Raw genomic sequence first — 55,313 nt, forward strand, 5'->3', positions numbered from 1 at the left:
GCGACTCTGATATAACAAAGGTGCGCTTTGAAGTAAACTATGGGCTGGCTCATTTTGCTTCATCACATTTGCAAGCACACTCCCTAAGATAGCCGTTCCAATTGATGTCATTACCTGACGCATCGTACTGTTGACTGCTGTTCCGTGACTCAATTGCAATCCTTTAAGATCAATTGAACTGGCCGCTGTTAATGGCATCGCTACCAAGGCCACCCCAATCATCAGGACTGTATATTCACTAATTATAAAACTGTAAGGAGTTGTTCTAGTTAGCAAAGCAAACGGGATTGTCGCTCCAGTCAATAACATTGTGCCAATAATCGCTAAACGGCGTCCGCCAATTTCATCGTATAATCGACCACTAATTAAACTAACGACTCCATATACTAGAGCTCCTGGTAAAATCATTAATCCGGAATGCAGTGGGCTCATTCCCCGAACATTTTGTAAATACATTGGCAAGACCACCTGAATACTAATCATGGCGGTATTCGACAATGCGGTAATCATGGAGGCAACTGTAAACGATGGAATTGATAGTAACTTAACATTCAAGAATGGATTTTCTTGAGGCCATTCTCGAGATACGAATAGGCCAATAAAAATAATTCCAACTATAATGCCAACAATGACGACTGTGGATAACCAACCACGTTCCCCCACCTCCGAAAAACCATATAACAGACTGCCAAATCCAATTGTAGAGAGCAGAATGGCAATCACATCAATTTTTGATTTTTTAATCATCATCACTGGTTTAACAAAAATTAAGGTCAACATCATGACGATAGCCACTGGAATTAACATATAACCAAATAAATCCCGCCAAGTTGCGTTATCTAAAATCCATCCCGAAACTGTCGGTCCTAATGCAGGGGCTAAACCAATCACAATTCCGCCCAATCCCATCATCGATCCTCGATTACTGGCAGGAAAATCACTAACAAGACCGTCTGAATCGTTGGGAATGTAACTCCCACTCCAACTGATTGAACTAAGCGGCCAAACAAAATCATGCCAAAATTATCGGCCGTAAAACTAATAATCAGGCCGACGAAGAAAAACGTTAACGCCGTAAAATAGATCCATTTTAAATTAAAGTTATTTAACAACCACGCACTAATCGGAATCATAATCCCCATAATGAGTAACGGCCCCGTTGTGAGCCATTGCACTGTGGCACTAGAAATTGAAAATTGATTCATTAACGTCGGATACGAAGTTACCAACATATTTGTTGTTAATGCTGTTGAGAAAGTCCCCAAAAGTAATGTGAGCATCAGTAAAACACTACTGTAACGCTGTCCATTATTATCAACCATGACTTACGCCTCATTCCTAATTTCTTATCTAAACTGATGATATCAGTTAACGGTTTTAAATTATAAACTGACATCATCAGAATGTAAACTACTAATCATATTTATTTTTATGATAGAATGGATTTAATTAAGTTACACTTAGATTAACTCCACTCAATTTACAAACATAAAGGTGATTAATAATGGTCAAGAAACGTGTCCTTACCCGCGAAAAAGTCCTAGCTACTGCTAGTGACATCATCGATAACGAGGGACTTGACGCTCTAAGTATTCATAACCTAGCTGCTGCCCTCGATGTCCGGCCTCAATCAATTTATAACTATGCCAAAGGCTTAAATGACTTAGTTGATCAAGTTGGCTTAGAATTCGTTGATGAGGTCTCACACCGCATTACTCAAAAGTTAGTTGGGGTTTCTGGAAAGGAAGCCCTACGAGTCTTCGCCCATGAATTCCGGGATGTTAGTTTGCAGCACTCCGGCCTAGCACCGTTGATTCTAAATCCAAATGTTTTACCTAAAGATTCAAATACCCATCAGGCATTGATTGAGCTTTATCGAAACTTATTCAATCCCCTTCATCTGAATGACGAAAACTTAAAAATCGAATCAACCTTATACCGTTCAGCTTTGTTTGGTTTTATCCTTCAGGAAACTGGTGACTTCTTCCTCCTTCCATCAGCCGAACTCGATGATCGATTTACTAAAACGATGGATCTCGCGATTGACCAGATTGAATTGTAACCTAAAGGAGTTCAAGCATGCGTATCGGTAAATTAGCCCAAATTACTAACATTCCCATTTCCACCATTCGTTACTATGACTACCAAAAACTGATCCCGCAACAATACATGCAAAAATCACCTAATGGTCAACGCGACTTTACTGAAGCGGCGATTCCATTTCTAAAGCGAATCAATACTCTGATTCATGCCGGGATTCAAATTGATGACCTGCGAAATTTAATTTCTGAACGACTAACCCCGGAAACGATTGAGCGCCAGGTTGCGGTCGTTAGAAATCGAATTGCCGAGATAGAACGAAAACAAGCCGAGCTTGAAACTTACAAAGAAACCTTATTAGGTTTACTAAATAATCCTGAATAAACCAAAAGCAGCGGGACCAATCTAATCGTAGATTGGCCCCGCTGCTTTTTTACATAACATATTTTATTTTCTGGTCGTCAAACTTTCTACCATCGCTGGGTCACGATGATCAAAGAATGCCGATTCATGCATGTCTAAAGCCTCAATTTGCTTCATCTCAGCATCACTTAGTTCAAAGTCAAAAATGTTTAGGTTTTCAACCATTCGTTCCTTATGAACTGACTTAGCTAAGCTAACAATTCCTCGTTGATATAGCCAACGCAAAACGACTTGGCCAACCCCTTTGTTATGATTCTTAGCAATTTCGGTTAAGACGTCATTAGTAAATAGGTCATGTCGGCCTTCTGCAAATGGGGCCCAAGCTTCTGGTTGCATGCCAATTTTATCAAACCAGGTTAATTCGTCAGCTTGCTGGTTCCAAGGGTTAACCTCAATTTGATTAACTTGAGGAGTTACGTCATTATGCAAATTCAAATCAACGAAGCGGTCAGCATTAAAGTTAGAAATGCCAATTGCACGAACTTTACCGGATTTTTGAAGTTCTTCCATTGCCCGCCATGATCCATAGACATCGCCATATGGTTGGTGAATCAAATACATGTCCAAATAATCTAGTTGAAGTTTATCAAGTGATTCTTGGAATGCCTTCATGGTTTCATCATAGCCAGTTGAATTAATCCATAATTTAGTGGTAACAAATAATTTCTCACGTGGGACATCAGTCTCTTGCAGCGCTTCACCGACCTCGGCCTCATTCCCATAAGACTGGGCAGTATCGATTAAACGATATCCAGCGTCAATGGCGTCTAACACAGCCTGTTTTGTACCACCATTTTCAATTTGAAATACTCCAAAACCTGCAGCTGGGATTTCCACCCCGTTATTTAATTTAAAAGTTGGCATTGTCATTATTACTTATCTCCTTTATCAACTTTAAAACTATCTTTTATCCATAGTTTCTCAACGTTATCGTCGTTCATTTCACCTGACCTAAATTTAGCCAAATGGTTGTCATAAGTTGTAATTTTGTATTTCAATAAATCACGTGTCTTCTCAAGCTCAGCAAGTTTTTCGTCAATCTGATCTAGCTGCTCATTCAATACTTCTTTTTGAGCGGCTGAAACATCTTGTTCATCCCTCATTTGAGCTAGGCTCGCAAATTCAATCATAGATTCAACTGACATGCCGGCATTCTTTAAACTTTTGGCTAAGAATATCCAATTCAAATCTCGATCTCGATAATCACGATAACCGTTCTTATCGCGCTTAACTGGTGGAATGACGCCGACTCGCTCGTAGTATCGTAAAGTATCGATCGATACCCCTAAAGTCTCTGCAACCTTTTTACTATTCATAAATTATGCCTCCTAATAAACAGGACGGTCCAATCCTTGGGTATCTGGATCTGCAATTCCCAAACTATCTTTAACGCCATATTTTGGATCTGCAATAATCTTTAATACAACATCCGCAATACTGTGGCGGGATCCCGAAACTCCGACATAAGGTTCATCTTTGGTGGTAACCGTATATTTGACCTCATCGCGATCATTTAACCAAGGCAGACGTAAGGTTGTGTAATCCAGTCCCGATTCTGCAAGTAGTTTATCGGCATTAATGGCTGCTGGTAACCCACTTTTAACCATTTCCAGATTCCAACGACCGAACTCACCTGGAACTTCATTGTACAGTCCTAATAAGCTAGTTGAAATTACTCGCTTAACATTGTTTTTATCCATCGCACTAATTACGGTTTTAGTAATATCATTGTTAGCACCATGATCAACTACTGCCACATAAACTAAATCTTGATTATTCATTACTTTGTTAACCAGTTCAGGATCGGAAATATCGCCTTCAACCAACGTCACTCTTGAATTATCTGCTAATTCTGCCAGGCGCTGACTGTTCCGCAGAACTAAAGTTAAGGAAACATCTTTGAATTTCTCTTCAGTTAAAATTCGTTGTTCTACAATCTTGGCGATTTGGCCATTTGCGGCTAATACTAATACTTTCATTTGGACTCCTCCGTGTCTTTTCATTTATTACAGTTATCCTAAACCCTGGGGTGGACTCCATAGCAAGTTTTAGTTTGAAATTTTTTTATGATGGACTAAAAAAGCCCTAACCTCATCATTGAGATTAGAGCTTTACTATCATTTATTGCTTCAGTTCCGGATAAATTTCAATAAATTCACCATTGTGAGATTTACCATCAACAATCACGTCCACGATTTTATCAGCCACATCGTCCGTAGTATGGAAACCTGGTAATTCAGTATTCCCATTGAGATCGGTTGTGGTTGGGCCTGGATGAACACTAAAAATTGCCATTGAACTATCATTCTTATCAAAATCAATCGCCCATGAATCCATCATGACATTTTGAGCAGCTTTAGAAGCTTTGTATGAGATTGGATTCCAGGCTGGATTGGCCTCAGTTGGAATTGTCACATTAATAATTCGGCCATCGTTAGCTTCTAACACTGGCAACAACATCTGCGATAGTTGGAAAGTGCCAAAAAAGTTAACTTCCATGGTTTGTCGTAAATTATCTTCCGCCACTAACAAATTTGGGTTCATCATATCGCCAGGAATCCCGGCATTGTTAATGAGAAATTGCGTATCTGAAAAATCATTTTTAATAGTTGCCACTGCCTGACTGATTGTCTCAGGCTGACTTAGGTCAAGAATCACAAAGGCTGCATCGGTAACACCTGCTGTCCGAAGTTTGGCAATGGCTGTCTTACCATTGATTTCACTTCTTACGCCAAGTACAACCTGCCAGCCCTTTTGTCCAAGTGCCTTTGCAATTGCAAAGCCAATTCCTTTGTTACCGCCAGTAATTAATGCTGTTTTCATATTGGTTACCTACCTTTTATTTTTAAATTTATACTATACTTTAAACCTTAGACATAACTCTAGGGCAAGAAAACTGATCAAAGTAATTAATTTATAATTTATCCACAATATAAATCGCATCAGAAATGCATTTTAATAACCTATTCTTTGAGGGAATTTTTTTGAATCTTGGATATGCATTAAAGTAAAATAGAAGTAACAATTAATTAAGTCAGGAGCGGTAGCATGCGAAAAGAACGGTTTGAAGCCTTTACCGATGCTGTATTAGCCATTATTTTAACTATTTTAGTACTCGACATTAAGCTACCAAGTAATTCGGGTTCATTCAGTTCCTTGGTTGAGGTAGTTCCAAAGTTCATTGCCTATGTGGTTACCTTCATCTTCATTGCCACTATTTGGGTAAATCATCACTTTTTATTCTCTCAAGTTTCAAAAATTAACAATAAGATCCTATGGGTAAATATTTTAGCCCTATTCTGGACGTCATTATTACCCGCAACAACTGCTTGGCTCGGTGATCACATCATGTCGCCAACACCCGCGGTGCTATACAGTTTGAATGTCCTATTATTCAACGTAACAATGTTAACCTTACGGAGTTTGGTAATTAACGAAAATAAATTAACCAAACACATTGGTTTGAGTACCCATGAGTTCATTTCATTAATCATTAATACTGCCACTCTAGTTATTGCATTCTGGTATCCACCATTTTCATTCATTGGATTATCAATTGATTTAATCATTTGGATTAGTCTCCAGTTCTTTCACCAAGATTCTCGAAATACGGTCCACTAAAAAAGACGTTCTAATCTCATGACTGAGACTAGAACGTCTTTTCCTGAAGTTTACAATTTATCATAGTATTCATCATCAACTGGCTCTAACCATTCTGGAGTTCCAGCAGTGAGGGCAATATGCTCAAACCATGAACCTTTTTTAGCACCATGCCAATGTTTGATACCATCCTTAGTTACAATGGTATCACCCTTCTTTAAGGACTGGGCTGGTTTGCCTTCCTCTTGGTACCAACCTTCGCCACCAGTAACCAATAACATTTGGTACCCATCGTGATGAATGTGCCAATTGTTTCTGGCCCCTGGTTCAAACGTAACTACACCAACCCCAAATTGACCATCCGGTGAATCAGGCAGGGTGCTTAGATAAGTTTTGCCAATAAAATATTGACTATATGGGTTAGGAATCCCTGCTTTGAAAATACTACCATCTTTTAATTCACTATATTTTGCCATTGTTAATCCTCCTTATAAACTTCTTGAGCAGCTGAGAATGCTGACCAGGCTTTAGGCCAACCAACATAAAATGCTAATTGGGTAATTGCTTCAACGACTTCATCCTTTGTCAGGCCATTCTCTTTGGCCTTGCTCATGTGATATTGAAGTTGTTCAAATGAAGCTGTCGAAATCAGTGCAGTAATGGTAATTAAGCTTCGGTCTCTAGGCGAGAACTCTTTTCTCGTGACCAAACTTCACCAAATAACACATCATCGTTTAATGCAGCAAATTGTGGTGCAAATTCGCCCAAGGCATCGCGTCCTGCAGTTTGTTTTTCAACCATCACTATTCCCCTTCAAATTAATTAAGTGTTTACGTTTAAAATAGTACATGTTAAAGTCGACTTTAAGTCAACTGTTAATTAACCGAAATTTTAAAGGGAGCATCGATAAATGTCCGATCAATCACAACCCAAGCTATCTATCAAAGAATTTTCAAATCTGTTTAATTTAAATGAATCAACTATCAGATACTATGAGAGCCAATCATTGCTTACATCCAAACGTGATAAAAATAATCGACGTTACTTTGATGATACCGACGTTTCCTGGCTCAAATTCTTATTGCATTTGAAAGGCACTGGCATGTCATTGAATGATATGCAAAAATATGTGATTTGGCGTTCCAAAGGCGATGCAACGATTGCAAATCGCGTTCACTTATTAGAACGGACTCGAGATGAATTCTTAAAAGATTTTGCTGAGGTTCAACACCATTTACAAGTATTGAACGATAAAATTGACTGGTATAACAATAAGATGGCTGGCAAAATCGATGATGAAGAACCCTTTATTGAATACTTATCTAAAATTGGACATGAAGACTAATCATTACTAACAATAAAAAATCCCTACCCTCACATAACGAGGATAGGGATTTTTTTATTTATAATGTTGCACAGTAACAAACATCATGGCTCTCAGATCATCTTTTATTTATTCTAAATTATTAGCTAACCGTATTCATACCCAAATTTTTAGAAATTCGACTAGTTTCAATAATTGGATAAAGAATCACGATACCTAAAATAATGAACCCAATTCGATATGATGCATCGAGACTAAAACTAAGATTCAAGAAATGTAAAGCCACAGAGATTGCGGAAATCCCAATTCCTTGAGCCAAGGTTTGAATCACGGCATTTAGCGTGTTCGCACTGTTTCTTTCCTTCGGAGCCACTTCTGATAAATTCAAGCCATTAAATGAAGTTAATGCAAGTGATCTGCCAACTCCGGACAGAAAAGCTAACAACATAATCCAGATTCCTAAGCTAGGCGTCATTAACGAAAGCATTAGCGAACTTAAGATAATTGTGATAAATGATGCTTGGAGTGCGCCTTTATAGGTTAATTTGCGAATGATTGCCGTCGTAAAGGGCTTAATCCCAATATTACCTAAGAAAATAAAAGATAACATATGATCCCGCTTTAATTGCTGACCAATGAAAGGCATTTTGCAAAAAGATTGTTAACAGAAACGGCATAGCACCAACTGATAGCCACAACACAAATCCACTGGTTTGAGAAATTCTAAACGACGTAAATTTAAGGGCACTAACAGAAAATATTGGGTTATCAATATTTTTAAATGCCGATAGATGGGAATCACCATTATAAAACCAACAACCGATAATAACAGGCCAATAATCGCGTTAATCCCATTATGGGTTGCCATTTCAAATCCCGCGAGAACCGCAATTGATGCCAGAGCAATTGCAATAAATCCCGTCCAATCAAACGAATTTTCTGTTAAATCATGATCAGGCAAAATTAAGAAATAACCAATAGCTGCAATCACCATCCCAATTGGAATATTAATCAAGAATATCCAATGCCAACTAAAGTAAGTAATGATCGCCCCACCAACCACCGGAGCTAACGCCGGTGCGATTAACGCTGGCCACACTAAGTAACTTGTTAATCGGAGTAATTGGCTCATCGGGGCTTTTTCTAAAACAATCAGCCGAGCCGTTGGGGTCATTAGCGCACCTGAAAAGCCTTGAATTACCCGCATTCCTAATAATGTTAATAAGTTAGGAGCAAAGGCACTTCCTAATGAACTCAGCGAAAAGATAATTACAGCAGCAATCCAAACTCGTTTTTTTCCAAATCGTTCTGCTATCCAACCACTCATAGGAATAAACACAGCTGTCGTAATTATATAAATACTAACTAACAAAGAAATTGAAGAGGTATTGGTATTAAAATCTCTAGCCATACTTGGCAAGGCCGTCGTAACAATTGTGCCATCTAAAATTTCCATAAATAAACTGGCAGCCATTAAAAGCGCTACCTTAATTTCTCTACTCATCTGATTTCCTCTCAGTTAAATCATCTTTAAATTCTTCGATCCACTGCAATTTTTCTCTTGCCACGCGGATTCGTAAATCTTGTTTGCGACTAGCATAAAAGTGATCCCGCGTTTGTTTTCTTTCCAAATTCTCCTTAATCTCGATAGCCTCTTTAATGATGATATTTTGTGCTGTTGAATACTCTTCTAATAAGTTGAAGCGTTCAGACAATGGTAAATGCTGCATAACATCCAATTTGATGGAGTACGCTTCATCGCTGTGCAGACCATTATTAATTGGAGCTTTCATTAATTCAAAAAAACGTGCTTGCCCTTTGTCAGTAATCGTACTAATTTTTCTGGTTGGCTTTTCCGGATCCGCTTCAGTGACGATAAACCCTTGCGTTTCCATTTTTGTTAGTAATGGATATAGTGCTCCATAACTTATTGATCGATTAAAAGTACTCTTTAAAATTTTACGTAAACTGTAGCCACTATGAGGTGATTCCATTAATTCACCTAACACTGCCAATTCATTCATTAAAAACCTCCTATGTATCTAATAGATACAAATAATATATCGTTTCGATATGCTTGTCAAATACAAAATAAAAAGAATTCACAATTAATATGTGAATCCTTTTTAAACCGATAATTTATTTGTCTGGATATAAAATGCTGTCTTTAAAAATGCCATCGCCCCATATTTCACTCTCAGACAAAGTCGTTTCGATGAGTTCGATTGGTTGTTCGTTCACCCAAATCATGGCGCAGCGGTATCCTGCAAACGGCTGATAAAGCGGCATAATCACTTCTTCGCCAGCTAGGGCTTCATCAATATCATCCACTTTGAAAGCCACGTGTGAAATTTGTTGAATTCGTTCATCCAATGATGAATTTGGTCCAAAGGCATGCAACTCAATTGGAATTGATAAATCATTTTGCTTATCCAATGAATACATATCATATAGTGGACTGTATTTGTTGTCAGGATTGTCCTTAATTGTCTCGAGAGACACCGGTCGGCCAATGTGATGAAAGACGAGTTTTAGATTTGATTTCATAAAGAGCTCCTTTTAATTACTGATATTAATTTTTATTTCGTACTTTCAAACGTTGGTTTAATTTATGGGAAGTGATTTGAGAGTTAATATAAACTCCAATCCATACGCCAGCATAGATGATTACAAAAATCGTCATGAATATCGGTACATCATTTGACGTTAACCAACCCCAATTAAATATCAAGCTAGACCCAATAACAATTAGCAGTGTACCAAGCATATGTAGCCCAATTAACAGTGAGTACGGTAATCTGTCCGTCTTAAAAATGGCTGTTAAAACTCCAATTAATGCGTACATAATAAAACATTCAAGAATATGTTTGGATTCAAGTGTTGTCGAGCCGACCTGCATTGCAATCATACATAAGGTAATGGTACTGCCAATCATAATGCCGACCACCGCATTAACAATAATAGTCTTAATAATTCGCATAGATTACATCCCCAATGCTTTCTTTAATTTCGAAACATATTTCCGACTAACAGTAAGTGACAATTCATTCTTCATTTTTGCTAGAAGATTACCTGAGAATTCTGGTTCTAATAACTTCAAATGATCCAAATTAATGGCCGCGCTCCGACTGATTCTGATAAAAATATTGCCATCAAGTTTAGTTAAAGTATCTTTTAAATGACCTCGAATAACATAATCGTGACTTATAGTGTGAATTGTCAAATGTTCGCTAAGTACCTCGATTGCCACAATTTCTTCAATCGGTAATAGAACGACCTGATCATCGACATTAATCGGCAATATATTAGTATGATTATCAAGCTGATTCAATTTGGCTAATAATTCAAGCACCTTAGGATTAGTATCAGCCGCGCGAACCACTAATTCAATTTCATTCGAATTTAATTTAGAATTTTGCTCAAATAAAATTTTCAAATTTGTTACCTCAAATTTCAATAATTACCACAATTATACACGTGTAATAAAACTTTTCTGAGTTCTCCTGGCAACTAAAAGTGAAACTAGACCGAATAAAATCGTAAACCCAAGCATAATCAAAATTGTTTCATTAATATTTAACGTATGTTGTAAACGGATATTAACACCCATCTTAGTTTTAAATGTACTTTGATAGGCATTTAATTTACCCGCGAATTTATTATTTATGGCATTACCCATTAAAATTTGTCGAAATAAAGCTGAATCATATGGTGCTGGCGTAAGCTTCATTAACCACTGAGCTGAGTCAGGAACACTACTAATTGGAACATAAACCCCTGCAAAGAATCCAGCAGCTGCAGCAATAATGGAACTTAACCTTCCAAATGTTTCAACTCGGCGGACAAATGCTAAGCACAATAGATTAAAGCTTGTCCAGGTCAGGCTACTCAGGGCACATATAAGCATAACCGCTGGAATGCTTGCCCATGTGATTTGCATGCCATCAGATAACGCAAAATATCCTGCCATCAATATCAACATCCCGATTTGCATTAACCAGCTGATAACAAATGCACTAGTCAGATAACTAAATTGCAACTTCCAAGTCTCAATCCCTGTCATTATTAAATCGCCTAGCTGACCTTTTTCACGATCCGCAATCATTTGGCCTAATGAGCTCTGGGAGGTAGTAATTGCAGTGATTGCCAAAGTACCGCCAATAACCCATAAATCTAGAATATTTTTACCAATTCCAATTGAAAAGCTATGCTGCAGGTTAGATTTCAAAAAACTATATATAAGACAAATGCAATCAATGCCCCAAATAATGAAAAAATCACATTACTAAAACTATTAAAAAACAAATAAAAATTTCTTTTAATCAATGAACGCATCTTAACGTATTTCCTTTCCAGTTAGTGTCATAAAAATATCGTTCAGATTACCTTCACGACTTTCAAACGAAGTGATATAAGGTTGAACTGCATTCAATACCTTAAGGGCCTCCTGCGCATTCTTCACGCAAACATTGATGGACTGACTATTTGGTTGTTGATAAGTTAGTTCTTTCTGATTAACCGTTAGAATTAGTTGCTTCATATCATCGGTTTGCAAATTCAACTGATATTGGGCATATTTACTTTTAAGTTGGCCAATCGAATCTTCGGCTATGATTTCACCGTGATCGATTATATAAACATAATCGGCAGCCTCTGCTTCTTCTAAATAATGAGTCGTCAAAATCATGGTGATTCCAAAAGATTGCCTCAACTTCAGTAATGTTTGCCAAATGATATTCCGAGTTTGGATATCTAATCCCGTCGACGGCTCGTCCAAAATTAATATTTGTGGATGATGAATTAGCGCTCTAGCAATATCTACTCGTCGGCGTTGGCCTCCTGAAAGAGTGCCATACTTTGCTTTAAAATATCGGCCAGTGAAAAATCTTCAATTAGCCTACTTATCCATGCATGATCAATTTTTGGATACATCTTCGCTCTTAAATCTAAGTTTTGTTGGACACTAAGTTCCAAATCAAGTGTGCTATTTTGGAATACGACTCCAAACAGTTGCTTGTATCGAGAATCATTGAGTTGAGATGATCCAAACCGAATTGTGCCACTTGTTGGTCGTGACAATCCCGTCAACATACTAACAGTCGTTGACTTTCCAGCTCCGTTCGGTCCCAGGAATGCCACAAAATGGCCTGACCTGATATTCATGCTTACATGGTTAACAGCAACTTTTGACTCATAATTCTTCGTTAAATCTTCAATCATTAAATCTGGCATAATAATCTCCTTAATTAATATGCCTAAGTTTAACTTTTTGTTTTTAGTCTGAGATGTATTTTTTGTTAAGTGGTAAAATCCACGGGCTAAGTGGATGAAAAATACTGCTAAAAAATTCTTCTATGCTAGAATTAGCTTAACAGTTTACAGAAAGGACCAACCACATGGACACGCGCAAACTTACTGCATTCGTTGACTTGGCAGACACCAAAAACTATAGTCAAACGGCTGAAAATCTGTTTTCAACGCAAGCAACCATCTCAAAACAGATTATTGCTCTAGAAAAAGAATGGCATATTTCTTTATTTAATAGGGCCCATCGCAAAGTAGCGTTAACAACGGCTGGTAAAGCCGTCTTACCATATGCTAAAAAAATACTTACGGAAGAACACCAGTTGGAAGCAAAAATCGCAGAACAACATAAACAATCTGAACAGAATCTGACTATCAAAGGAATCCCATCTATTTCCCAATACCAAGCATTTAAAATCATCGCTGAATTCACCAAGGCTCATCCTGAAATTAATTTAAAATTTAGTGAAGCCGAAACTGACCAGTTGGATAATGCATTGATCAATAACGAAGCTGACATTATTTTTACTCGCCTGTTTGAACAAGCAGATAAGCAACTCGATGTTTTAATCAATGAGACTGATTACTTTGTCATCCTAATGCCCAGATTCAATCCATTAGCATCAAGCGCAAGCCTAAATCTTGAGATGCTCAAGAATGAATCATTTCTCATGCTTGATTCCGCCACTAACCTTTTTAACCCCGTGTCAGAAATCCTCAAACAAGCTGATATCAATCCCAAAATCACATACCAAGGACGCCGGATTAATATCATTTTAGAAATGCTCAATCGTGGTATCGGCGTTTCTGTTATGATGCGGAAGTCATTTAATTTAGATAACTTTCCCAATGTTGTCGCTATCCCTCTGCAACCTAAAGAATATAGTCACTTAGCATTCGTAAAGCTCCATGATAAGCACTCACAAGCGCTTGATACTTTTGGAAATTTGCCACAGCCGCTATTTAAGCCACTAAACATTCCATTTAGGAATACTTAGTGGCTTATTTTGAATTGCTCATAAAACCTAATCCGCTCATAATGAACATAATAATTAATCACTAGGAGGTCCAAACATGGTAGCTGAACCATATGACTTAAGAAAAGTTCTGGAAGAAATTAAAGATATTCCAGGCCAATATCATGAAACTGACGTTGAAATCGACCCAAATGCTGATTTAGCTGGTGTATATCGATACATTGGCGCCGGTGGAACCGTACAACGTCCCACCACTGAGGGACCAACTATGATGTTCAATAACATCAAAGGCTTTCCTGATAGTCGCGTCCTCATTGGCTTACAAGCATCCCGGAAACGTGTTGGAACAATTCTTCATCACGACTATAAAACTTTAGGAAACATGTTGAATGAAGCGGTCTTACATCCCGTAGCACCAATCCAAGTTAGCAAGGAAAAGGCTCCCGCCCAAGAAGTCGTTCATCTGGCTTCTGATCCTGATTTTGACATTCGAAAATTACTGGCAGCTCCCACTAATACTCCTGAAGACGCTGGCCCATACATCACGATGGGTGTGGTTTACGGTCATAGTACCGATAACCAACAAAGTGATGTAACCATTCACCGAATGGTATTAGAAGATAAGGATACAATCGGAATGTACATTATGCCAGGTGGTCGCCACATTGGAGCGTTCTTAAAGGAATATGAAGCTCAAAACAAACCAATGCCCATCACCATTAATATTGGTTTAGATCCCGCCATTACCATCGGTGCGACCTTCGAGCCACCTACAACTCCGCTCGGTTATAATGAATTACAAGTTGCTGGCGCTTTAAGGAATGAACCCGTTCAAGTGGTCCCTGGTGTTGCGGTAGATGCGTTGGGAATCGCCAGATCTGAATGGATCATCGAGGCAGAAATTATGCCTAACCAAACTATGCAAGAAGACATCAATACCAATACTGGTTATGCAATGCCAGAATTTCCTGGTTACAATGGAACCGCCAATCCCGCCGTCAATGTGGTTAAGGTTAAAGCCGTTACCCATCGTAAGGATCGACCAATCGTCCAAACGACTATCGGTCCTTCTGAAGAACACGTTTCAATGGCGGGGATTCCAACCGAAGCCTCAATTCTGAATTTAGTTGATCGCGCTCTTCCTGGAAAAGTTTTAAATGTTTACAACGCTCCTGCAGGTGGCGGTAAGTTAATGACCATTATGCAAATTCATAAAGAATCCGAAGCGGATGAAGGAATTCAGCGACAAGCGGCTTTACTAGCATTTTCAGCATTCAAAGAATTAAAAACCGTCATTCTCGTTGATGAAGATGTTGATATTTTTGATTGGAATGACGTCATGTGGACCATTAACACCCGTTTCCAAGCTAACAAAGATATTATGGTCCTTGAGGGAATGAGGAATCACCCTCTTGATCCCTCAGAACTACCTGAATATGATCCCGCCAGAATCCGAGTTAGAGGAATGAGTTCAAAGATGGTCCTCGATGGTACTGTTCCTTATGATATGCGTGACAAGTTTAAACGGGCATCTTTCAAAGATATCCCCGACTGGGAAAAATATTTAGACTAACTGGAAGTGACTTAATGAAAAAGATTGTAGTTGGTATCACCGGTGCAAGCGGGACAATCTATGGCATTCAATTGCTTGAAGCGCTCCATTCAATGAATGACATTGAAGTTCACATAGTCATGAGCCGCTGGGCCAAAGAAAACCTAGCCATTGAACAAACGAATTACACCGAAGCCCAAGTCAAAAAATTAGCTGACTTCACTTACTCCGATAATGATCTTGGAGCAACCATTGCCAGTGGCAGCTTTAGACATGATGGCATGGTAATCGTTCCTGCTAGTATGAAAACTGTGGCGACAGTCGCAACCGGAATTGGGGATAACCTAATTTCTCGAGCAGCCGACGTTACGCTGAAGGAACAACGTCAGTTGATCATCGTTCCTCGCGAATCTCCCTTTAATCAGATTCATTTGGAGAACATGCTTAAATTATCAAAGATGGGGGTCAGCATCATCCCACCAATTCCTGCCTTTTACAATAATCCGCAAACCATTGATGATATCGTTAATCACACAATCATGAAGATTCTCGATCACCTACACATCGATAACGAGATTAGCTCCCGCTGGGAAGGATTAAGAAATGCCAGAAAACAAAGCCAATAATTATTTTGAGACTATCATTACTCGTGAAGGATATTCAATGAAAGCAGTGCTTGAACGCCAAACTTTGGATGTCTTGATTCAAATCATCGGTGGCGATGTTCCTCATTATGGTGTCGTGATGACCATTGATAACGCTGGCCACACAACGGTCACCTCCTTACCGAGTCGACCAGGACATGTTCATCAAGAACAAGTCCTGATTAATCCTGTGGCTAAAGCAATCGCACCAGTCTTACAAGGAAATGCAGTCATTGTTTCAGGAATGCACGTCAACAACATCACCCCAAACCAAATGAAAGCCGCGCTTGGCATGGCAAACGAGTTAGGCGAAAGACTAGCGACTTGGTTAACTGATCATCCTAGTCAGCAACCTGAAGTCAATTTTGCAAAATAACTAATTAAACGCGAAAAATCCCCAGTCTCAAAATGAGATTGGAGATTTTCTATTAATTGCATTTATTTTGATTGATCATCGCGGTGCGCTAATTTAGTAATAATGCGGATATATGCTTTTGCATCAGCTTCACCTAAGTATTCCATCATATCGGTGGCAAACTCCAATTGCGTTTCTGCTTGTTTCTTTAACAATTTTCTACCATCGTCCGTTATGCTAATTACAAATTTTCTAAGATCGGTTGGGTGAGAATTACGAACCACCATGCCCTTCTTTTCCAATCTGCGCACAACTACGGAAATTCTGGCCGTGGTCACATTCAAAGCCCGACTAATATCAACTGGGGTAACATTATCATGATCTGCCAGATACTGTAATGCCAAAAAATCAGTTCCAATCAAAGACTCTGTTGGTTCTTGACTGCCATTAGTTTTAACATTCTTCATTGTATTTAATAATTCAATTGCTAAATCACGAGCATTATCCATCATCGTTGCCCCTTTTTTAATCTGATTTGTTCTTACTGATGCCATTAATATTAAACTGGGTTAACATACATGTCAAATGATATTAAATTCTAATCTCTGGTCAGGTTATTGATTGTTTTGTATCAATAAGGTATCGATTGATCAAATAATGTGTTCATCAATTGTCGAAGTTGAGTTATGACCGAAGCATTCTTGCCATTCGCTAATGTCCATTTGACGAAATTTAAAATGAGGGCTGTACAAGTTTGAGCCAAGTAATCTTCTGGGGCCTTGCTAGTCAATTCGAGTTCATTAATTACATGATGCCAACTCCGCTGTAAAATATCCTGACAATTAGCAGTTAAGTCCAATCCTTTAACATGAACCCTGAATAGCGCTTGTAATGCCTGCTTATGCTCTAATAACTCATCTGCAATTTGGCTCATTGAAAAATCCATTTTGGACTGATTAAATAATTCATTGATTCTTTTTTCAGCGATTTCAGCAAATAATGTGGTGTAATCAATAACCAACTTCTCCAACAGTGCATACTTGTCAACGTAGTGCGCGTAAAAAGTCGTTCGGCTAATTATCGCTTCCTGACAGATATCAGCAATTGTAATTTTTTCAAATTCTTTTTGTGCCAATAAATTAATACATCCCTGTCGAATATCTCGTTCAGTTTTATACTGCCGTGCGTCCATCGCTCATCCACCCCATAATTATTATTACATAAATTATATACTGAACTAGTGCTTTAAACAGTAAAACACCCTAATCTCGTAAATTGAGATTAGGGTGTTTCATTAATTTAAAAGTCGTAATTTATAGCTTAGTGTTCGTAATTTCTAGCGACTTATCTAGCAACTTGCTCGCTACTTCCATATCCATGTATTTGCTTTCGTTCCATCCCCATAATGCAGGATATCCTTTGGTTCCCTGCTTATTGTTAGGTGCATAAATCGCACCGCCTTCAGCATTTACATCAGTTGCGGCATATAAGGTTGGCAGTGCTGCTTGTGATGCACTTTGACGAATATTTGGGAAGAGCTTAAATAAAATCGCTCCAATGCGCATCATCAATGAGGTGGCTCCCGCTTTCTTCGTAACCAGATTAGTTGCGGCCAATCCAGGGCTTGCAGCTAAGACCATGATTGGGATATTTTGTTGTTGAAAAATTGAATTTAGTTTTCGAGAAATCATCGCTTGGGCCATTTTAGTCGCGATATAAATTTTCCAGGCATTGTAATTATGGCCGTCAAAATTATCAAACACAATCTCAGGATTTCCCGATGCTAAAGAAGTTAAATTAACCACTCGCGAGTGGTCTGCATTTTTAAGAGCTGGCAGTAGCGACATGGTAAGGGTGAATGCCCCAAAGTAATTCGTCGCCCACATTGATTCCAAACCATCATCACTTAACCGAACTTGCGCTGGCATCATGATCCCGGCATTGTTAATTAACACATCGATTTTTGGAGTAGTTTCAAGGATGCTTTTAGCAAACTCCTTGATGGCCGTGATCGACATCAGGTTAACTGAGTGAAATACAATATTTTGATTACCGGTCTGCTGTTTTAATTCTGCCACTGCCTTTTGGCCCTTTTCAAGATTATGAGCCAGAATATGAATTGTCGCATTTTTAATTGCAAATGCCTTCGCATCTTCATAACCCACCCCACTTGTTCCACCAGTAATCACAACTATCTTGCCTGTCTGATCTGGCATATCATTTAGCGTCCAATTTTTCTTTAGGTTGTTTATAATTCATCATACTAATCTTCTCCTTTTTAGGAAACTATTTATAGGACATCAGTTTCCATGTGCTTAAAAATAAATTGGAGACTCACTATCTCCAATTTACGGTTTCAACATTTTTATTACTAATTTTTCAAAATTCTCTACATGCTTATCAAAGTCCTCTTCAGAGTAAAACCGACGAAACACCGGTAGCATCGTTGGCGGAATCAAAGCCACCACTTCGTTATCAACTTTTGCCGTGACTCCTAATTCAGCTGCTTCATTTAGCCAATCAATAATCAACTTATAAAATTGATCGAGATTGCGCTGATAATCGTCATAGATGCTTGGATATACTTCGTGTAGCTCCTCAACAAACCCGTCGGCAAATGTTCTGCTAATCTTAATCGCCTGTTGAATTGCTAAATGGATGGTTTGCGAGACATCGCCGAAAGATACCGGTTTTGGCAGCTCAACATGTAACAGTTCATCGGTAAATTGATTCATCATGCTTTTAATCAATGTTTCTTTGTTCTGATAATACTTATACACTGTCTTCTTCGAAACTTGTAAATCTTTGGCTAACTGATCCATCGAATATGATTTTATTCCATGTAAACTAATCTGATTGTAGATTTGCTCAGTTAACACCCGTCTTTGGTCTGGTGAGTATTCTTTAGGCATTTATCAATCTCCTTTTGACATTAGTAGTGTATCACCTAAGGAAACTGAATACAATATATTAGTTTCCAAAGTAACAAAACATTCCATAAAAAGGACTCCCACCTATCCTGAGGCGGGAGTCTCTTGATTAAATATTCTCACTAAATTATTTTTTCTTATTTGTCAGCAACATCGTTGGAATTAAGATCACCAATGCAGCAATCGATACCACTAAGAATCCATATTGGAATGAATGAATTTGGATTGCTTGCATGTGCTGCAACATAAATGATTTCATCTGGTCTGGTTGAACATGGTAGTGGCCATTCTGAAGAGCATCTTTGAAATGCTTAACTTGAGAATTAGAATAAGCCATAACTACAGTTGTGATCAACGCTGAGCCTAGCGCACTACCAATATTTTGAATAATCCGTGAACCAATCGAGGCAGAAGGAACCTGACTGCGATCCATTCCAGTGTACGAATCCGTCATCAGTGGTGATAAAATTCCTCCGGCACCAATTCCCCGAACCAACAATACGATGGCGATAATCCAGTACGAAGTGGATTTATCGATCCAATAGAACGGAATTGTTCCCACAAACGTGATTAAAGCACTGACTAAAACGACATACTTGCACCATACTGATCAGTTAATCTTCCCGTAATTGAACGCGACGCTAACATCCCTACTCCTTGAGGAATTAATGCAAATCCGGCCATCATAACGCTTAATCCAGAAATATCTTGGAAGAACAATGGTAATAACAGCATTGCCCCATTTAAAATCGTGCCCGAAACCATCAAGCCCAGCATTGAACCATCAAATGATCGATAACGAAATAACGTTAGTGGCACAACTGCATCCGCTTTTTTATAAGTCGCCCACGCAATATATAGCAATAACAATCCTATCCCAATTCCACCATAAAGTAAGGTGGTGTGATTATTAAAACTGGCCGCTCTTGAAGCTCCAACCACTCCATAAATAATTGTGGAGGTCGCTCCACCCAACAGCAAAATACCAATCAAATCAATTTTTGCCGCTTTATTCTGCGCGGGAAAACTAGGCAATTTTTTGATAATTAAGATGATTGCTCCAACAGCGACTGGAACATTTACCCAAAAAATCCACTGCCATGACAAGTACTTAATAATGACACCACCAATAATCGGGCCAACCAAGGGCCCTAAGATAATTGGTAGTCCAACGGTGGCCATCATTTGCCCCATCACCTCTGCACCAGCAGTTTGAACCAATAGGGTAGTCAATAATGGAATAATCAGTCCACCAGCAAATCCTTGAACTAACCGTGCACCAATTAAAAATTGAATATTTGGCGACAGTGCCGCCGCAACCGATCCAATTGCGAATCCGATTTCTCCAACCAAGAACACATTTTTACCATCAAATTTATTGAGTAGCCAACCAGAAAATGGCACCGCAATTCCTGTTGCTAAAACATAACACGTAATCGTCCACTGAACGGTTGAAATTGGACTATTCAAATCTTGAGATAAGTTATGAATCGCAATATTGACCATTGTAGAATCTAGCATCGGTGCCATTGCCCCCAAACACCAAGACCCAAGCAATCGCAATTACTGACTTATCTAACTTCTTTTGTTTATCCATCAACTTATCGCCTTTCTAATAAGAAACTTTCAGTATCTTAAATTCATAAGTGTTATATTAGTACTAGAGAAATCAAAAGTCAATAAGAAACCAAAAGTATCTTAAATGGGGTGGAAGGATGACCAAAACCAGACGGCGTGGTTCTGAACTTGAGGATGCCATTTTCAGTGCAGCACTAGATATTATTGATAATGAGGGACTGGAGAATTTAACTTTTCAAAAAGTTGCCGAGGCAGCTCAAACTAGTAAACCGGTGATTTATCGTCGCTGGGATACTCCATTTGAACTTGCTATAAACGCTGCCCAAGATCGAATTCGCAAAAACAACCAAGGGTCACTTAGTGACTATGTGTTGACTGGCGATTCAATCCGAGCAGATCTCATTCAGCTAATGAATCGATTCATGATTAGTGTTAATTTTATTGGTGAAAATTTATTTAGGCGAGTGGTATTTCAACTAAGCTCCGATGAAAGTAGTACGATTCAACGTTATATTACTGACAGCTTAGATATCGACCGGCAAGCGATTGATAATACTTTAGCTAGAGCGAAAAAACGTGGCGAACTTGTCAAAGATAATCTAACTGATGATACTAAGTACTTACCGTTTGAACTAATTCGGTACCATATCATGGTCCAAGATGAAGTTAATGATGAACTTATTACATCCCTTGTTGATAATATTTTGTTGCCATTGTATTTAGAGTAAAAAATTGCTACCCAATCTCGCTTTTGAGGCCAGGGAGCTTTTTATTTTTTGATCGGAATTTTCGACGACTTAGTATCCACAGAATTTGGAGCTAATTCTGTCGAAGTCGGGGTGGCTGGAACCATTGAATTGACAACCTTACCTACCAACAACATTACTGATACCTTTAGTAACGTGAATGGTAAAGTGAATTGGTAATCCCAATCAATTAAAGTCAAAAAGGCTAGCCTCCTTCGAGGTTAGCCTTTTTGCTTCATCATATTGCTAACAATTAAACATTATCTATTTATGTTCCGTTTACCGATTAAAAAGTGAGATTTAATTCAAAATATTATTTTTATAGGAATACCGTTACAATGCTACCAGCAACGATTAACACCAATCCTGACAAGGTTAGAATTAATTCTCGTCGAGTCTTATGTTCATGCAAGACAACTAGGCCACCTAATGTAGCAACCACCACATTTAGTTGCGTAATAATATAAGCTGTAGCCACCCCGTTAGCTTTAGCTGAGTAAATGTAAGCTAAGGCCGAGATACTAAATGTTAAACCAATAATCATTGATAGCCAACTAGTTCTTGCTTTCACAGCCTTAGGATCTGTAATCAAAACGTAAATCACAGCTCCTAAAAATACACCAATCATTTCTGGCAAGAACATCGATAATCCTGATGCACTAAGAGTTTTAGGTAGTGCACTATAAATCCAGTAACCAATACTAGTTGGCACTAAAATTGCCAATCCACGGTAAAGTCCATCAGACCGGTTACCACCCTCAGTATATGAGGTTAATACTGATCCAATCACGATTAAGGCGATGGCAGCAAATCCGCCAACTTTACTAATTACCCCGCTCCATTCACCGAAGAAAATAACCCCGATTAATGAAGTACCAATCAACTGTAAGCCAGTTGTTAGTGGCATCGTCTGGGAAACCCCTAAAATGGGTAACACTTTGTATTGACCAACTTGACCAAGCACCCAAGCCATCCCAGCTAACATACTAATTGCAAACGCTTGCCAAGATAACGAACTTGGCGACGTAAACATCTGAACAAGAATTCCAACTATCAGAGCTCCCACTCCAGTTCCTAAAATCTGGTTAGTTGGTTTACCACCAATCTTACCTAGAATTACTGGTTGGACACCCCAACCTAATGCTGGAATTAACGCAATTAAAATCCCCATTTTTATCCCATCCCATTCTTAAACTTTAACTAACTTTAGTATGTACCACATGGAAACGCTTAATATAACAACTTCATCATCAACCATTTCAGTCTGCATGATATAACTAAATTCATATAATATAGTTAAACTGATGACTCATTGATTTATAATTTGAACCACCATATTAAGAATTGTACTCGCTTTCATTAGATTTGTCATAAAAATCCAATGATTATTTTTTCAAATATAACTAAAAAAACATCCAGTCTAGATTGAATTTTAGACTGGATGTTTCTATAAATTATCATGCATAATACACAAAATTTCTCGACTAATCAGCATTATTTTGCTGCATATATAATATTTGATCATTGGCAATCTCATCAAATACTTTATCCCCTTGATCTCATTTCTTTGAAATCAGGAGATTTTATTGATAGTTAATAGTATTTAGTTATTCAGTATCATTATTATTTTTTATAGATTTAATACTTTTCACTGAATCCCATTTATGCTTTTTTAAGATAATCAGACGAGCAATTGGTTGGGCAATACAAGCCTCTACTAGAAACGCAACCGTAAAATTACGTGGCCATTTATAAAAAAAATTGCTCAATGGGTTGCCAAGAAACAGCTCTCATGCCGATCCAGCTTCCAATAACTGTCAGGAAAATCGACATCATCATTACATTTACAAGGCAATTAATAATCATGTGTGCATTAAAACTATCTTCCTTGGAAATTAACTGCCTGGTTAACTTTGAGGCAGGTATATACGTCAATAAAACCAGTAAAACAACCGCTATCCAAATAAATGGTAATACTTCTAAAGTATGCTTCCAGGTGTCTAAACTAAAACCCATTTCCAAACCAGAAATTATTGGGGCAATAATGTTAACTGATAAAATCGATACGACGAATAAAAATAAGCTAAATTCCCTTCCATTACGTGGTAACTTCATATAAAAATCCAAAATCTTATCCTCTTTCTTCGTCTTTGCGCAAAAAAGCGCAAAGACACTATTGTGTGCTTTACGCTGATCAATTATACGCAGTAAATACTTTATGAGTATATCATCTATTTTTTTAAAAAGTCAACGAATGTTTTAATATGATAATGGAATCAATCATCCCAAAACTAACACTATTATACCAACTACTCGGTATCGTTAAACCACTATTAATTGACTGTAAAATCATTATTCCATCAACGCATTGAAAGTTGTCATTTGGAGCGTACCTATATCATTTGTAGAGGCTGATTTAACAAATGACAATCATTGGGATGCAGTTATGCAAGATACAGATTACGTCATGAGTGTGGCCTCATCAACTCCAACCAGTGAATTTATTGACCCCGATGCAATGACAACTACAGCAATTAATGGCAATATTCGGGTTCTAACCCATGCACGGGATGCTGGTGTAAAGCGTGTTGTCTTAACATCCGCCTATGGCGCGATTGGCATGGGCCACACTGATCGAACGAAACCATTCACAGAAAAAGGTTGGACGAATTGGACAATCAAAATCTCGATCCATATCAACGCTCAAAAACATTAGCTGAAAAGGCCGCTTGGAAATTTATTAAAACTGAAGGAAGTGGTATGGAAATGACTGCCATTAATCCAGTTGGAGTGATGGGGCCTGTTCTTGCAAGTGACTTTTCCCACTCTAATCAACAAATTGTGCAACTATTAACTGGCAAAGTTCCAGCCGTTCCAAATATCAATTCCGGCTACATTGATGTCCGCGATGTTGCCAGTCTTCATATTTTAGCTATGACAAGTCCCAAAGCAAATGGAGAACGTTTCTTAACCACTACTGGAGAAACCCTGTCTATGCTTGATGTCGTAAATATTCTTCGCAAAGCTTTCCCCAATTTACTAATGAAATCCCAACCACTGTAATCCCTGATGAAATATTGAAAGCTCAAGTCAAAATAACCCAATGCTTAGAATGACCGCTACTCTAGTTGGTAATTTTGCTGACACTAGTAATGAAAAAGCTAAAACCTTATTAGGATGGCGTCCTCGGTCAGCTAACGAAGCCATCATTGCAACCGCCCAATCCATGATTGATTTGGGAATTGTTACTGATAAATAGCTATAAAGACTAACTATCAGAAAATCAAGTTAACAATAAAAGCCCTGATCTCGACTAACGAGGTCAGGGCTTTCTATTTATTGAGAGTAACCGTAATTTAATTATAACAGACTTGTCTCTCTTATTTCGTATATGGAACGATTTCATCGGCTCCGAAGTAAATTTGCTGATCCGCACCAATCCGAACTAAATATCGATCCCGTTTAACATCATAGAAAATTACAACACCCATCACGCCTTGCCAAGGTTTCTGTGGCAATTTCACCATATCCCCAGCCTTAAATGATTGCATTATGCTTCCTCCAATTTGTCTTTTACATTAAGAATAGTCACTCAGAGAATATCCTGTCAATGGATTCAATCACCTCAATTTTTTAGCTTTAATTAGAATGAAAGCCATTCATGAATTTACATAGCTATGAAAACAAATTTGACAATCATGAAAATCAGATTTACACTAATCTTCGTCAAATATGTGCAAACGCACATAAAAAGGAGCTGATTTAAATGGAATCCAACTCTAATCAAGATCGAGTTCAAGGCATTAGCATCCTCAGCCGAATTATTCAAAATGATTTAAAACGAAACGTTAAGCCATATGGATTGAACGAAAATAATTATTTTTTCATTTTTTTCATTTATGATCATCCGGGCACTTCCCAAGATGAGCTAACGCGAATCATGTTTTTAGATCATAGTACTATCACGCGCGCTGTCGCTAAATTAATCAAGCTAGGATACTTGGAACGTCGACCTGATGAGCAGGACAAACGAGTTAGCCGACTTTATCTTACTTCAGAGGGGGAGGCATTAAGAAAACCACTGATTGAATTAACCAAGCATGCTGAAAAATTAGCGTTTGGTAATTTAACGGATGAAGAACGGAATATTATTCAACCATTATTATTAAAATCTGCTTTATCACATGAACAGGAGAAAGAAAAAAATGGAACAAAATACGACTAAAATGGCTCCCCGTGATATCCTATCTATCGCGGCTGCAGCTTTAATGGCATTCATTGGGGTATTAATTGAAACTTCAATGAATGTTACTTTTCCCACTTTAACCAAACAATTTAATGTTGGTTTAAGTACTATTCAATGGTTAACCACTGGTTACTTATTGATGGTATCTTTGGTAATTGTTTGTTCGTCTTATATTAAAGGCCGCTTTAAAGAACGAAATATTTTTATGGCCGGCGCTATCTTTGCAATTATTGGCGATTTAATTTGTGCCCTAGCCGGTAACTTTCCAATCTTACTTTTAGGTCGCATTATTCAAGCGATTGGAACCGGAATTTCTTTACCACTACTATTCAATATCATTTTAGAACGGGCCCCAGTTGCTAAACGAGGAATTTATATGGGCCTTGGTGGCCTAACGGTTTCCCTGGCTCCTGCCCTTGGTCCTACATTTGGTGGGATCGTCGTTTACTTCTTAAGTTGGCGGGAAATTTTCTGGATTGTCCTGCCCCTAATGATCATTGGCTTAGTCATGGGCTTATCAATTGAACAAATTACCCCATTAAGAAAAGAACAATTTGATTGGCTTCGATTATTCTTACTGGCCATCATTTTTATGAGTTTGACGCTCGGATTTAATACCGTTAGTGAGTTTGGCTGGATCAACGGTCAATTCGGAATTGCCTTAGTTATCATGGTCATTTCCTTATGGGCATTCATTTACGTATCTAACCACAGCAAACGGGTCCTAGTTAATATTGATATTTTCAAGAATCCTGTCTTTTCAATGGCGTTACTCGCATACGTGTTCATTCAATTTACTAACATCGGGATTAACTTTGTCTTACCAAACTACAGTCAAATTGCTGATCATTCAACTTCTTTGATTGCCGGACTAATCATGCTCCCCGGTAGTTTAATTGGTGGCTTATTAAATCCACTTTGGGGTCAAATGTATGATTCACTAGGCGCAAAGCGGCCAATTACCATTGGTAATGCAGTCTACTTTTTAGCAATCATCTTATTTGCTGCCTTTAGTTTCCATTTATCTGCAATCATGATTTTAATTTACTACATCCTATTTGCAATCGGAATGACCATGTCATTCAATAATACGATGACTTATACCTTAACAATTGTAGGTCCAGAAAAAGAAGCCGATGCAAATGCGATTTTTAATACCATGCAACAATTCGCTGGCTCAATTGGAACTGCAATTGCTTCCAGCTTCCTAGCATCCGGAACTGGCTCAAACGCTGCGACAGTTATGCAATCAGGTACTCAACATACTTTCATATTCGTTGGCATCCTAATTTTAATTAACTTTGTCTTTGTTCCATTTTGTTTTCAAAATTGGTAATAAACAGATGTCGATTTAATATAGATAATAAAAACGCCTGACTTCATTCATTGAGGTCAGGCGGTTTTAATTGGTGCTTAATAATCTACTGTTAATTACAACCCTGAATTTTGAACATTATAAACTAATGTATCCTACAAGATATTCAGTTTATATCAACCAGTTACTCATGATTTGAAATCCATTGATTTTCAATCTTAGTATCTAACAAATAATTTCGCGTAGTGTGAGCAGTCTTTTTTTGAATAGCTTGTTGTTGATCTACAGACTGACTAAAACCATATCCCACAATTATTGCATGACTTGTATCATCATTAATCATCGCTCTGATTGAATCTGAAGTTGGGCTGCCAAATGGCCCCTCATCATCACTAAGAATCAGCAAATTGCTAAGATCAATCGCTTGTTTTCCAATTCCATGATATGTCTGACCTGAACCACCTATGGTCAACCGCAATTCACCCCTTAACTTATCAACGTCATAACTGCCAAATGGCAAATGATAGCTCAAAGATAAATAGTTATTTAAATCCACCAGTGAATTAACCTGATATAATTCTTGCCCCTTAACTACTCTACGCCACAAGCTATCCGACGAAGGGCGAAAACGTGCTGGATCCTTTCCAAGCGTCTTATAAATTTTTTTGGTAGCTTGAATTACCGAATCATAAGGAAGTTATACTTATTCCCCCGCTTAGATTTCAGTGATTATCTGTAACCATCAGCGGACACTATCCGCTAATTAGCAAATAACGGGAACATCACATTCGAATAATGACGCTTTAAACATTTATTTACACCTCCAAATTTTGAAAAATATAAATATAGCAACAATTATAGTAATTTAGAACCGTCTTTTCAACGTGCTTAATTTTTGTCTTCACTAATCTATATCATAGCTATTTACTATCTTATTCAAAGCAGGCTGGCTAGACACCCTATCGAACTATGCAGATTATGTATTGCATCCATTATTATCCTACTTTCTCTAACAAGATGTATACTATTGATAATTAGATAAGATAATAAGATAAATCACCGACATTTTTATCACTTCTTAATAACGATCTGGGGAGGAATTTAAAATGAATAAACCTATTTCAAACAGTACACCAGCACTTGCTTCGCTTTTTCTTGCGTTCATTGTCGTGGCAGCTAATAGTAATGATCGTCCCCTCTTTAAAGCCGTCGCGTTTATGTTAATAGTTTTAATGCTTATTCTAGCCTTCAAAATCTTCCATAAACGAAAATAATTTATTTAAATTCATCCCTACTTTCCATAGTTATGCCTTTATTATCTTAATATTAATCACTAGGATGTTATCTAATTTCAGATAGCCTGATTGTTTGAATCTGGACTTAATGCTTAGGAGGCATATTAGCATGCTTAAATTTTATTTTTATCTAGTCGTTACCATTATTCTTCTCCTATTAGCTATTAGTAGCTTCATTTCACATAGCTACTGGCAAGGAGCTGGTGAATTATTAGTCAGCGTGATAGGTATGTTCCTAACTTTTGGCACCTACCATGATCAAAAATCGTAAGAACATCACGATTTTAATTACTAATTAACGACAGTCGCTTATTGTAAATCGATTATAATAATACAAAACACCTGACCTTATTGTCTTAAGATCAGGTGTTTTTGGTGTAAGTTAACCAAAGCTTACTATGCACTGCCAATTTTCTGAATTAAACGGTCACCGATTCGCCTGATTGTGCGATCTCAACCACGCCATCAGGTAGTAGACCCGCAAATTTAGTTGGATCCTGTTTAATCATTGGAAATGTATTGTAGTGAATTGGTAAGACATGCTTGGCATTCAACCGCTTTGCGGCACTCGCTGCTTCTTCAGGGCCCATGGTAAAGTTACCACCAATCGGTAAAACAGCTAGCTCAATATCAAATCCCTTACCAAACAACGCCATGTCACCATAATTTGAAGTATCGCCGGCAAAGTATACCGACTTGCCATCAACCGTTAACATAAAGCCACAAGCATCTCCCATATAAACTGGCAGACCATTAATTACTAAACTAGAGCTATGTTGGGCATGCATCATCTTAATTTCGCCAAATGGAAATTGCCACTTACCACCCAGATTCATCGGATGACCTTCAACCGCTCCTTGACTTTCAGCATAATGGACTAACTCTGGCATGCCAATAATTGGTGCGTGATTCCGCCGGCTAACCTCAATCATGTCGCCACTGTGGTCTTGATGCCCGTGCGTCACCAAAATATAGTCGCACTTAACGTCCAATGTTAAATCTGTTTGTGGATTACCAGTGATCCAAGGATCCACCAATAATACTGTGCCATCATCTAAACGGGCCTCTAAACAGGCATGACCATGATAAATAATTTCCATTAATTTTTCCTCCATTTCAGAATTAAATGAGCTGACAAGCATCGCTGTGCAGTTTGAGATTAGGCCTTCTAAACCACTTGTATATGTTCAGCGAATTCACTTTTATAAATAAAACATACCACATCTATCATGTGAGTATTACTAATTAGTCGTACAACTTTAGCCATAAAACATCCCCGATTTCAACTACTTCCGATCAGGGATGTTTTATTAATTATTTTTCACTAATGCCTCGTTCAAAAATTTCCATATAGCCTTCAGCATGCTGGATAATTTCCGTCATATGACTTAAATCACCATTGGGATGTCTTTTCATATATGCTTTAGTCTCTTCACCAATCTGAAGCATGATAGCATTAAACATACCTTGAACTAATTCCGTATCCACATCATTGCGAATATTAAGTCGTTCCAAAACGGGACCACTAAGCTCCATTGCCCTATTTAAATCAACTCCAACGATTTGATGAACCACTTCTCGGTCCTCATCGTTAAAGTCATTTACATCACTATAGGCATCAAGGAGCAGTTTAAATTCATTGGGGAACTTAATTTGGAGTTGCATTTTATATTTGGTGGCCCGGATAATCATTTCCGTCAAATCTTTGGAATCTTTCCAAACTGAAAGATCGGCGAAATCCATAATATTGGTCACGGCAAACTGGAGAGTACTTTTATATAAGCCAAACTTACTGTCATAATATCTAAAGATGATGCCTTTGGAAACTTCTGCCATCTCGGCAATTTGATCCACTTTGGTCCTTTGGTAACGATTATCTGCAAAAACTTTAAGCGAGCTATTTAAAATCCGCGCGACTTTTTCCGGATCTTTAGGTACTGGTTTGGTTGATTCCATATTCTAACCCCTTAACTTAAATCTCGCCGTTGGTAACTCAAAATCCCAAGCATAATCACCCCAACGGTTATCATCATTAATACACTGAAGTAACCATAGTTAACCGCATTCACTGGCACTCGATCAGCCCAGCCGAAGGCACTAAAGCTCTTAGCCCAATCTGGTAATTTTAACAGACTTCCCAAATACATAGAATAGATCCCATAGAAAACATAGGCCCACGATATCAGGACGACTTTAGGCCACACACCAATTAAAAATGCTGAAATGGCGACAGCCGTCAGGATGGCCGGGTTGTATGCAATAAACACGTTTAAATAAACTTGAAAAGCTAATTTTCCATGAGTTAGCACTGAATTACCAGCAACATACAGTCCCATTAGGGATGCCAAAAAGCTTAGTTCACCTGCCATAACTGCTGTGATTAAATAGCTCACAAAAACATGAATTCTAGAAACTCTCTTGGCAAAAACATTTTCAAGATAACCCTTAGTTTGGTCTCTTTTAAGACTATTCATCACCTGTATCGCCGGGATTGCCGCCAGACCAACACACACAATTGCAATTACCGCAACAAAGTTAAGCAAGATTTGATGATTGGCTGTATTAACGACTGCTTTGCCAAATACGGTTTGCATCGTTGGATTAGTTTTTAAAATATCACCAATCGTATTAAAAATTGATCCATAGGTGGTTCCCAAGATAAATAATCCTACCGTCCAAACAATCATACTGGTTCGATGAAGTCTTATCACCAGACTGATTGGTCCGCGCAAAAAACGACCTGCCTTTGCCTTACCTGGTCGTGTAGCAAACAATCCAGCACCGATGTCTCGATGTTGGCTGGTAAATAAAACTAGCAGCCAAACTGCCAAACTTAAGATAGTTAGTATGAATACTGGATACCAATCATTTTCGTGAAAGGCCGAAATTTTTTCAATGATGCCAAAAGGATTAATCCACGTAGCTGCTGGATGCTTTAAATCAGTATACATTCGCAAGATATAAGACAATCCGAAAATTCCATAACTAATTGTAGTAGCATCTCGTGCGTTATCTGCAATCTGGGCGCTAAACAGCGCTACCATGCCGAAGAACCATCCGACTGCCGCCAACACCATGCCTAACAGCCAAGCGCCATTCGCATCAACACCAGGCATTCCACTAAGTTGAATGCCCAGCCCGAACAAGCAGCCAACTACAATATTGATTAGTATGAGTTCAACGGAAATGGCCATAATGTTTGCCATTCGACCAATTGAATGGGCAACTAACAATTCGGTTAAACCACTGTCTTCTTCGCCTCGAGAGCCTCGAATCGCAAAGTAAATATTCATAATAACCATCATCAACGCCATGAAGATAATCATTTCAGTTCCAAACACATCAGCACTACGATGCATCGGCGTATTAAAATTACCAAATAAAGCAACCATTGCCGGCGATTTCAAAGTATTTTCAATCGCGGCGATTGAGCTTGACGTGCCATAAATATCTTCAAACTTATAGGCGACCGCCGCCATCAATCCTGCCAAGCAGATCACCCAAGTAATTAGACTCCACCGATCCCGCCAAATTCCAAATCTGGTTAAAAATCCAGTCTTATCAAAGTTATTGCTCATGATCACTCACCTCTGATCCGGTTTGATCAGAACTTTGTTTGTAATATCGTAAGAACAGGTCTTCCAAAGTGGGTGGCGTGCTTTGCAACGCCACAATCCCTTTGGTGGTTAAATACTGCATAATCTTCTCAATGTTTTCAGAATCAACTGCAAAGGTCACTTTATTAGCAATTTGCTGACTGGAATCAATATTATGCACGGCCGAATTTTGGGATAACTCATCAGTGGGTTCCTTAGTGGTAACCGTAATCTGTGTTCGAGTTAAATGTCTCATCTCATCCAACGTTCCAGTTTCAATAATTTCCCCATCTCGAATAATCCCAATTCGATCACACATCCGTTCAACCTCTGACAGAATATGACTGGAAAGTAAAATACTCTTCCCCGCTTGTTTTAACTGCAAGACTTCTTGTTGAAAAATCTCTTCCATCAATGGATCCAGTCCAGAAGTCGGTTCATCGAAGATGTATAAATCTGCGTCAGTTGAGAATGCGGCCACTAAAGCAACCTTTTGCCGATTCCCCTTTGAATAAGTCCGCACTTTTTTAGTGACGTCTAACGCGAACTTATCGATTAAATCATCGGTCCGCTGAGTATGCTGGTTGTCATTCATTTCAAAAACAAATCAATGATTTCACCACCAGTTAGGTTGGGCCATAGATAAACATCACCTGGTACGTAAGCGATTCGTTTATGAATCGAAACTCGGTCGGTCCAGACATCTTCACCAAAGATAGTTGCTTCACCAGCCGTGCGTTTTAGAATTCCTAATAAAGTTCGAATGGTAGTAGATTTTCCAGCACCATTAGGGCCGATGAATCCAAATACCTCGCCTTGGTTAACATCAAACGTAACATTTTTTAAAGCCTTGAATTTTCCAAATGTCTTTTGTAAATGATCTAGATGTAGAACCACATTATTTGTTGTCATAATATCGCCTCCCTTGATTTCACCTAGATTATATTTCGCATTGACCCGCAAGTCAATGACTAGCCAGTCAATAACCAAGTGAAACCCAAATATTTTGAATAAGCTTCAGATATGCTAATCGGTTATAAACACACCTGATCATTGCTAACTGAAGGTTCAGTTTAAAAGATATTCATGGCTTTACTTCAAATAATTAATCCATATTTGCTATAGTTAGTTAATTAATCAATAAAACTATTTATGCACTAAAATAAATTAATCTATACAGGTGGTTAACTTGAATGAATACTCGGGATAATATTATTAGCACCTTCAAACATCTATCTGAAGAAGTTGGCTTTGAACAAGTTAGAATCAGTAAAATATGCACCTTACTACATATTGAAAGAAAGCTATTTTACTACTACTTTAGCGATAAATATGAATTATTAACAACCATTTACTTAGACGATATTAATCGATATTTTAACTTGGCAGTAACTAATAAAACTAACTGGCAATCAAATGCCTTAAAATTATTAAGCTCATATCGCCAATCAGGAAAATTTTATCATGCAACAGTCTTGACGGATCATGGTACCTGGAAAAGCGTATTCGGTGAACATATGGAGAAATTATTCACCGAATTATTTATCGAATTATCTGCCGAAATAACTGACAAAATCGAATTTTATGCACAATTCTTTGCTAATGGTTGGGTTGGCCTAGTATTCCAATGGATCAAGCATTACTTCTCCCCAACTGAAACTAAACTTGTTGATAATTTCAACGGTCTAATCAATTTCACGCAAAAGTATATTGATAATTGGTAAGCTTACCCATTATTAATATTTTGGGTAATGATTTACATTAAACAATTAGCTATACTTTCCCCCAAGGAGGACGTTTATTATGAACAGAAAATATATGAAAACATCAGATCAAACAATTGCTTACTATGACGAAGGCCAAGGTGAACCAATTTTCATGTTACATGGGTTCCCAGATTCAGCTGACGTTTGGCGAAAATTAATTCCAATGTTCGTTAATCAAGGATATCGGGTTATTGCCCCTGATATGCGCGGATTTGGCCAATCATTTATTCCAGAGCATGTCGCAGATTTCTCTATTCAATTAATCATGGCAGATATTCTCAAACTAAAAAAATTTCTTAACATTGATCAACCAGTCAAATTAATTGCTCATGATTGGGGCGCTAACATTGGTTGGATGCTGGCAAGCTTTTATCAGTCAGAGTTTGAATCATATATTGCAATCAGTGTCGGCCATCCTTATTCATACGCCAAAGATGGCGGCTTTGAACAACAGAAAAAGGGTTGGTACACCATGGCGTTCTTATTTGAAGGATTATCTGAAGAATTGTTTTCTCAAAATAATTGGGCAGGCCTGCGGACATTTACCCAAAATCATCCTGAATTAGACAGCCATTGGATACCAGAGTTATCACGCGAGGGCCGATTCACTGCCGCCCTGAACTTATACCGGGCAAACTTAGAGCCTCATGATAATTCGCAAACTCCTGCTATCCCGCAATCCCAAATCCCTATATTAGGGATCTATGGGATGAACGACCTCTACTTAAGTGAAGCGCAAATGAAAAACTCAAGTAAATATCTGGCCGGTAAATTTAATTACGTCACCGTTAATGGTGGTCATTGGTTACCCATTGACGAACCAGAATTTATATTTAAACAGGCGATGTCATTCTATAATCCTAATTTCAAGTAAAGCGCTGCGTTATTAGTTAACTAACATAAAACACTAAAAACACCTGAACTCAATTACGTGAGTTCAGGTGTTTTTATTTACGACCAGTATTTTACATTATGAACTGAAGCCAAAGCTTGTAGTACGCCATACTAATCCTTAAACTGTTTCAATTACCGACCAATGAAACTTAACCCCTAACGTAGGATTGGCATCATCAATATCAGCATACATAGCTGTTGTAATTTTATTAAGTAATGGCACTAATTACCTTCTAGTGATCCAAGATGACCCTTAAAATCATCCTTTGCGTTATCTTCACCGACAATATGCATATCGGTGTGTAACATATCCAAAAATTCTTTAAATGATGGATTGATTCCTAATTCTGGATAGTCATAAAGAGCTACTGTGTATCGAATAGCCATTTCTTGACCAGCCTCAACTTTTTGAACCCAGTGAGGTTCACGTAAGCTTTCCCGACCTAAGGCCACAAAGTCAATGCCAGCATCCATAACCTTTTCAGCATCTTGAGGCGTTTCCACCGAACCAACTGAAATCAAAGGGATCCGACCGTTAATTTGTCGTTTGATTTTTCAATGAGGGGTTCGTTATCATCTTGGTTATTCAAAGATGTGCGCCATGCATTCCCCATTGAGATATGCAAATAATCAATTTTTTGATCAGCTAGCATATCTACAAACTTTAACGTATCCTCGATGCGAATTCCTGGTTCCTCAATCTCTTCTGGTGAAATCCGGTAACCAACAATAAATGGTGAAGCTGCATTATCCTTAACCACTTGATTAACCTTTTTGATAATTTCCAGAGCGAAGGTCATGCGCTTTTCAACTGATCCACCCCACTTATCAGTTCTTCGATTAGAGTGTGGTGAAAAGAATTGTTGCATTAAATAGGTATTAGCACCATGTAATTCAATCCCATCAAAGCCGACGCTAATTGCTCGTCGAGTTGCTTCACCAAAGTCTGCAATAATTTGTTCAATCTCATCGTTGGTTAATTCCTGAGGAGTTTCCGCATTAGGTCGTTGGGCCGCAACGGCACTGGCACTAACAATTGGTGCACCACGAAGAATTTTTGAATTACTCATTCGACCAGCGTGGAAGATTTGCAAAATGGCCTTAGTTCCATTTCGCTTAACTGTCGAAGCTAATTTCGTTAAGCCTGGCAAAAATTTATCGTCAGCAATAGAAGTTCACCTTCAAATCCTTTACCATTTTCAGATACATTGGCAACTGGGACAATGAACATCCCTGCGCCACCGGTATGAAGATCGAAATAGCGTAACTCATCCATTGATACCGTGCCATCTTGTAAAGCCGAAGCTTCTGTCATTGGTGGAATCACAATACGATTCTTAATTTGAACACCATTCTTAAATGTATAAGGTTGTAAAAATTTATACTTAGCCATTGGGCCATCTCCTCTGAGAAATAATAAAAGTTCATAGTGACTTAACTTGCTAATTCATTCTAACTAAAAGTAAGTATGTCGTGAAGTAGGCACTTTAACTTTCCTTAGTTACTAATAAGTAACAATTGGCTAGGACTGGGGTATTTGAAGCGAATAAACTTTCACTAGACGTCAACACTCAACATCCCTGAACTCGATTTTTGAGATCAGGGATGTTTATTAGTTAAACCTAAATCGTATCCAAGCAAATATCTTGGTTAATCTAAGTGTTCCAATTTAACCGCTTTGTGGGCAGCAGCACTCATAACGTTTTCTTCATTGCCTTGACTTGGATGGAAGAAAAAGTCCGCATCGGCCAACTGTTCAATTGTCATTTCCATTTGAATAGCTAACGAAATTGTATTGATAAAATCTGAGATATTGGCCTTTGACATAACCTGACCACCCAGAATCTGGAAATTAACTGGGTCATAAATTAATTTGAATTGAACTTTTTCCTGACTGTGAAAGTTCAAATCAGTTCCAACCATTTCCTCTAGGTAGACACCTTTGATCTCATGGTTTAACCGCTTAGCAGTCACTTCGTTCAGGCCAGTCGTGCCAAATTGGTAATCAAGAACATTCCAGGCCGAAGTTCCTGCGTGCCCGAAAATGCTTGCATTGGTTCAGTCAAATTTTGGGCGGCCAAGTATCCTTGTCGGCGAGCATTAGATGCCAACGAAATATTCATATCAGTATCTCCTGGATTATATCGTAGCTTGGTGATATCACCAACTGCAAACACATCAGAATTACTGGTTTGTTGAAATTCATTGGTCTTGACTAAGCCATTACTTTCTAATTCAATCTCTCCTGCTAACCAGTTAGTATTGGGTTTTGCGCCAATTGACATAATTACTAAGTCAGCTGGATATGTTCCTTGATCAGTTTCAATCCCTACCACTTGATCGTCACTACCAACAAATTTAGTTAACCTTTCGGTAGTTTGAATACTAACATTCTTTTCAATCAGAGATTTGCTAATCACATCTGTAAATTCATGATCAAGATATGTACCAAGAATCCGGTCGCCACTATCAATTACAGTCACTTTCTTACCGGCTTGAGCGAACAAACTCACAGCCCCAATACCAATATAACCAGCACCAACTACCACAATATTTTTAATGTTTTCATCAGTAGCTGATTTTCTAAATTGCATCAAGCTCTGCGCATCTCTCAAAGTTAAAATCCCATTTAATTCAGCTCCTGGAACTGGCAATTTGCTTGGAGAAGCCCCAGTTGCAAGAATCAACTTATCATATTGCTCATCTTGTTCCTGACCAGTTTGAATATTTGTAACCCTTAGTGTTTTCTGGTCAGTCAGTAACTTAACAGCTTGATAATAACTAAACGTTCGGACCCCTTGATTGGCCAACTCCGCAAACCTGCGTTCAGCGTCATCCAGAGATAACCGTAAGCTATCAGCAATGTTGCCTTGGTCATACCATTTCACTTCAACGTTTGATTGATTAATAATTCCTTCAATTGCTGCCTGACCACCATGAGATGCTCCAACGACGATAATTTTCATAACTATTTGCCTCTTTATTTTTTGTTTGACTGTATAATACACCATGTATCTTATTTTTAATATATAAATACAGGAAGCATTCTATACAATTAAGATACGTTTCGGATATAATGTACGTTAGAGGTAAATATAATGAATAAATCAACCACTGAACGTCGTCGAGGTGACGACTTAGAACAAGCCATCTTTCAAAACGCCTTAACTATTTTAAATAATGAGGGTTACGATGCGATCAGCTTTGCCAGAATTGCTCGCGAATCTAATACTAGTCGTTCAGTGCTATATCATCATTGGGATTCCCCATTTGATCTCACGTTAGCGGCCATTCATGATCAAAATCCCGACGGAAACAACACTTTGAGTTATTACGATACTGGTTCTCTACGCAGTGACCTAATCTTCATTGGCCAGTACTTCATCATTGAGCTTGAAAGAATTCCGCAAAACTTTCGGACTGCACTCTTATCAGTCATGTCTAGTAATCCAAACAAAGTTCAAAAAATGCTAACTAACACTAATAAACTAACCACAGAAATTTTAGATCAGGCACTTGCAACCGCAATAACTCGCGGAGACATCTCTAAATTACCCAACGACACCAGTAAGAACTCATTCTTTAAGCTAATTAGATACAGCTTTGTCATTGAAAATCATCCCATTAACCAAGCCGAATTAGAAGATATTATTGATAGCATTGTACTACCTGTATTAACCCAAAAGTAAGATCTAAACGAACACCGTTACGGAGGTAACCCATGGCAACTGCTTTAAAAGATGTTTATTCAATCGAGTTCTTAACTCAGTTAGGAACGACCATCACCGATCACGATTCCAGTTTTGATACTTCAAAATTTATTCAAGCCACGGTTAATGATGGATGGTCAGAATTAAAACTAATGGAGCGTCGTGATCGAATTACCCAAGCACTTCATCATCAATTACCCAGTGACTTTAAACAAGCCACTAAAGTGTTGTGCGCTATTAGTACGACGATTACCGGCTTTGCGGCCTTGTGTCTACCAAATTATGTCGCCATGTACGGACAAAATGATTGGCAGACTTCCATGACTGCACTTGGTACTCTAACTAAAACTTCCTCATCTGAATTTGCAATTCGGCCCTTTCTAATTGAATCACCTGAGAAGACTATCCAACAAATGCTAACTTGGTCCCAAAGCGAAAATGAAGACCAACGACGTCTAGCTAGTGAGGGTATACGTCCACGCCTACCATGGGGAATTCGCCTAAGACAGTTTATCGTGGACCCGGCACCAATTTTCCAATATTAGAAATTTAATTAATGATAATAGCCAATATGTACAAAAAAGTGTGGCTAACAACCTAAACGATATTAGCAAAGATCACCCTCAACTAGTCATCGACTTCTGTAAATCACATTGGCATGAATCAAAGAATACTGATTGGGTTATTAATCGAGCTCTGCGGACACTTTTTAAGTCTGGAAATTCAGACGTGCTGGCTCTACTCGGTTACAGCCAGCGGGATGCAACGTTACTGGCAAACATATTATTCACGGCGTCCTCAAATATTGTAACTTTGAATCATAGCACCGAATTTAATTACCAACTTACCAATCATACAAATAATGATCTACCACTTTATCTTGGTTATCGGGTACATTATGTTAAAAAAAATCAGCAAACATCGGCAAAAGACTTTTTTATCAAACGAGCTAACTTAAAATCACATCAAACGCTAAATGGACATTTTGCGATTAACTGGAAGCAGCTAACGACGCGCAAATTATACCCCGGTTCACATCATATTGAATTATTGGTGAATACTGTACCCATAGCAGACACTAATATCGGTTTGGCGATTCCATAAATTCATGCGTAGTTATTAGGAACCATCTTAATCATCATAAATATGCAAATAACAGTAACCCCTGATCTCAACTTACTTGAGATCAGGGGTTTTATCGACAGTTAAAAAATTTTATCTCTGATAATCATCAGCATCGGTTGAGTACGCTATATCTTTTTGATTTTCAAGAGCCGTTAATCGATTAGATAACGCCTCATGAATTTTATTGTATGAGTCGCTACCCAATGTCATCCGCAAGGCACCCTTACCTTCATCAACGCGCTTAATGATTTGATCTGCCATCTTTTGTGGATCGCCAGCAATCATTTTGATATATGCTTCAACATCGATGCCCGGTACGTCACCTTTGATTTGGTGAGTAATTTGATCGACAACTGTTCCTTCATAAGCTGGTAAATCGGCTCCAAATACTCCACCGCCAACGAAATTCGTTCTGATTCCGCCCGGTTCAACAATCGTTGTCTGAACATTGAATGGTGCTACTTCAGTTGCCAGTGCCTCAAAGGCCGCTTCAACTGCCCACTTAGAAGAACTATACATGCCCATTGCTTGAGTTGAATACTCACCGGCCATGCTAGAAATCTGGATAATATGCCCGTGACCTTGTTCACGGAAATGGGGCATGAATGCTCTAGCAGTACTTAATGAACCAAATAGATTAACTGCGAACACATCTTCAACTTGCTCAGCACTAATTCCTTCAACTGCACCATATAATCCATACGCAGCATTATTCAATAAGACATCGATTGTTCCAAGCTCATTAAATGCTTTGTCGACGACTTCCTTAATATCTTGGTCACTTTTAAGATCCATTGTGGTCTCCCAGAGTTGATCACCATATTGTGATTTCAAATCTGATAATGCACCCTCACGATGAGTAGTTGCGGCAACTCGATCGCCCCGCTTAAGTAATTTGCTAACGACAGAAGTTGCTAAACCACCAGTTGCACCTGTAATAAACCATGTTTTCATATTAATTTCCTCCATTATTCCGTTTGCATTTTAATTGAGCATCTAATATTTATACTTATCTTCGTTTTAGCGATAGAACTATCGTTTAAACTTAAAACCGAGTATAGCGATAGAACTATCGCTTGTCAACCAAATTAGTTCACTTTATTTAATTTTCGAAAATGATACCTCTTGTAACCCGCAAAGATGTTGGGGTTAATTAACGATAGAATTATCGCCACTTTACTGGTATTATGTGGTTATGAAACCAAAAAATGAGTCTGTTCGCCGGCAGATTATTGATGCTGCTACTGAGCTTATTATCGAATACGGGGTCGCTGGCACCTCAACTGTCAAAGTCGCAAAACGCATCAACGGCGCCCAATCAAATATTTACTCATACTTCAAAAGTAAGGAAGAATTAATTTCCGGAGTGTTCTTGTATCATCAAAGCATGATGATTAATGCTATTGAACCAGTATTTGATACAACCAAGTCTCCCCAGGATCTAGTTGCAGATCTTGTGACTGAATTATTATTATTTGCAGATAATCATCCGGCATCAATTCAAATTATCTCTGCATTTCGGGCCCAACCTAATCTTCGCAGTCAGCTGCCCACGATTGCCGACAATCAGCTTTTGACCGAGATGTTTAAATTAATCACTCGCTACCAACGTGACGGAATCATTAATCAGACACCTGCAGAATTCATTGCTGAAGCAATCTTTTCTATCGTGGTAAACTACAGCAATGCAAAGTTGGCAAATGAAAGTTATGCGCCAAAACTTACTAAAGAAATGGTGATTCAGTTAATTACTGATTTCACTTTTATTTAAAATATTTCGCATCGCATAATCACTTTGTTAATATCCAACAACGTAAAACACCTGACCTCAATTATTGAGATCAGGTGTTTTCATTTAGTTATTATTAACCTAATTATTACTATCGTCTCCTTTAGGCTGTGGCATTAATGTATTCCACATTGGAGATGGATTACCATGATTACGTTGATTAAATTCCTCCCAGAACCATTGTTGACCCAAAAGTTTTTTAAGTCTTGGGACTGCTTCGCCATCAGGCCCACTGTAATATCTGACTTGTTTATTGTTCCCATCAGTAACCATTCGAAACATTACATCGGCTGTAATTTGCGGATTAGATCTCACGGTATTCATTGAGTTGAATTGTTGCCATGGCTCAACGTAATCTTCAATTGTCTGTTCAGCCACTTCGGTCTTATTGAAAATATTAGTGTTCATGTTTCCAGGAAGAAGGACTTTGACAATCACTCCAAAATCACCTAACTCAGCATTCATCCCTTCAGTTAAACTTAAGACCGCACTCTTAGATGCCTCGTACACCGATGTATAAGGGAATCCCTCTTCAGCACTAATTGAGCTTACATTGACAATTACTCCGGAGCGTTGTTCTCTGAAGATTGGCAAGAAAGCCTTATTGACTGCCATTAGACCAAAAACATTGGTCTGAAATTGACGGTGAATTTGATCCATCGTGGTGCTTTCAAGTGGGCCAGCTTGAAAATAACCGGCATTGTTTATTAATGCATCTACCCGACCAAATTGCTTTTTAGCTAATTCACCAAAGTCTAAATCGGCCTGTTCATCATTAACATCCAGCTTTAAAGTTTTTACATTTGTTAATTCATCAAAGATATTAAGATCACTGTCTTTTCTAACAGTTGCTACAACGTTCCAATTGCGTCAGAAAACATCTTTACAACTAGTCTTCCAAATCCACTTGCGGTTCCAGTAATTACGATTGTTTTATTCATTAGTGTGCTCCTTAATTGATTATCTTAAAAACAAATGTAGTATAATCGGTTAAAGCTACTTTAAGTCAAGAATTTTAATCATTTTTTGGAGGTCTAAATATGACCATTACAGAATTATCAATAAAGCTAGGTGTGCCAACTTCTACACTGCGCTATTACGAACAAATTGGTCTGATATTCTCTGGCCGTCAGTCAAACGGAAATCGGACCTATGATGAACAGCAATTCGAACGAGCCAGACGGATTCTTCTTTTTAGAAGAGCTGGCGTAACTATTGCTGAACTCAAACAGTTATTTTCAAATAATATGGATGACACAACTGCTTTAAAAATGTTAGCTGATGCCAAACGTAGAATCAGTGAGCAAGAAAAAGAATTGGCAGAAACGATGTCATTTCTAGAGATGAAAACCAATTGGCATCGGAATCACAAAGCCAATTATTCTGAAAAATGATTCAAAATAAAGCTGTTATTTTACCATAAATTTTTCCAGGTATCTAATGCCGTTTAGCGTTTTAACTCAACCAAAATCCCTGACTTCAGTTAATCGAGATCAGGGATTTTATATTACTAAATTATTGACCACCCATAATTTTATCTGAATCAGGTGGTGTTAATATTAACCAAGTTAGATTTTGAACGACAGCAATTATCAAGCCACTGAATGGTACAAAATAAATACTGATAAAATCGACCGCCATCAATACCAGATCAAGAAATCCGGCGCTTCGTAAATAACCATCGCCCATTGATGCGCGCTAAAGTGTGGTTAATTTGTGCCACTGATACGTTTTTAAGTGATTCCGAATCAATAATTAGGAGAATCGAACTGGCTGTGGCGGTCGTAGCCGTCAAATTATTAACAACCACGGACGTGGTCAGATGAAGTGTATGTCCTTCCTTGTTCCAAACATTTTGGACCATGTTTTTAACTCTTCATGACCAATCGCACTACCTTGGGTCCCTTCAATTGCCCCATCATCAGAGAACAATGCAACATATCGTTTCGCATCCTTTTGGCTGGCTAATTGATCAGCCTGGGTAATCATTTGCATGATCGTTAATAAATCTTCACTGTTTCCCATATTTTTCTCCTCCTAAAATATATTCAGAACCGCTTAATGTAAAATATTCCTTGATTCCCAACGTGTCATATCAATATGTCCATTAAGTAATAATTTTAAGTTTGACGTTTCGATTGTTGATTTATTACAAAAGCTTCTGCACTCAAAGACTTCCCAATCCTAGCACTGACAAAGTCAACTCAAACTAACGCCGTTATTATCGCGAAATCATGACAAATCAAGCATGATTAATTACTCAGAAAACAATTGATCTATATCTGTAAAAGTTGGAAAATTATGGTTGATTATTGTTTGATGCTCTTCACAATCAGCATCATTGGTCGACGCCATTCATTCGCCATCTCTGGTAGCTCCTTCAGATTATCTGATGGAGTTGGTTCTACGATATCAGCAATCACAAAGTTTCGCTTTACTAATGTTTCTAAATAGGTGGTTACTGTCCGATGATATTTGATTATTTTCGAGCCCAAAAATCAGTCTCTCGCGCACTTTCATCGAAATAGCGGTCAACAGGGAACACTGTCCGATCTCCACTTTTAACAAATTCTTGATCACCAGAAGCCGTAAATATTGGATGTTCCACCGAAAAAAGAAAAATTCCATTTGGTCTTAAATAATGTTGAACGTGAACCATCAAATCATCGAACGATGGCAAATAATGTATCGCTAATGATGAAAATACTAAATCAAATTCGTTAGCATCATAATCAACTTGGCTAATATCGCCAATTTGGAATCTTATTTTTGAATCATTATTTTTTTCCTTTAGCAGTTGCAATCATTTTTTCAGATAAATCAACTGCAGTCACTGAAGCCGCACCATGATCGACAAAATATTTTGCATGCCAACCATAGCCAGCACCTAAATCAAGAATATTCATATCTTGAACATCTGGTAGGAGCCCCTCAAGTGCAGGCCATTCACCTGCTCCATTCAGTCCTTCTTCACTACGCCGCATATGTGAATATTCATCAAAAAATTTGGGGTCGTCATACGGATTTTTCATCATTTTACCATCCTTAATAATTTGTTTTTCTTCAGTATACCGCTGGTTACAAATCTAAAAAATATATCTGTTTTTTCTTACTCTAGTCAATAGGTCCTTAAACAATTTTGCTTTTATGACCATAAGTAAGGCAATTTTTTATTATTAACTCAATCATATATTCCAAGTAAACATGCAATCAGCATAATTCTTCAAATAAACGAAAAGCATCCAGAACTCAATTATTGAGATCAGAGATGCTTTTCGTTTTATATTATTAACCATTATTCCTCATCAATAAATTCTACAAATCGATGATTCCAAATTTTTTCGTAGTGTTCAACTAAGATTGGAAAAGGTATCGATTCATCATTCTCTGATGAAACTGTTCCTCTGGACATAAATAGTTTGTATCCCCGATCAAACGCGGCTTTGATCGTAGCGTCAATACAGTACGGAATTTCCGCGCCGCAGATTTCTAATTCATTAACTTTTAACTCATCCAACACTGTCTGCAAATTCGTGTTATGAAATGAATCGGCGTGTGTTTTATCAACATAGTAATCCTGTGAATTAGTTTCTAAATCATCAACCAATTGCCAGTCATAACTATTCTTTTCAAGGCCTTGATCTGAATGCCGGATAAAAATTATTGGTTTATTGTGACTATGATAGTAATTAATCCTCTTATTAACCCTTTTAATTAAGTCCGCATTGTTAACTAGTGGACCAACCCCATTTTGTAAATCAATGACGATTAATGCCCGTTTATCTTCCCTAAAAATTATCATATCTATTCCCCTGATTTATGTTTACAAACTCATACTATATCTATTAACTGCACTCTGGCAACTATAATATCAGTCCGTGACCCCAGGAATTTTAAAATGAGGAAATTCAAGATAAAAATCGTATTGCTTAAAGGATGTTTGCATTGATTAATATATTTTACTTACCCTTCAACCCCGCCAATACTTGACGCCGGAACAAACCAGGTAATGATCTAGCCATGATAACCGTTAAGTGATCATGGAAATTATTAAAGTAGCGTCGTTTAGGTTTTTCGTCAGTTGCGGCACGATAAAAGAGATTTGCCAAATCTTCAACTGATGCCCCCATTCCAGGAGCATCATCACTCAGTACTTTTGCCATGTAGTCAACTAATGGTTTATATGCTGTATCTGGCTTGAGGTTATTATAAATATTTTGCACTGCTACCGACCCCCATGATGATTTAGTACCACCGGGTTGAACAACAACAGAACGAATGCCGAATTGTTCAACTTCAATATCTAAAGTGTCGCTCCATTGTTGCAATGCGGCCTTCGTTGCGTGGTAATATGCTCCTAGTGGTGAGTAAATATCACCACCGATTGATGAAATATTAACGATTCTTCCTGATCCTTGTTTGCGCATAGTTGGCAAAATCAATTGGCTCAAAGTAACTGCCCCAAAGAAATTCGTATCAAATTGTTTGCGAATATGATCAGTTGGTGTATCTTCAGCAGGCCCATTTTCGCCATATCCAGCATTATTTATTAGCACATCTACATGATGTTGCTCTTTGATAACCGTATCGGCAAAGCTTTTAATTGACTCGTCATCAATAACATCTAGCGAAACTGCGTGGATATTCTCACCGTTAGGAATCTTTTCTACTCGACGGGCACCCCCATAAACAATCCAGCCATGGTCTGCAAACACTTGAGCAGCAGCTTTACCCATTCCATTAGATGCACCTGTAATAATTACGACTTTTTGATTTTTCATTTATATTCTCCTCAGATTGGTGTTACACTTGTACCAGAAATTGTGTTCACAGTATATTCTGCATTTTTATTGAATACAATGCTTTTGAACCCAAATGTGACAACTAAGGAGTATTTGTAATGCCTACAGCAAGTGAACAAACCAGAGAATATTTATTAGGTGCATTAGATCGATTACTAAAACAAAAGAATTTTATGGACATCACAGTCAGCGAGCTAACCAGAGTAGCTGGAGTTTCTCGCATGACATTTTATCGGCATTACGGCAACATCTATGAACTGCTAAACATTAACTTGAAACAAATCATGGCCGAGTTACCAACATACGATAAATTGACAACGGATGAATATGAATCAGCCATCGCTAATTATATGAACTTTTTTAGCGCACACTCGGATTTTATTAAGCTAATTCTACGAGCCAAGCAACAAAATTTACTCAGAGAAAATATTACTACCGTTATGCGCTCATTAATGACAGTTAAAAGTAATTCCCTCCCATTCAAAGAACGTGATTTGAAATATTATGTCAGTTACCACGCTAATGGATTTGCCAGTGTCATCATTGATTGGTTTAGTAATGGTCAAGTGGAAACACCTGAGGAGATGGCAGCCTTTCTATATAAAAATATTACTACGTGACTTATTCAAATTAAGTGCCAACTGTTTCTTCGATTTGGCAATGACGTAAAACATCCCTGACCTCAACTTCTCGAGATCAGGGATGTTTTATTGACAAATAATTTCACTTTACCAAGTAATCTGCTTACCAGTTAAGTTCACATAATCGTTATCATTTTTGGTTATCAGATTTAGTTTCACCGTCATGGATATCATCCATATATTCGCGAACTAGCATCCACTTCAATTTTCCAATCCAAGTATGATCTTTTTGGGTAATAGTTTCATACATACTACCGTTGATTTTAGCCAAAATAGATGATAACTGAACTAACTCAGTATCATCAAGCACATTCAGGAATGGCATACTAGTCTGCCAAAGGTCATGGGCATGGCCTTTGCCTGCCGTGGTTAAGCTTACAATTGTCAAACGGCGGTCAGATTCAGATTTAGTTCGCGTTACGTCACCTTTTTTCTCCAGTTTGCGTACGAATTCTGCTGTTGATTGCGGTGTTAAATTGAGTTTTTGCGCGAGGTCTTTCTGGGAAACTTGATCTTGATCAAGTAATGCTAATAAAATCTTCCCTTGACCTTGAATCACTAGCGTCTTGTCGTGATCACTATGTTGCCTTTCCATCCCAGAACTAACATGTTGTAAGGCAGAAAATTCAAGTAATTTGGTCATTGCTTCTTGTTTCTTCAATGCATCAGCCATAAGACACCTCCAAGATATAGTATAGCAAAAAAGTAAGGATACCTGAATAAACACCTTGACTTAATAATCAGGGGGCCTTACAATTTATTTTAATCAGGGTACCTGATAGAAAATGAAAAGGAAGTTAGTAACCATGAATGCAATCGAAGTCAATCATCTATCGAAAAGTTTTGGAAGCTATCAAGCGCTCCAAGATGTTTCATTCACCGTCAAACAAGGAGAAGTTTTCGGGCTACTTGGTCCTAATGGGGCAGGAAAAACTACCGCATTAAGGATGCTTACAACTTTATTAAAACCATCCTCTGGAACGGTCGAGATTTTCGGTCACGATACTGCAACCGACGGCCAGGCCGCACGTCAGATGTTTGGCCTAACTGGTCAATACGCAACTGTCGACGAGGATTTAACCGCTCGTCAGAATTTAATGATTTTCTCAAAATTAAACGGATTATTTGGAGCTGAAGCAAAACACCGTACAAATGAACTTATCGAAGAGTTTTCGTTAAAAAATCTGCTGATAAGTCAATCAAAAGCTTCTCTGGTGGGATGCGGCGCCGACTAGACCTCGCAATTAGCTTAATCACCAGGCCAGCGATTATTTTTTTAGATGAGCCAACAACAGGCCTTGATCCCCGTACCCGCAAACAAATGTGGACCACAATTCGCGAATTAGTTGCAAGTGGATCAACCATCATGTTAACGACACAGTATCTAGACGAGGCTGATCAGTTAGCTGATCGCGTTGCCGTAATTGATCATGGCAAATTAATCAAAATTGGCTCGCCGTCAGAATTAAAAAAGCAAGTCGGTAATTCATCTCTATGCCTCACATTTGCGACTGATGAAACCACTCATAAAGCCATCCCAATCATTGAACAACAGCTTAGAACAACCGCAACTACAGATCATACGTCTCTGTCCGTCCCACTGAAAAACACCTCTGAAATCACAAGCTTACTCGACAAATTACAGGCTAAAAACATTGCAATTACAAGTATCAACGTCGAAGAGCCAACACTGGATGACGTCTTTATGCAACTCACTGTTGGTACAAATTAAGGAGAAAATAAATATGCAAACTATCACTGCTAAACCCAATGTTCTCAAAAATACTGGAACGATGGTCTACCGTAATCTACTTAAAACAATTCATAATCCTGAGAGATTTATGGATGTTATCATTCAACCCATCATGTTAATGCTACTTTTTGGTTACTTATTTGGAGGTGCTATTGCAGGTGGTGTGACTGCATATCTACCCACTATTGTTCCCGGAATTTTGGTTCAAACCATGATTTCCGCGGCCTCAGGATCGGCAACTCAAATTCGTGAAGATCTCGATACTGGTGTGTTTGACCGGTTCAAATCCTTACCAATCGCGCATATTGCACCTCTTGCTGGTCAACTATTCGCTGACATTTTACGACTGATGATTGCGACAGTATCATCCCTAGCTACAGGCTATGCGATGGGCTGGCGACCAGCTGTTGGTTTCCAGTGGGTCCTAGCTGCAGCGGCATTAGCAATCTTCATTGGCTGGTCACTATCTTGGGTCTTCGCCCTAATTGGTTTGTTAGTAAAAAGCGCAACTTTCATCCAAAGTCTTTCAACGATTGTAATGATGTTACTGTCATTCATGTCTAACGCCTTTGTGCCGACCAATACCCTTCCCCACTTCATGCAAATTTTAGCCAATGCAAATCCAGTCTCATTTTTTGTTATAGCAACCAAATCTTTATTGATAAATGGATCATGGTCGCAGGAATCTTTAGTAGTACTTGCATTTGGTGTTGGCACAGTAGTCATTACCTTGCCTCTGACCTTATGGGCTTATAATCACAATAACTAAATTCAAGGCTATGAGCCACTTCCATAAGCTTTGTTAACAATATTAGTACCTGTCACTAATTACAACTAATCTAGTTTATTAAAAAAATCAATAAAATGAAGCGAAAAATCCCTGACCTCAATTACTCGAAATCAGGGATTTTATATTGTTTTAATTCACAATTTTTTTAGTCATCATCCGACATATTTCCAGTGACCAAACTAAGATTCTTTATGAAATAATTTATTTCATTTTCATCTAAGCTTAGCATCTTAACTAACTAGTGACGACTTAATAATCACAATTCTTCAATTAAAAGAAAAAATTTTGGGTCTCAATTATTTAAGATTATGAGCCTATACATGTTAATACTAACGTTAAATTATTCATTTTTTGTTTTGTTTCTTAGGTCCAAACAAATTCACACCGAAATTATCTTTTGCGATTTCATATTGACTATCAGTTTCTCTAATCAAGGTATCAAGAATACGACTTAAATTTTGTTTATCATCATCAGATAAAGCATTCATATAATCCTCCTCATTGATACCCAGCCTGCCTGCAAATTCTTCACCTTTTTCAGTTAATGAAACAATAAAAATTCGTTTGTCCTCAGCTGACTTTTCCCTACTAAGCAGTCCCTTATGTTCTAACTTACGAATTAGCTCTGACGCCGATTGACGCTTCATATCTAGCTTTTCGACTAACTCATTTTGCGGAATCGAGTTGTCTTTTTTTAAGATTGTCAAGACTTTTCCTTGACCACTATTTGGATCAATTAAAGATAACCTGCTAATTTTGAATTGCCGTAGTTGCTTCAAAGTGTTGTTTAAGTAATTCATTTTTTTCGTTAATTCACTATTAATATCTGTCATTTTTACTCTTTCTTGTTTAAAGTGGTTGACAATTAATGTCAGGTACCATACAATATAAAACATGTCAGGTACATGACTAACAAAAACTAGTTTACCATATTTTATGTTTAACGACAAAAAAGGAAGATAATTTAATGAAGACATTAATGAACAAGAATCGTCAAAAAATATCAGGTATCTTTTTAATTCTCAGTGGCGCAATTTTCTTAATCACTGAGTTTATCAGTGCTGCCGCTTGGAGCCACCCAGCATACAGTTATACTTACAACTTTATTAGTAACCTTGGTGTACGTGGTCCATCCCATCTATTTGGACAATATATGCTTTCACCACTATCCTGGGTAATGAACACTGGATTTATTAGCTTTGGAATTCTAATTTTTATCGGCACTCTATTTCTAACAAATATAAGTCGCGCTGCCCATTGGATAACTAGCATTCTCGGCTTAATCGTTGCGGTTGGTGGAGTGCTTGTAGGATACTTTCATGGTTTAGGAGAGGCTTTGATTGATGGAACTGGAATGTATCATAGTATGGGCGCATTCATGGCATTTATCTTTGGCAATATTCTCCTAATTACTTTTGGTAGCATTAACCTACCATTATCAAAAAGATCTAAACTCATACTAATATTACTCGGAATTTTTGGCATAATCGCTACCTTAAGTTACACTGCTGCACTAATCCTCGCACCAGATAACCATCCCATCATCATTATTGGTTTAATTGAACGCTGCGCAGTGTACCCAATTCTCTTTGGTATGATTTATACAGGATATTCAATGATTAAAAGTAAATCAATCTCCATAAAATAGTTTCAAAAAAATCTCTGAACTCAGTTACTAGTGCTCAGGGATTTTTGATTTGTATCTCAGCTTTTTTAAAAAATATTTTTCCATTATCGTTGCTTTTTTTATTAACTTGGGTTTATTATTAACCATCGTTAAATAAAATCAAAAAACATTTAAGGAGCATTATATGGATTCAAGACAATTAGCTCTTAAATTATTAAAAGCAATGAATAGTAATAATCGACCTACTGGAATTCATGGACTAGCAGATGATACAGGCGGATCTGACTACTTTGTCTTACATTATTTGGAACAACACTCTGATGTCACTCCAAGTGAACTCAGCAAGTCATTACATGTAACCACAGCCAGAGTATCAAAGATTATCCGCGGACTAGAATCCAAGCAACTGATTTCTAGAAACTCAATGCCAACCGATCTGAGGAAATTCGTCATTTCATTGACCCCATTAGGCAAGCAGGCATTGAATGACCATGATGAAAAACGATTGAGTTATCTATCACAGATGATGGAATATCTTGGCGAAGACGACGCAGAAGATTATATTCGCTTGATTACGAAATTATCACAACGTGGTGCCAACCGAAATTAACCTAAAAAATATTTTTACATCACAATTCAAAATAAAACGAGGACTTTATTATGTCTAAAAAAACAACTGATTTAACAGATTTAAATCCAAAGATTATCGATTTTCAAAACAACTTACGAACAAAGTATGCAGAGGAAAATCCCACATTAGAAAAAGGCCAAATCGTATTCGTTGGTTCATCATTAATGGAAATTTTCCCAATTGAAAAAATGCAGCATGAACAAGATTTAGGCTTAAGCAAAAAGATTTACAACCGCGGTGTTCGAGCAACCACAACCGCTGATTTATTAGCAAACATGGATACCTTGATCTTTGATCTGCAGCCCAGTAAAATTTTTATTAACATCGGTTCAAACGACATTGGATTTAATGTCCCTGAAGCAACTTTTCTAAAAAATTATGCTGAAATTTTGAATCAAATTAAGGAAAAGCTGCCTAATACTCAAGTTTACGTGATGGCTTTCTACCCAGTGAACACCACTCATAATTTTGGTGAGGAGCATGATGAACACTCCCACCTTTATGAACATCGGTCTAATGACTTGATGGCAGAAGCCAGCGCTAAGGTTAAAACGATTGCCGAAAATGCCGGTTATCTATTTATTAACGTTAACGACGGCTTAACTGATGATCAGGGTGACCTCAAACCTGAACTGACATTTGATGGTGCTCATATGTTACCAAATGGCTATCAAATTGTGTTTCAAAATATGAAACCATACCTGGATTAAGTATCAGGATGCCTAGATCAAACCAGTCATTATTCTCAACTCATCCAAATACACGAAAAAACGTCTGATCTCAATTATTTTGAGATCAGACGTTTTTGGTTTTCATTCACCTATACTAAGAGTCACGATCATTTCGTTGCATATATAGTATTTGATCATTGGCAATTTCATCAAATACTTTATTCCCTAATTGACTAGAAATATCACCATTATTGATCAAATTCTGCACGTAGGAATACTCTTCTTGAAAAGCAATTGTTAACATTTCATTTTGAGCAGTCTGTTCCTCGCTGGTTCTGTTCCAGAATCGCTGGCGCTGATCGTAAAAAGCTCTTACTAACATGATTTCAGGACGTTCAAACGGATTAGGAAGATTATCCAAGTAGTTCGTAATGGCCTCATATGGTTCCCTTTGAACTTGATTCATTTTGATAATCCATTGATGTCGTTCAGCTTGGAGTTGTGCTTTGGACAACTTATTTCCTCCACGAACTTGCCTTTTAAGTTCTCGATTAAGTTTTCTACTTTCACGATTAAGTTTTGAAAAAGGAATAATCCAATTCCAGTAATCAATCCAGATATTGCGTGAGTAACGGTCATACATAACTATTGCCATTTGCTTATACTGAGCTGCCTCGGAATCAGAAATTTTATTATCTTTAACCATTGCAGTAATGGTTGCCTGCTCGATTTGCTTTGCTTCATCTAAGAGTGATTTAACACGCTTTTCATCCATTACTGGCGCAAGATACCTTTGAGAATTTAGAATTTGAATCACCGCTTTAAGATTTTGACTATCAGGATAGTGTCTAATTCTGTCAATTCCTGCATTGATAGCATTTCCTTTTGCCTCATCCAATTCTGTCTCAGTATACGAAGGTTTCTTGGCAGGAAGAATTAACTTCAAGACGACCGCAGGGACTAACAAACTCAACCCAATTACAATTGCGGAAATAAATATCAAATCAGCGCGGCCGTAATTAAAGTTCCGATTCAAACTCAACGGTAATGAAAAAGCCATTGCCATGGTGATAGTTCCATGAATTCCGTTAATTGCAATTAGCATACTATCTTTTAGCTTTGACTGATTATCTTCATGGGGAAGTTTGACCAATCCAAACCAGACCCACAAGAAGCGAACTAATACCATTACAATATATAAACTAATTCCGACAAAAATCAGCAAATTAAGGTTATGAACACTATGGTCCCTCAATTCATTTAATACCTCTGGAAAACTAATTCCTAATAAGACGAACACCACACCGTTCAGCACACTAGATAATAGCTCCCACGCAGAATTAGTTGTGATTTGCAATCTTGATGAAGACAGCTTCAACAAATCACTCTGCCAACCATGGACCATCCCAGCCGCAACCACCGCCAGAATTCCCGATACCCCAAATAATTCAGCAATAAAGTAAATTATAAATGGTGTCAGGATGTTATAAGGAATAACTACTTGAGGACCACTTAATCTACCACGAATCATCCACAATCTGGTCATCACAATTAGCCATCCCAATAATAATCCCAATACGATACCGCCACCAAAAACATACAGAAAATTTGTAACCGCATGGAAAACGGAGAAATATCCGGTGGTAATTGCTAAGATGCAAAGATTGAATGCGACAATCCCAGATGCATCATTAAACAACGATTCGTTAGCCAAAGTACCCATTACTGATGAAGGAACTTCCAGTTCAGAAGTAATTGAAGTCACTGCCACTGAATCAGTTGGGGTAATAATTGCTCCTAGAACAAATGCTAACGGTAATGACAATGCCGGCATGAACATATGTGTTACAAACCCAACTACCACAATGGTTATCAACGATAACCAAACCGACATTGATAATGTCGGCCGAAGTCATGAACAAGTTGCCGAATATTTGTATGCTGACCTTCGTTAAACATCAGCACAGAAATAATAATAAATAAGAAGACTTCTGGCGCCATTACATAATTAGTAAACCATGGTAAGAATGAAAGTATGATCCCAGCTGCTATATATATAAACGTAGCTGGAATTGACCGAATTTTCGTAGCAATTAAATTACTAATAACGACCGCAAAAATCAGCATGATAAGTTGAATCGCTATTGACAATGCCCATCATCTCCCCAAATTTAATATTTATTTTCATTATAGAATAAAAACCAACAAGATTAACTTAAGTGGGCATATATATGAAAAAATCTATGAGTTAATTGTGATGATTTACGTTTACTTTGAGGTTAACAATTTAAGAATAAAATCAAAAGCCCTGACCTCATTTTACTCGAGATCAGGGTTTTCTATTAACTAGTAATAAACAATTAAAATTTATGCTTCTGGATCAACTTTAACCAATCCACCGGCTAAATTATTCAAATCTGGTTTGTCAGCTGTTACAACCAACTGTTCATTAACAAAGGCCATCAACCCTAGTTCACTCATTTCACGCCCATATCCAGAGTTCTTAACACCGCCAAATGGTAGTTCTGGTAGTGATGCCATAAAGTTGTTAACAAAGACCATGCCAGTTTCAATTTGTGTGGCAACTCTTTCACCACGTTCTGCATCACCACTGAAGACGATTCCACCAAGACCATATTGAGAATCATTAGCTAATTCAATCGCTTCTGCTTCAGAATGAACTTTATATACCTGAGCAACTGGCCCAAACATTTCGGTATGAGCTGCTGGGTTGTCAAGATCAATATCCGTCAAAATAGTTGGCATAAAGAATTGACCATCTAAATCATAATCTTCATTACCATACGCAACGGTGGCGCCTGCAGCAATTGCTTCATCAACTTGCTTTTGAAGCTTTTCTTTGGCTTTTTTAGTGTTCATTGGTGCCAAGGTAGTGGTTGGATCCATTGGATCTCCAGGTTTAACCGATGCAAAATTCTTCTTCATATTTTCTACAAATTCATCATAAATATTATCCATTACGATGAACCGTTTCGAAGATGTACAGACTTGGCCTGCATTGTATAATCGAGCTCTCCAAGCAATGTTGTTCACATCATCCATATTGGCATCATCTAACACGATAAACGCATCTTGACCGCCAAGTTCCATCGTATTTTTCTTTAAATTCTTGCCAGCTTCTTCAGCAACTGAGCTACCACCCCGTTCGGAACCAGTCAAAGCGACTCC

At 37.9% G+C, this 55,313-nt stretch carries 67 protein-coding genes and 8 pseudogenes (1 of these 75 running past the window's edge); 30 read left to right on the plus strand and 45 right to left on the minus strand.

What is annotated here, in order from left to right; all coding sequences use genetic code 11:
- The coding region (locus NBRC111893_RS00005; RefSeq protein ID WP_125007506.1) for an MFS transporter at positions 1-912 on the minus strand (912 nt) is incomplete at its 3' end.
- A complete protein-coding gene (locus NBRC111893_RS11735; RefSeq protein ID WP_125007507.1) occupies positions 909-1,322 on the minus strand; it encodes an MFS transporter in 414 nt (137 codons plus the stop codon). The genes NBRC111893_RS00005 and NBRC111893_RS11735, both read right to left, overlap by 4 nt.
- Positions 1,323-1,504: 182 nt before the next feature.
- Here NBRC111893_RS11735 and NBRC111893_RS00015 point away from each other — a divergent pair, with 182 nt between their 5' ends.
- Together NBRC111893_RS00015 and NBRC111893_RS00020 are read left to right on the plus strand one after the other, a co-directional pair.
- Positions 1,505-2,062 carry a TetR/AcrR family transcriptional regulator gene (locus NBRC111893_RS00015; RefSeq protein ID WP_125007508.1) on the plus strand — a complete coding sequence of 186 codons (558 nt, stop codon included), beginning with the start codon at positions 1,505-1,507 and terminating at the stop codon, positions 2,060-2,062.
- A 17-nt stretch (positions 2,063-2,079) separates the two neighbouring features.
- Positions 2,080-2,424, plus strand: coding sequence for a MerR family transcriptional regulator (locus NBRC111893_RS00020; protein WP_125007509.1), 345 nt, complete (start codon positions 2,080-2,082; stop codon positions 2,422-2,424).
- Positions 2,425-2,487: 63 nt separating this feature from the next.
- Here the strand turns inward: NBRC111893_RS00020 and NBRC111893_RS00025 are convergent, their stop codons facing one another.
- The 4 genes from NBRC111893_RS00025 to NBRC111893_RS00040 all read right to left on the minus strand — a co-directional run bounded on the left by NBRC111893_RS00025 (position 2,488) and on the right by NBRC111893_RS00040 (position 5,286).
- Positions 2,488-3,333 (minus strand): aldo/keto reductase, encoded by an 846-nt coding sequence (locus NBRC111893_RS00025; protein ID WP_225417436.1) that lies wholly within the window; start codon positions 3,331-3,333, stop codon positions 2,488-2,490.
- 2 nt (positions 3,334-3,335) lie between these two features.
- Complete coding sequence (locus tag NBRC111893_RS00030) at positions 3,336-3,779, minus strand: MerR family transcriptional regulator (RefSeq protein WP_125007510.1); 444 nt, start codon at positions 3,777-3,779, stop codon at positions 3,336-3,338.
- 12 nt (positions 3,780-3,791) lie between these two features.
- Positions 3,792-4,442, minus strand: a complete 651-nt coding sequence (locus NBRC111893_RS00035) for an NAD(P)H-binding protein (RefSeq protein ID WP_125007511.1) — start codon at positions 4,440-4,442, stop codon at positions 3,792-3,794.
- A 142-nt stretch (positions 4,443-4,584) separates the two neighbouring features.
- Positions 4,585-5,286, minus strand: coding sequence for an SDR family NAD(P)-dependent oxidoreductase (locus tag NBRC111893_RS00040; protein WP_125007512.1), 702 nt, complete (start codon positions 5,284-5,286; stop codon positions 4,585-4,587).
- A gap of 225 nt (positions 5,287-5,511) precedes the next feature.
- Here NBRC111893_RS00040 and NBRC111893_RS00045 point away from each other — a divergent pair, with 225 nt between their 5' ends.
- The gene (locus NBRC111893_RS00045; RefSeq protein WP_125007513.1) at positions 5,512-6,084 is read left to right on the plus strand and encodes a TMEM175 family protein; all 573 of its coding nucleotides are present in this window, start codon (positions 5,512-5,514) and stop codon (positions 6,082-6,084) included.
- A gap of 50 nt (positions 6,085-6,134) precedes the next feature.
- Here the strand turns inward: NBRC111893_RS00045 and NBRC111893_RS00050 are convergent, their stop codons facing one another.
- Together NBRC111893_RS00050 and NBRC111893_RS00055 are read right to left on the minus strand one after the other, a co-directional pair.
- Entirely contained in the window at positions 6,135-6,539 is a 405-nt protein-coding gene (locus NBRC111893_RS00050) for a cupin domain-containing protein (RefSeq protein WP_125007514.1), read from the minus strand.
- 2 nt (positions 6,540-6,541) lie between these two features.
- Positions 6,542-6,864 (minus strand): annotated as a pseudogene (locus NBRC111893_RS00055) (carboxymuconolactone decarboxylase family protein).
- Positions 6,865-6,973: 109 nt separating this feature from the next.
- Between NBRC111893_RS00055 and NBRC111893_RS00060 the strand changes: the two are divergent.
- Positions 6,974-7,408, plus strand: a complete 435-nt coding sequence (locus tag NBRC111893_RS00060) for a MerR family transcriptional regulator (RefSeq protein WP_125007515.1) — start codon at positions 6,974-6,976, stop codon at positions 7,406-7,408.
- A gap of 121 nt (positions 7,409-7,529) precedes the next feature.
- Here the strand turns inward: NBRC111893_RS00060 and NBRC111893_RS10840 are convergent, their stop codons facing one another.
- The 8 genes and pseudogenes from NBRC111893_RS10840 to NBRC111893_RS00095 all read right to left on the minus strand — a co-directional run bounded on the left by NBRC111893_RS10840 (position 7,530) and on the right by NBRC111893_RS00095 (position 12,619).
- On the minus strand, positions 7,530-7,997 hold the full coding sequence (locus tag NBRC111893_RS10840) for an MFS transporter (protein ID WP_225417437.1): 468 nt from the start codon (positions 7,995-7,997) through the stop codon (positions 7,530-7,532).
- A gap of 51 nt (positions 7,998-8,048) precedes the next feature.
- Positions 8,049-8,891, minus strand: coding sequence for an MFS transporter (locus NBRC111893_RS10845; RefSeq protein ID WP_225417438.1), 843 nt, complete (start codon positions 8,889-8,891; stop codon positions 8,049-8,051).
- Entirely contained in the window at positions 8,884-9,411 is a 528-nt protein-coding gene (locus tag NBRC111893_RS00070) for a PadR family transcriptional regulator (RefSeq protein ID WP_125007516.1), read from the minus strand. Before NBRC111893_RS00070 ends, NBRC111893_RS10845 begins: the two co-directional genes overlap by 8 nt.
- Before the next feature lie 115 nt (positions 9,412-9,526).
- Positions 9,527-9,934 carry a VOC family protein gene (locus tag NBRC111893_RS00075; RefSeq protein ID WP_125007517.1) on the minus strand — a complete coding sequence of 136 codons (408 nt, stop codon included), beginning with the start codon at positions 9,932-9,934 and terminating at the stop codon, positions 9,527-9,529.
- A gap of 25 nt (positions 9,935-9,959) precedes the next feature.
- Positions 9,960-10,367 (minus strand): DUF3021 domain-containing protein, encoded by a 408-nt coding sequence (locus NBRC111893_RS00080; RefSeq protein ID WP_125007518.1) that lies wholly within the window; start codon positions 10,365-10,367, stop codon positions 9,960-9,962.
- Positions 10,368-10,370: 3 nt separating this feature from the next.
- Entirely contained in the window at positions 10,371-10,823 is a 453-nt protein-coding gene (locus tag NBRC111893_RS00085) for a LytTR family DNA-binding domain-containing protein (RefSeq protein WP_125007519.1), read from the minus strand.
- Between the two features lie 33 nt (positions 10,824-10,856).
- Positions 10,857-11,615, minus strand: a complete 759-nt coding sequence (locus NBRC111893_RS00090; RefSeq protein ID WP_160114406.1) for an ABC transporter permease — start codon at positions 11,613-11,615, stop codon at positions 10,857-10,859.
- 108 nt (positions 11,616-11,723) lie between these two features.
- Positions 11,724-12,619 (minus strand): annotated as a pseudogene (locus NBRC111893_RS00095) (ABC transporter ATP-binding protein).
- Between the two features lie 164 nt (positions 12,620-12,783).
- Between NBRC111893_RS00095 and NBRC111893_RS00100 the strand changes: the two are divergent.
- The 4 genes from NBRC111893_RS00100 (at position 12,784) to lpdD (ending at position 16,240) form a co-directional block, all read left to right on the plus strand.
- On the plus strand, positions 12,784-13,689 hold the full coding sequence (locus NBRC111893_RS00100) for a LysR family transcriptional regulator (protein ID WP_125007521.1): 906 nt from the start codon (positions 12,784-12,786) through the stop codon (positions 13,687-13,689).
- A gap of 76 nt (positions 13,690-13,765) precedes the next feature.
- Positions 13,766-15,241 carry a UbiD family decarboxylase gene (locus tag NBRC111893_RS00105; protein ID WP_125007522.1) on the plus strand — a complete coding sequence of 492 codons (1,476 nt, stop codon included), beginning with the start codon at positions 13,766-13,768 and terminating at the stop codon, positions 15,239-15,241.
- A 14-nt stretch (positions 15,242-15,255) separates the two neighbouring features.
- Positions 15,256-15,846, plus strand: coding sequence for a UbiX family flavin prenyltransferase (locus NBRC111893_RS00110; protein WP_125007523.1), 591 nt, complete (start codon positions 15,256-15,258; stop codon positions 15,844-15,846).
- The gene (gene lpdD, locus NBRC111893_RS00115) at positions 15,824-16,240 is read left to right on the plus strand and encodes a prenylated flavin chaperone LpdD (protein WP_125007524.1); all 417 of its coding nucleotides are present in this window, start codon (positions 15,824-15,826) and stop codon (positions 16,238-16,240) included. Before NBRC111893_RS00110 ends, lpdD begins: the two co-directional genes overlap by 23 nt.
- A 62-nt stretch (positions 16,241-16,302) precedes the next feature.
- Here the strand turns inward: lpdD and NBRC111893_RS00120 are convergent, their stop codons facing one another.
- From NBRC111893_RS00120 to NBRC111893_RS00140, 5 genes and pseudogenes are all read right to left on the minus strand, one after another.
- Complete coding sequence (locus NBRC111893_RS00120) at positions 16,303-16,773, minus strand: MarR family winged helix-turn-helix transcriptional regulator (RefSeq protein WP_125007525.1); 471 nt, start codon at positions 16,771-16,773, stop codon at positions 16,303-16,305.
- 77 nt (positions 16,774-16,850) lie between these two features.
- On the minus strand, positions 16,851-17,411 hold the full coding sequence (locus tag NBRC111893_RS00125; protein ID WP_125007526.1) for a TetR/AcrR family transcriptional regulator: 561 nt from the start codon (positions 17,409-17,411) through the stop codon (positions 16,851-16,853).
- A gap of 121 nt (positions 17,412-17,532) precedes the next feature.
- The gene (locus NBRC111893_RS00130) at positions 17,533-18,435 is read right to left on the minus strand and encodes an SDR family NAD(P)-dependent oxidoreductase (RefSeq protein WP_125007527.1); all 903 of its coding nucleotides are present in this window, start codon (positions 18,433-18,435) and stop codon (positions 17,533-17,535) included.
- Between the two features lie 132 nt (positions 18,436-18,567).
- Positions 18,568-19,131, minus strand: a complete 564-nt coding sequence (locus NBRC111893_RS00135) for a TetR/AcrR family transcriptional regulator (RefSeq protein WP_125007528.1) — start codon at positions 19,129-19,131, stop codon at positions 18,568-18,570.
- Between the two features lie 145 nt (positions 19,132-19,276).
- Positions 19,277-20,746, minus strand: a pseudogene (locus tag NBRC111893_RS00140) (MDR family MFS transporter).
- Positions 20,747-20,864: 118 nt separating this feature from the next.
- On the opposite strand from NBRC111893_RS00140, the gene NBRC111893_RS00145 reads away from it, so the two are divergent.
- Entirely contained in the window at positions 20,865-21,455 is a 591-nt protein-coding gene (locus NBRC111893_RS00145) for a TetR/AcrR family transcriptional regulator (RefSeq protein ID WP_125007529.1), read from the plus strand.
- 48 nt (positions 21,456-21,503) lie between these two features.
- On the plus strand, positions 21,504-21,653 hold the full coding sequence (locus NBRC111893_RS10585; RefSeq protein WP_160114407.1) for a hypothetical protein: 150 nt from the start codon (positions 21,504-21,506) through the stop codon (positions 21,651-21,653).
- Positions 21,654-21,792: 139 nt separating this feature from the next.
- Here the strand turns inward: NBRC111893_RS10585 and NBRC111893_RS00150 are convergent, their stop codons facing one another.
- On the minus strand, positions 21,793-22,644 hold the full coding sequence (locus NBRC111893_RS00150) for a GRP family sugar transporter (RefSeq protein ID WP_125007530.1): 852 nt from the start codon (positions 22,642-22,644) through the stop codon (positions 21,793-21,795).
- Between the two features lie 578 nt (positions 22,645-23,222).
- Complete coding sequence (locus NBRC111893_RS00155) at positions 23,223-23,600, minus strand: hypothetical protein (RefSeq protein WP_225417439.1); 378 nt, start codon at positions 23,598-23,600, stop codon at positions 23,223-23,225.
- A 241-nt stretch (positions 23,601-23,841) separates the two neighbouring features.
- On the opposite strand from NBRC111893_RS00155, the gene NBRC111893_RS11740 reads away from it, so the two are divergent.
- From NBRC111893_RS11740 to NBRC111893_RS10850, 3 genes are read left to right on the plus strand one after another with little or no spacing between them, the layout of a single operon-like run.
- Positions 23,842-24,189 carry an NAD-dependent epimerase/dehydratase family protein gene (locus tag NBRC111893_RS11740; RefSeq protein WP_261341413.1) on the plus strand — a complete coding sequence of 116 codons (348 nt, stop codon included), beginning with the start codon at positions 23,842-23,844 and terminating at the stop codon, positions 24,187-24,189.
- On the plus strand, positions 24,144-24,536 hold the full coding sequence (locus NBRC111893_RS11745; protein ID WP_261341414.1) for a Rossmann-fold NAD(P)-binding domain-containing protein: 393 nt from the start codon (positions 24,144-24,146) through the stop codon (positions 24,534-24,536). The genes NBRC111893_RS11740 and NBRC111893_RS11745 overlap by 46 nt, the downstream gene beginning before the upstream one ends.
- 49 nt (positions 24,537-24,585) lie before the next feature.
- Complete coding sequence (locus tag NBRC111893_RS10850) at positions 24,586-24,732, plus strand: hypothetical protein (RefSeq protein WP_225417440.1); 147 nt, start codon at positions 24,586-24,588, stop codon at positions 24,730-24,732.
- Between the two features lie 121 nt (positions 24,733-24,853).
- Here the strand turns inward: NBRC111893_RS10850 and NBRC111893_RS10590 are convergent, their stop codons facing one another.
- Positions 24,854-25,024, minus strand: coding sequence for a hypothetical protein (locus tag NBRC111893_RS10590; protein ID WP_160114408.1), 171 nt, complete (start codon positions 25,022-25,024; stop codon positions 24,854-24,856).
- Positions 25,025-25,239: 215 nt separating this feature from the next.
- On the opposite strand from NBRC111893_RS10590, the gene NBRC111893_RS00165 reads away from it, so the two are divergent.
- Both NBRC111893_RS00165 and NBRC111893_RS00170 read left to right on the plus strand, forming a co-directional pair.
- Positions 25,240-25,698, plus strand: a complete 459-nt coding sequence (locus NBRC111893_RS00165; protein WP_125007531.1) for a MarR family winged helix-turn-helix transcriptional regulator — start codon at positions 25,240-25,242, stop codon at positions 25,696-25,698.
- Positions 25,679-27,055, plus strand: a complete 1,377-nt coding sequence (locus NBRC111893_RS00170) for a DHA2 family efflux MFS transporter permease subunit (RefSeq protein WP_225417441.1) — start codon at positions 25,679-25,681, stop codon at positions 27,053-27,055. The genes NBRC111893_RS00165 and NBRC111893_RS00170 overlap by 20 nt, the downstream gene beginning before the upstream one ends.
- A 163-nt stretch (positions 27,056-27,218) precedes the next feature.
- Here the strand turns inward: NBRC111893_RS00170 and NBRC111893_RS00175 are convergent, their stop codons facing one another.
- Positions 27,219-27,713 carry a B3/B4 domain-containing protein gene (locus tag NBRC111893_RS00175; RefSeq protein ID WP_125007532.1) on the minus strand — a complete coding sequence of 165 codons (495 nt, stop codon included), beginning with the start codon at positions 27,711-27,713 and terminating at the stop codon, positions 27,219-27,221.
- A gap of 427 nt (positions 27,714-28,140) precedes the next feature.
- Here NBRC111893_RS00175 and NBRC111893_RS10595 point away from each other — a divergent pair, with 427 nt between their 5' ends.
- Both NBRC111893_RS10595 and NBRC111893_RS10600 read left to right on the plus strand, forming a co-directional pair.
- Positions 28,141-28,308, plus strand: a complete 168-nt coding sequence (locus NBRC111893_RS10595; protein ID WP_160114409.1) for a hypothetical protein — start codon at positions 28,141-28,143, stop codon at positions 28,306-28,308.
- Positions 28,309-28,438: 130 nt separating this feature from the next.
- Positions 28,439-28,600, plus strand: a complete 162-nt coding sequence (locus tag NBRC111893_RS10600) for a hypothetical protein (RefSeq protein ID WP_160114410.1) — start codon at positions 28,439-28,441, stop codon at positions 28,598-28,600.
- Between the two features lie 148 nt (positions 28,601-28,748).
- Here the strand turns inward: NBRC111893_RS10600 and NBRC111893_RS00180 are convergent, their stop codons facing one another.
- The 4 genes and pseudogenes from NBRC111893_RS00180 to NBRC111893_RS00195 all read right to left on the minus strand — a co-directional run bounded on the left by NBRC111893_RS00180 (position 28,749) and on the right by NBRC111893_RS00195 (position 32,837).
- Positions 28,749-29,429, minus strand: coding sequence for a metal-dependent hydrolase (locus NBRC111893_RS00180; protein WP_125007533.1), 681 nt, complete (start codon positions 29,427-29,429; stop codon positions 28,749-28,751).
- A gap of 214 nt (positions 29,430-29,643) precedes the next feature.
- Positions 29,644-30,285, minus strand: coding sequence for a TetR/AcrR family transcriptional regulator (locus NBRC111893_RS00185; RefSeq protein ID WP_125007534.1), 642 nt, complete (start codon positions 30,283-30,285; stop codon positions 29,644-29,646).
- Positions 30,286-30,296: 11 nt separating this feature from the next.
- Positions 30,297-31,907: an ABC transporter permease gene (locus tag NBRC111893_RS00190; RefSeq protein WP_125007535.1), complete on the minus strand. Its 1,611-nt coding sequence runs from the start codon at positions 31,905-31,907 to the stop codon at positions 30,297-30,299.
- Positions 31,897-32,837: pseudogene (locus tag NBRC111893_RS00195) on the minus strand (ABC transporter ATP-binding protein). Before NBRC111893_RS00195 ends, NBRC111893_RS00190 begins: the two are co-directional and overlap by 11 nt.
- Before the next feature lie 281 nt (positions 32,838-33,118).
- Here NBRC111893_RS00195 and NBRC111893_RS00200 point away from each other — a divergent pair.
- Together NBRC111893_RS00200 and NBRC111893_RS00205 are read left to right on the plus strand one after the other, a co-directional pair.
- Positions 33,119-33,649, plus strand: a complete 531-nt coding sequence (locus tag NBRC111893_RS00200) for a TetR/AcrR family transcriptional regulator C-terminal domain-containing protein (protein WP_125007536.1) — start codon at positions 33,119-33,121, stop codon at positions 33,647-33,649.
- 79 nt (positions 33,650-33,728) lie between these two features.
- A complete protein-coding gene (locus NBRC111893_RS00205) occupies positions 33,729-34,565 on the plus strand; it encodes an alpha/beta hydrolase (protein WP_125007537.1) in 837 nt (278 codons plus the stop codon).
- 242 nt (positions 34,566-34,807) lie between these two features.
- Here the strand turns inward: NBRC111893_RS00205 and NBRC111893_RS00210 are convergent.
- The 3 genes and pseudogenes from NBRC111893_RS00210 to NBRC111893_RS00220 form a co-directional block, all read right to left on the minus strand.
- Positions 34,808-35,978, minus strand: a pseudogene (locus NBRC111893_RS00210) (NADH-dependent flavin oxidoreductase).
- 257 nt (positions 35,979-36,235) lie between these two features.
- Positions 36,236-36,559 (minus strand): oxidoreductase dimerization domain-containing protein, encoded by a 324-nt coding sequence (locus tag NBRC111893_RS00215; RefSeq protein WP_160114411.1) that lies wholly within the window; start codon positions 36,557-36,559, stop codon positions 36,236-36,238.
- Positions 36,560-36,564: 5 nt separating this feature from the next.
- Positions 36,565-37,551 (minus strand): NAD(P)/FAD-dependent oxidoreductase, encoded by a 987-nt coding sequence (locus NBRC111893_RS00220; protein WP_160114412.1) that lies wholly within the window; start codon positions 37,549-37,551, stop codon positions 36,565-36,567.
- Positions 37,552-37,683: 132 nt separating this feature from the next.
- On the opposite strand from NBRC111893_RS00220, the gene NBRC111893_RS00225 reads away from it, so the two are divergent.
- From NBRC111893_RS00225 to NBRC111893_RS10860, 3 genes are read left to right on the plus strand one after another with little or no spacing between them, the layout of a single operon-like run.
- Complete coding sequence (locus tag NBRC111893_RS00225) at positions 37,684-38,274, plus strand: TetR/AcrR family transcriptional regulator (protein ID WP_125007540.1); 591 nt, start codon at positions 37,684-37,686, stop codon at positions 38,272-38,274.
- 32 nt (positions 38,275-38,306) lie between these two features.
- Complete coding sequence (locus NBRC111893_RS10855) at positions 38,307-38,840, plus strand: hypothetical protein (protein WP_225417442.1); 534 nt, start codon at positions 38,307-38,309, stop codon at positions 38,838-38,840.
- Between the two features lie 40 nt (positions 38,841-38,880).
- A complete protein-coding gene (locus NBRC111893_RS10860; RefSeq protein WP_230402916.1) occupies positions 38,881-39,399 on the plus strand; it encodes a YhaZ family DNA alkylation repair protein in 519 nt (172 codons plus the stop codon).
- Positions 39,400-39,510: 111 nt separating this feature from the next.
- On the opposite strand, the gene NBRC111893_RS00235 is transcribed toward NBRC111893_RS10860, so the two are convergent.
- Positions 39,511-40,374, minus strand: a complete 864-nt coding sequence (locus tag NBRC111893_RS00235) for an SDR family oxidoreductase (protein WP_125007541.1) — start codon at positions 40,372-40,374, stop codon at positions 39,511-39,513.
- A gap of 241 nt (positions 40,375-40,615) precedes the next feature.
- Here NBRC111893_RS00235 and NBRC111893_RS00240 point away from each other — a divergent pair, with 241 nt between their 5' ends.
- Positions 40,616-41,191: a TetR/AcrR family transcriptional regulator gene (locus NBRC111893_RS00240; protein WP_125007542.1), complete on the plus strand. Its 576-nt coding sequence runs from the start codon at positions 40,616-40,618 to the stop codon at positions 41,189-41,191.
- Positions 41,192-41,290: 99 nt separating this feature from the next.
- Here NBRC111893_RS00240 and NBRC111893_RS00245 read toward each other — a convergent pair whose 3' ends face one another.
- Positions 41,291-42,031 carry an SDR family NAD(P)-dependent oxidoreductase gene (locus NBRC111893_RS00245; protein WP_225417511.1) on the minus strand — a complete coding sequence of 247 codons (741 nt, stop codon included), beginning with the start codon at positions 42,029-42,031 and terminating at the stop codon, positions 41,291-41,293.
- A 218-nt stretch (positions 42,032-42,249) separates the two neighbouring features.
- On the opposite strand from NBRC111893_RS00245, the gene NBRC111893_RS00250 reads away from it, so the two are divergent.
- Positions 42,250-42,603 carry a MerR family transcriptional regulator gene (locus tag NBRC111893_RS00250; RefSeq protein ID WP_125007543.1) on the plus strand — a complete coding sequence of 118 codons (354 nt, stop codon included), beginning with the start codon at positions 42,250-42,252 and terminating at the stop codon, positions 42,601-42,603.
- Between the two features lie 121 nt (positions 42,604-42,724).
- Here NBRC111893_RS00250 and NBRC111893_RS10605 read toward each other — a convergent pair whose 3' ends face one another.
- The 7 genes from NBRC111893_RS10605 to NBRC111893_RS00270 all read right to left on the minus strand — a co-directional run bounded on the left by NBRC111893_RS10605 (position 42,725) and on the right by NBRC111893_RS00270 (position 45,990).
- Positions 42,725-42,898, minus strand: a complete 174-nt coding sequence (locus NBRC111893_RS10605; protein WP_160114413.1) for a hypothetical protein — start codon at positions 42,896-42,898, stop codon at positions 42,725-42,727.
- 129 nt (positions 42,899-43,027) lie between these two features.
- Positions 43,028-43,234 carry a Cif family virulence factor gene (locus NBRC111893_RS00255; RefSeq protein ID WP_125007544.1) on the minus strand — a complete coding sequence of 69 codons (207 nt, stop codon included), beginning with the start codon at positions 43,232-43,234 and terminating at the stop codon, positions 43,028-43,030.
- Between the two features lie 284 nt (positions 43,235-43,518).
- Positions 43,519-43,704, minus strand: coding sequence for a hypothetical protein (locus tag NBRC111893_RS11985; RefSeq protein WP_369689676.1), 186 nt, complete (start codon positions 43,702-43,704; stop codon positions 43,519-43,521).
- Positions 43,689-44,012 (minus strand): class I SAM-dependent methyltransferase, encoded by a 324-nt coding sequence (locus NBRC111893_RS11990; protein WP_369689677.1) that lies wholly within the window; start codon positions 44,010-44,012, stop codon positions 43,689-43,691. The genes NBRC111893_RS11985 and NBRC111893_RS11990 overlap by 16 nt, the downstream gene beginning before the upstream one ends.
- Positions 43,987-44,241 carry a class I SAM-dependent methyltransferase gene (locus NBRC111893_RS11995; RefSeq protein ID WP_369689678.1) on the minus strand — a complete coding sequence of 85 codons (255 nt, stop codon included), beginning with the start codon at positions 44,239-44,241 and terminating at the stop codon, positions 43,987-43,989. The genes NBRC111893_RS11990 and NBRC111893_RS11995 overlap by 26 nt, the downstream gene beginning before the upstream one ends.
- A 263-nt stretch (positions 44,242-44,504) precedes the next feature.
- Positions 44,505-45,011, minus strand: coding sequence for an isochorismatase family protein (locus NBRC111893_RS00265; RefSeq protein ID WP_125007545.1), 507 nt, complete (start codon positions 45,009-45,011; stop codon positions 44,505-44,507).
- 157 nt (positions 45,012-45,168) lie between these two features.
- The gene (locus NBRC111893_RS00270; RefSeq protein ID WP_125007546.1) at positions 45,169-45,990 is read right to left on the minus strand and encodes an SDR family NAD(P)-dependent oxidoreductase; all 822 of its coding nucleotides are present in this window, start codon (positions 45,988-45,990) and stop codon (positions 45,169-45,171) included.
- Positions 45,991-46,109: 119 nt separating this feature from the next.
- Here NBRC111893_RS00270 and NBRC111893_RS00275 point away from each other — a divergent pair, with 119 nt between their 5' ends.
- A complete protein-coding gene (locus NBRC111893_RS00275) occupies positions 46,110-46,631 on the plus strand; it encodes a TetR/AcrR family transcriptional regulator (RefSeq protein WP_125007547.1) in 522 nt (173 codons plus the stop codon).
- 151 nt (positions 46,632-46,782) lie between these two features.
- Here the strand turns inward: NBRC111893_RS00275 and NBRC111893_RS00280 are convergent, their stop codons facing one another.
- Positions 46,783-47,325 (minus strand): MarR family winged helix-turn-helix transcriptional regulator, encoded by a 543-nt coding sequence (locus NBRC111893_RS00280; protein WP_125007548.1) that lies wholly within the window; start codon positions 47,323-47,325, stop codon positions 46,783-46,785.
- A 133-nt stretch (positions 47,326-47,458) separates the two neighbouring features.
- Between NBRC111893_RS00280 and NBRC111893_RS12245 the strand changes: the two are divergent.
- A pseudogene (locus NBRC111893_RS12245) lies at positions 47,459-48,384 on the plus strand (ATP-binding cassette domain-containing protein).
- A gap of 13 nt (positions 48,385-48,397) precedes the next feature.
- Positions 48,398-49,174 (plus strand): ABC transporter permease, encoded by a 777-nt coding sequence (locus NBRC111893_RS00290; RefSeq protein ID WP_125007549.1) that lies wholly within the window; start codon positions 48,398-48,400, stop codon positions 49,172-49,174.
- A gap of 365 nt (positions 49,175-49,539) precedes the next feature.
- Here the strand turns inward: NBRC111893_RS00290 and NBRC111893_RS00295 are convergent, their stop codons facing one another.
- Positions 49,540-50,028, minus strand: a complete 489-nt coding sequence (locus NBRC111893_RS00295; RefSeq protein ID WP_160114414.1) for a MarR family winged helix-turn-helix transcriptional regulator — start codon at positions 50,026-50,028, stop codon at positions 49,540-49,542.
- 134 nt (positions 50,029-50,162) lie between these two features.
- Between NBRC111893_RS00295 and NBRC111893_RS00300 the strand changes: the two genes are divergently transcribed.
- The 3 genes from NBRC111893_RS00300 to NBRC111893_RS00310 all read left to right on the plus strand — a co-directional run bounded on the left by NBRC111893_RS00300 (position 50,163) and on the right by NBRC111893_RS00310 (position 52,163).
- Positions 50,163-50,843: a DUF998 domain-containing protein gene (locus NBRC111893_RS00300; RefSeq protein WP_225417443.1), complete on the plus strand. Its 681-nt coding sequence runs from the start codon at positions 50,163-50,165 to the stop codon at positions 50,841-50,843.
- Between the two features lie 163 nt (positions 50,844-51,006).
- Positions 51,007-51,432, plus strand: a complete 426-nt coding sequence (locus NBRC111893_RS00305) for a MarR family winged helix-turn-helix transcriptional regulator (RefSeq protein ID WP_125007551.1) — start codon at positions 51,007-51,009, stop codon at positions 51,430-51,432.
- 50 nt (positions 51,433-51,482) lie between these two features.
- Positions 51,483-52,163, plus strand: a complete 681-nt coding sequence (locus NBRC111893_RS00310) for a GDSL-type esterase/lipase family protein (RefSeq protein WP_125007552.1) — start codon at positions 51,483-51,485, stop codon at positions 52,161-52,163.
- Positions 52,164-52,278: 115 nt separating this feature from the next.
- Here the strand turns inward: NBRC111893_RS00310 and NBRC111893_RS00315 are convergent.
- A pseudogene (locus tag NBRC111893_RS00315) lies at positions 52,279-54,251 on the minus strand (cation:proton antiporter).
- A gap of 240 nt (positions 54,252-54,491) precedes the next feature.
- A pseudogene (locus NBRC111893_RS00325) lies at positions 54,492-55,313 on the minus strand (NAD-dependent succinate-semialdehyde dehydrogenase); it runs 602 nt beyond the window's last position.

The sequence above is a fragment of the Lentilactobacillus kosonis genome (assembly GCF_003864335.1).
Lineage (GTDB): Bacteria > Bacillota > Bacilli > Lactobacillales > Lactobacillaceae > Lentilactobacillus > Lentilactobacillus kosonis.

Coding starts and splice junctions, on each gene's coding strand:
- NBRC111893_RS00290 (WP_125007549.1), top strand. CDS start 48,398: ATGCAAACTATCACTGCTAAACCCAATGTTCTCAAAAATACTGGAACG.
- NBRC111893_RS00205 (WP_125007537.1), top strand. CDS start 33,729: ATGAACAGAAAATATATGAAAACATCAGATCAAACAATTGCTTACTAT.
- NBRC111893_RS00105 (WP_125007522.1), top strand. CDS start 13,766: ATGGTAGCTGAACCATATGACTTAAGAAAAGTTCTGGAAGAAATTAAA.
- NBRC111893_RS10840 (WP_225417437.1), bottom strand. CDS start 7,997: ATGTTATCTTTTATTTTCTTAGGTAATATTGGGATTAAGCCCTTTACG.
- NBRC111893_RS10845 (WP_225417438.1), bottom strand. CDS start 8,891: ATGAGTAGAGAAATTAAGGTAGCGCTTTTAATGGCTGCCAGTTTATTT.
- NBRC111893_RS00275 (WP_125007547.1), top strand. CDS start 46,110: ATGCCTACAGCAAGTGAACAAACCAGAGAATATTTATTAGGTGCATTA.
- NBRC111893_RS00080 (WP_125007518.1), bottom strand. CDS start 10,367: ATGCGAATTATTAAGACTATTATTGTTAATGCGGTGGTCGGCATTATG.
- NBRC111893_RS00015 (WP_125007508.1), top strand. CDS start 1,505: ATGGTCAAGAAACGTGTCCTTACCCGCGAAAAAGTCCTAGCTACTGCT.
- NBRC111893_RS00075 (WP_125007517.1), bottom strand. CDS start 9,934: ATGAAATCAAATCTAAAACTCGTCTTTCATCACATTGGCCGACCGGTG.
- NBRC111893_RS10605 (WP_160114413.1), bottom strand. CDS start 42,898: ATGGGCGATGGTTATTTACGAAGCGCCGGATTTCTTGATCTGGTATTG.
- NBRC111893_RS00125 (WP_125007526.1), bottom strand. CDS start 17,411: ATGGACGCACGGCAGTATAAAACTGAACGAGATATTCGACAGGGATGT.
- NBRC111893_RS00190 (WP_125007535.1), bottom strand. CDS start 31,907: ATGAGCAATAACTTTGATAAGACTGGATTTTTAACCAGATTTGGAATT.
- NBRC111893_RS00225 (WP_125007540.1), top strand. CDS start 37,684: ATGAATAAATCAACCACTGAACGTCGTCGAGGTGACGACTTAGAACAA.
- NBRC111893_RS00135 (WP_125007528.1), bottom strand. CDS start 19,131: ATGCCTAAAGAATACTCACCAGACCAAAGACGGGTGTTAACTGAGCAA.
- NBRC111893_RS00265 (WP_125007545.1), bottom strand. CDS start 45,011: ATGATAATTTTTAGGGAAGATAAACGGGCATTAATCGTCATTGATTTA.
- NBRC111893_RS00035 (WP_125007511.1), bottom strand. CDS start 4,442: ATGAAAGTATTAGTATTAGCCGCAAATGGCCAAATCGCCAAGATTGTA.
- NBRC111893_RS00255 (WP_125007544.1), bottom strand. CDS start 43,234: ATGGGAAACAGTGAAGATTTATTAACGATCATGCAAATGATTACCCAG.
- NBRC111893_RS10850 (WP_225417440.1), top strand. CDS start 24,586: ATGACCGCTACTCTAGTTGGTAATTTTGCTGACACTAGTAATGAAAAA.
- NBRC111893_RS00295 (WP_160114414.1), bottom strand. CDS start 50,028: ATGACAGATATTAATAGTGAATTAACGAAAAAAATGAATTACTTAAAC.
- NBRC111893_RS00020 (WP_125007509.1), top strand. CDS start 2,080: ATGCGTATCGGTAAATTAGCCCAAATTACTAACATTCCCATTTCCACC.
- NBRC111893_RS00235 (WP_125007541.1), bottom strand. CDS start 40,374: ATGAAAACATGGTTTATTACAGGTGCAACTGGTGGTTTAGCAACTTCT.
- NBRC111893_RS10595 (WP_160114409.1), top strand. CDS start 28,141: ATGAATAAACCTATTTCAAACAGTACACCAGCACTTGCTTCGCTTTTT.
- NBRC111893_RS00200 (WP_125007536.1), top strand. CDS start 33,119: ATGAATACTCGGGATAATATTATTAGCACCTTCAAACATCTATCTGAA.
- NBRC111893_RS00045 (WP_125007513.1), top strand. CDS start 5,512: ATGCGAAAAGAACGGTTTGAAGCCTTTACCGATGCTGTATTAGCCATT.
- NBRC111893_RS00240 (WP_125007542.1), top strand. CDS start 40,616: ATGAAACCAAAAAATGAGTCTGTTCGCCGGCAGATTATTGATGCTGCT.
- NBRC111893_RS00185 (WP_125007534.1), bottom strand. CDS start 30,285: ATGGAATCAACCAAACCAGTACCTAAAGATCCGGAAAAAGTCGCGCGG.
- NBRC111893_RS00100 (WP_125007521.1), top strand. CDS start 12,784: ATGGACACGCGCAAACTTACTGCATTCGTTGACTTGGCAGACACCAAA.
- NBRC111893_RS00110 (WP_125007523.1), top strand. CDS start 15,256: ATGAAAAAGATTGTAGTTGGTATCACCGGTGCAAGCGGGACAATCTAT.
- NBRC111893_RS00220 (WP_160114412.1), bottom strand. CDS start 37,551: ATGAAAATTATCGTCGTTGGAGCATCTCATGGTGGTCAGGCAGCAATT.
- NBRC111893_RS00310 (WP_125007552.1), top strand. CDS start 51,483: ATGTCTAAAAAAACAACTGATTTAACAGATTTAAATCCAAAGATTATC.
- NBRC111893_RS00280 (WP_125007548.1), bottom strand. CDS start 47,325: ATGGCTGATGCATTGAAGAAACAAGAAGCAATGACCAAATTACTTGAA.
- NBRC111893_RS11995 (WP_369689678.1), bottom strand. CDS start 44,241: ATGAAAAATCCGTATGACGACCCCAAATTTTTTGATGAATATTCACAT.
- NBRC111893_RS10855 (WP_225417442.1), top strand. CDS start 38,307: ATGGCAACTGCTTTAAAAGATGTTTATTCAATCGAGTTCTTAACTCAG.
- NBRC111893_RS00270 (WP_125007546.1), bottom strand. CDS start 45,990: ATGAAAAATCAAAAAGTCGTAATTATTACAGGTGCATCTAATGGAATG.
- NBRC111893_RS00070 (WP_125007516.1), bottom strand. CDS start 9,411: ATGAATGAATTGGCAGTGTTAGGTGAATTAATGGAATCACCTCATAGT.
- NBRC111893_RS00180 (WP_125007533.1), bottom strand. CDS start 29,429: ATGGAAATTATTTATCATGGTCATGCCTGTTTAGAGGCCCGTTTAGAT.
- NBRC111893_RS00145 (WP_125007529.1), top strand. CDS start 20,865: ATGACCAAAACCAGACGGCGTGGTTCTGAACTTGAGGATGCCATTTTC.
- NBRC111893_RS00305 (WP_125007551.1), top strand. CDS start 51,007: ATGGATTCAAGACAATTAGCTCTTAAATTATTAAAAGCAATGAATAGT.
- NBRC111893_RS00130 (WP_125007527.1), bottom strand. CDS start 18,435: ATGCCAGATCAGACAGGCAAGATAGTTGTGATTACTGGTGGAACAAGT.
- NBRC111893_RS11735 (WP_125007507.1), bottom strand. CDS start 1,322: ATGGTTGATAATAATGGACAGCGTTACAGTAGTGTTTTACTGATGCTC.
- NBRC111893_RS00300 (WP_225417443.1), top strand. CDS start 50,163: ATGAAGACATTAATGAACAAGAATCGTCAAAAAATATCAGGTATCTTT.
- NBRC111893_RS00060 (WP_125007515.1), top strand. CDS start 6,974: ATGTCCGATCAATCACAACCCAAGCTATCTATCAAAGAATTTTCAAAT.
- NBRC111893_RS00250 (WP_125007543.1), top strand. CDS start 42,250: ATGACCATTACAGAATTATCAATAAAGCTAGGTGTGCCAACTTCTACA.
- NBRC111893_RS00030 (WP_125007510.1), bottom strand. CDS start 3,779: ATGAATAGTAAAAAGGTTGCAGAGACTTTAGGGGTATCGATCGATACT.
- NBRC111893_RS10600 (WP_160114410.1), top strand. CDS start 28,439: ATGCTTAAATTTTATTTTTATCTAGTCGTTACCATTATTCTTCTCCTA.
- NBRC111893_RS10590 (WP_160114408.1), bottom strand. CDS start 25,024: ATGCAATCATTTAAGGCTGGGGATATGGTGAAATTGCCACAGAAACCT.
- NBRC111893_RS00040 (WP_125007512.1), bottom strand. CDS start 5,286: ATGAAAACAGCATTAATTACTGGCGGTAACAAAGGAATTGGCTTTGCA.
- NBRC111893_RS00150 (WP_125007530.1), bottom strand. CDS start 22,644: ATGGGGATTTTAATTGCGTTAATTCCAGCATTAGGTTGGGGTGTCCAA.
- NBRC111893_RS00050 (WP_125007514.1), bottom strand. CDS start 6,539: ATGGCAAAATATAGTGAATTAAAAGATGGTAGTATTTTCAAAGCAGGG.
- NBRC111893_RS00025 (WP_225417436.1), bottom strand. CDS start 3,333: ATGACAATGCCAACTTTTAAATTAAATAACGGGGTGGAAATCCCAGCT.
- NBRC111893_RS00120 (WP_125007525.1), bottom strand. CDS start 16,773: ATGGCATCAGTAAGAACAAATCAGATTAAAAAAGGGGCAACGATGATG.
- lpdD (WP_125007524.1), top strand. CDS start 15,824: ATGCCAGAAAACAAAGCCAATAATTATTTTGAGACTATCATTACTCGT.
- NBRC111893_RS00170 (WP_225417441.1), top strand. CDS start 25,679: ATGGAACAAAATACGACTAAAATGGCTCCCCGTGATATCCTATCTATC.
- NBRC111893_RS00165 (WP_125007531.1), top strand. CDS start 25,240: ATGGAATCCAACTCTAATCAAGATCGAGTTCAAGGCATTAGCATCCTC.